At 71.9% G+C, this 55410-nt stretch carries 56 protein-coding genes and 1 pseudogene (2 of these 57 only partly in view); 29 read left to right on the plus strand and 28 right to left on the minus strand.

All coding sequences use genetic code 11. From position 1 onward, the window contains the following. Both H1W00_RS14340 and H1W00_RS14345 read left to right on the plus strand, forming a co-directional pair. Nucleotides 1-819, plus strand: the 3' portion of a protein-coding gene (locus tag H1W00_RS14340) for an AMP-binding protein (RefSeq protein WP_181756507.1). 783 nt of this gene lie to the left of the window's left edge; 819 of the gene's 1602 nt are visible here — the last part of the coding sequence; the start codon falls outside the window, past its left edge; its stop codon occupies nucleotides 817-819. A gap of 188 nt (nucleotides 820-1007) precedes the next feature. Next, entirely contained in the window at nucleotides 1008-1580 is a 573-nt protein-coding gene (locus H1W00_RS14345; protein WP_181756508.1) for a hypothetical protein, read from the plus strand. A gap of 67 nt (nucleotides 1581-1647) precedes the next feature. On the opposite strand, the gene H1W00_RS14350 is transcribed toward H1W00_RS14345, so the two are convergent. The 3 genes from H1W00_RS14350 to H1W00_RS14360 are packed head-to-tail and all read right to left on the minus strand — an operon-like array spanning nucleotide 1648 to nucleotide 3680. Beyond that, nucleotides 1648-2397, minus strand: coding sequence for an SCO1664 family protein (locus tag H1W00_RS14350; protein WP_181756841.1), 750 nt, complete (start codon nucleotides 2395-2397; stop codon nucleotides 1648-1650). Next, entirely contained in the window at nucleotides 2397-2954 is a 558-nt protein-coding gene (locus tag H1W00_RS14355; protein WP_181756509.1) for a DUF3090 domain-containing protein, read from the minus strand. The genes H1W00_RS14350 and H1W00_RS14355 overlap by 1 nt, the downstream gene beginning before the upstream one ends. Before the next feature lie 48 nt (nucleotides 2955-3002). Further along, complete coding sequence (locus H1W00_RS14360; protein WP_181756510.1) at nucleotides 3003-3680, minus strand: histidine phosphatase family protein; 678 nt, start codon at nucleotides 3678-3680, stop codon at nucleotides 3003-3005. Between the two features lie 119 nt (nucleotides 3681-3799). On the opposite strand from H1W00_RS14360, the gene H1W00_RS14365 reads away from it, so the two are divergent. From H1W00_RS14365 to H1W00_RS14375, 3 genes are all read left to right on the plus strand, one after another. After that, on the plus strand, nucleotides 3800-4957 hold the full coding sequence (locus tag H1W00_RS14365) for an exonuclease SbcCD subunit D C-terminal domain-containing protein (protein ID WP_181756511.1): 1158 nt from the start codon (nucleotides 3800-3802) through the stop codon (nucleotides 4955-4957). After that, nucleotides 4954-7842: an AAA family ATPase gene (locus H1W00_RS14370; RefSeq protein ID WP_181756512.1), complete on the plus strand. Its 2889-nt coding sequence runs from the start codon at nucleotides 4954-4956 to the stop codon at nucleotides 7840-7842. The genes H1W00_RS14365 and H1W00_RS14370 overlap by 4 nt, the downstream gene beginning before the upstream one ends. A gap of 91 nt (nucleotides 7843-7933) precedes the next feature. Further along, nucleotides 7934-8605 carry a TetR/AcrR family transcriptional regulator gene (locus tag H1W00_RS14375; RefSeq protein ID WP_181756513.1) on the plus strand — a complete coding sequence of 224 codons (672 nt, stop codon included), beginning with the start codon at nucleotides 7934-7936 and terminating at the stop codon, nucleotides 8603-8605. A 167-nt stretch (nucleotides 8606-8772) separates the two neighbouring features. Here the strand turns inward: H1W00_RS14375 and soxR are convergent, their stop codons facing one another. Continuing rightward, on the minus strand, nucleotides 8773-9210 hold the full coding sequence (soxR, locus tag H1W00_RS14380; RefSeq protein ID WP_276568838.1) for a redox-sensitive transcriptional activator SoxR: 438 nt from the start codon (nucleotides 9208-9210) through the stop codon (nucleotides 8773-8775). A 36-nt stretch (nucleotides 9211-9246) separates the two neighbouring features. On the opposite strand from soxR, the gene H1W00_RS14385 reads away from it, so the two are divergent. Next, nucleotides 9247-9387, plus strand: coding sequence for a hypothetical protein (locus H1W00_RS14385; RefSeq protein WP_181756515.1), 141 nt, complete (start codon nucleotides 9247-9249; stop codon nucleotides 9385-9387). Then, a complete protein-coding gene (locus H1W00_RS14390; RefSeq protein ID WP_181756516.1) occupies nucleotides 9384-10724 on the plus strand; it encodes an MFS transporter in 1341 nt (446 codons plus the stop codon). The genes H1W00_RS14385 and H1W00_RS14390 overlap by 4 nt, the downstream gene beginning before the upstream one ends. 10 nt (nucleotides 10725-10734) lie before the next feature. Here H1W00_RS14390 and H1W00_RS14395 read toward each other — a convergent pair whose 3' ends face one another. The 3 genes from H1W00_RS14395 to H1W00_RS14405 form a co-directional block, all read right to left on the minus strand. Next, nucleotides 10735-11712, minus strand: coding sequence for an SRPBCC family protein (locus H1W00_RS14395; protein ID WP_181756517.1), 978 nt, complete (start codon nucleotides 11710-11712; stop codon nucleotides 10735-10737). An 11-nt stretch (nucleotides 11713-11723) separates the two neighbouring features. After that, entirely contained in the window at nucleotides 11724-12077 is a 354-nt protein-coding gene (locus H1W00_RS14400) for an ArsR/SmtB family transcription factor (RefSeq protein WP_181756518.1), read from the minus strand. Between the two features lie 79 nt (nucleotides 12078-12156). Next, the gene (locus H1W00_RS14405) at nucleotides 12157-13200 is read right to left on the minus strand and encodes an ornithine cyclodeaminase (RefSeq protein ID WP_181756519.1); all 1044 of its coding nucleotides are present in this window, start codon (nucleotides 13198-13200) and stop codon (nucleotides 12157-12159) included. 191 nt (nucleotides 13201-13391) lie between these two features. On the opposite strand from H1W00_RS14405, the gene H1W00_RS14410 reads away from it, so the two are divergent. The 3 genes from H1W00_RS14410 to H1W00_RS14420 all read left to right on the plus strand — a co-directional run bounded on the left by H1W00_RS14410 (nucleotide 13392) and on the right by H1W00_RS14420 (nucleotide 17481). Beyond that, a complete protein-coding gene (locus H1W00_RS14410) occupies nucleotides 13392-14060 on the plus strand; it encodes a TetR family transcriptional regulator (protein WP_181756520.1) in 669 nt (222 codons plus the stop codon). Between the two features lie 293 nt (nucleotides 14061-14353). Continuing rightward, nucleotides 14354-15181 carry a formate dehydrogenase accessory sulfurtransferase FdhD gene (fdhD, locus tag H1W00_RS14415; RefSeq protein WP_181756521.1) on the plus strand — a complete coding sequence of 276 codons (828 nt, stop codon included), beginning with the start codon at nucleotides 14354-14356 and terminating at the stop codon, nucleotides 15179-15181. After that, a complete protein-coding gene (locus tag H1W00_RS14420) occupies nucleotides 15181-17481 on the plus strand; it encodes an FdhF/YdeP family oxidoreductase (RefSeq protein ID WP_181756522.1) in 2301 nt (766 codons plus the stop codon). The genes fdhD and H1W00_RS14420 overlap by 1 nt, the downstream gene beginning before the upstream one ends. A 323-nt stretch (nucleotides 17482-17804) precedes the next feature. Here H1W00_RS14420 and H1W00_RS14425 read toward each other — a convergent pair whose 3' ends face one another. After that, the gene (locus H1W00_RS14425) at nucleotides 17805-19022 is read right to left on the minus strand and encodes an MFS transporter (protein WP_181756523.1); all 1218 of its coding nucleotides are present in this window, start codon (nucleotides 19020-19022) and stop codon (nucleotides 17805-17807) included. Between the two features lie 42 nt (nucleotides 19023-19064). Here H1W00_RS14425 and H1W00_RS14430 point away from each other — a divergent pair, with 42 nt between their 5' ends. Further along, nucleotides 19065-19697, plus strand: coding sequence for a TRIC cation channel family protein (locus H1W00_RS14430; RefSeq protein WP_181756524.1), 633 nt, complete (start codon nucleotides 19065-19067; stop codon nucleotides 19695-19697). Further along, nucleotides 19690-21513 (plus strand): ABC transporter ATP-binding protein, encoded by a 1824-nt coding sequence (locus H1W00_RS14435; protein ID WP_206680089.1) that lies wholly within the window; start codon nucleotides 19690-19692, stop codon nucleotides 21511-21513. Before H1W00_RS14430 ends, H1W00_RS14435 begins: the two co-directional genes overlap by 8 nt. A gap of 9 nt (nucleotides 21514-21522) precedes the next feature. On the opposite strand, the gene H1W00_RS14440 is transcribed toward H1W00_RS14435, so the two are convergent. Together H1W00_RS14440 and H1W00_RS14445 are read right to left on the minus strand one after the other, a co-directional pair. Then, nucleotides 21523-23169 (minus strand): lipase family protein, encoded by a 1647-nt coding sequence (locus tag H1W00_RS14440; protein WP_181756525.1) that lies wholly within the window; start codon nucleotides 23167-23169, stop codon nucleotides 21523-21525. A 40-nt stretch (nucleotides 23170-23209) separates the two neighbouring features. Then, nucleotides 23210-24238 (minus strand): Gfo/Idh/MocA family protein, encoded by a 1029-nt coding sequence (locus H1W00_RS14445; protein WP_181756526.1) that lies wholly within the window; start codon nucleotides 24236-24238, stop codon nucleotides 23210-23212. Nucleotides 24239-24272: 34 nt separating this feature from the next. Between H1W00_RS14445 and H1W00_RS14450 the strand changes: the two genes are divergently transcribed. From H1W00_RS14450 to H1W00_RS14460, 3 genes are read left to right on the plus strand one after another with little or no spacing between them, the layout of a single operon-like run. Continuing rightward, complete coding sequence (locus H1W00_RS14450) at nucleotides 24273-25424, plus strand: acyl-CoA dehydrogenase family protein (protein WP_181756527.1); 1152 nt, start codon at nucleotides 24273-24275, stop codon at nucleotides 25422-25424. Next, a complete protein-coding gene (locus tag H1W00_RS14455; protein ID WP_181756528.1) occupies nucleotides 25421-25912 on the plus strand; it encodes a DUF456 family protein in 492 nt (163 codons plus the stop codon). The genes H1W00_RS14450 and H1W00_RS14455 overlap by 4 nt, the downstream gene beginning before the upstream one ends. A 17-nt stretch (nucleotides 25913-25929) precedes the next feature. Further along, entirely contained in the window at nucleotides 25930-26634 is a 705-nt protein-coding gene (locus H1W00_RS14460) for a VIT1/CCC1 transporter family protein (RefSeq protein ID WP_181756529.1), read from the plus strand. A gap of 4 nt (nucleotides 26635-26638) precedes the next feature. On the opposite strand, the gene H1W00_RS14465 is transcribed toward H1W00_RS14460, so the two are convergent. Further along, entirely contained in the window at nucleotides 26639-26839 is a 201-nt protein-coding gene (locus tag H1W00_RS14465; RefSeq protein ID WP_181756530.1) for a hypothetical protein, read from the minus strand. Nucleotides 26840-26940: 101 nt separating this feature from the next. On the opposite strand from H1W00_RS14465, the gene H1W00_RS14470 reads away from it, so the two are divergent. Together H1W00_RS14470 and H1W00_RS14475 are read left to right on the plus strand one after the other, a co-directional pair. After that, nucleotides 26941-27258 carry a hypothetical protein gene (locus H1W00_RS14470; RefSeq protein WP_181756531.1) on the plus strand — a complete coding sequence of 106 codons (318 nt, stop codon included), beginning with the start codon at nucleotides 26941-26943 and terminating at the stop codon, nucleotides 27256-27258. A 59-nt stretch (nucleotides 27259-27317) separates the two neighbouring features. Then, nucleotides 27318-27764, plus strand: a complete 447-nt coding sequence (locus H1W00_RS14475; RefSeq protein WP_181756532.1) for a CAP domain-containing protein — start codon at nucleotides 27318-27320, stop codon at nucleotides 27762-27764. Between the two features lie 4 nt (nucleotides 27765-27768). Here H1W00_RS14475 and cls read toward each other — a convergent pair whose 3' ends face one another. The 9 genes from cls to H1W00_RS14520 form a co-directional block, all read right to left on the minus strand. Further along, nucleotides 27769-29232: a cardiolipin synthase gene (cls, locus tag H1W00_RS14480; RefSeq protein ID WP_181756533.1), complete on the minus strand. Its 1464-nt coding sequence runs from the start codon at nucleotides 29230-29232 to the stop codon at nucleotides 27769-27771. Between the two features lie 49 nt (nucleotides 29233-29281). Further along, the gene (gene arfB, locus H1W00_RS14485; protein WP_078700480.1) at nucleotides 29282-29686 is read right to left on the minus strand and encodes an alternative ribosome rescue aminoacyl-tRNA hydrolase ArfB; all 405 of its coding nucleotides are present in this window, start codon (nucleotides 29684-29686) and stop codon (nucleotides 29282-29284) included. Continuing rightward, the gene (locus H1W00_RS14490; RefSeq protein WP_181756534.1) at nucleotides 29676-30269 is read right to left on the minus strand and encodes a PadR family transcriptional regulator; all 594 of its coding nucleotides are present in this window, start codon (nucleotides 30267-30269) and stop codon (nucleotides 29676-29678) included. Before H1W00_RS14490 ends, arfB begins: the two co-directional genes overlap by 11 nt. Nucleotides 30270-30393: 124 nt before the next feature. Continuing rightward, a complete protein-coding gene (locus tag H1W00_RS14495; protein WP_338072919.1) occupies nucleotides 30394-30780 on the minus strand; it encodes a CBS domain-containing protein in 387 nt (128 codons plus the stop codon). 112 nt (nucleotides 30781-30892) lie between these two features. Continuing rightward, a complete protein-coding gene (gene hisN / locus H1W00_RS14500) occupies nucleotides 30893-31789 on the minus strand; it encodes a histidinol-phosphatase (RefSeq protein WP_181756536.1) in 897 nt (298 codons plus the stop codon). A 34-nt stretch (nucleotides 31790-31823) separates the two neighbouring features. Further along, complete coding sequence (gene rsgA / locus H1W00_RS14505; protein WP_181756537.1) at nucleotides 31824-32801, minus strand: ribosome small subunit-dependent GTPase A; 978 nt, start codon at nucleotides 32799-32801, stop codon at nucleotides 31824-31826. Next, nucleotides 32798-34060: a 3-phosphoshikimate 1-carboxyvinyltransferase gene (gene aroA, locus H1W00_RS14510; protein ID WP_181756538.1), complete on the minus strand. Its 1263-nt coding sequence runs from the start codon at nucleotides 34058-34060 to the stop codon at nucleotides 32798-32800. The genes rsgA and aroA overlap by 4 nt, the downstream gene beginning before the upstream one ends. Beyond that, complete coding sequence (locus tag H1W00_RS14515; protein ID WP_181756539.1) at nucleotides 34057-34542, minus strand: DoxX family protein; 486 nt, start codon at nucleotides 34540-34542, stop codon at nucleotides 34057-34059. Before H1W00_RS14515 ends, aroA begins: the two co-directional genes overlap by 4 nt. A gap of 42 nt (nucleotides 34543-34584) precedes the next feature. Beyond that, nucleotides 34585-36660, minus strand: a complete 2076-nt coding sequence (locus H1W00_RS14520; protein WP_181756540.1) for a sigma-70 family RNA polymerase sigma factor — start codon at nucleotides 36658-36660, stop codon at nucleotides 34585-34587. Nucleotides 36661-36926: 266 nt separating this feature from the next. Between H1W00_RS14520 and H1W00_RS14525 the strand changes: the two genes are divergently transcribed. From H1W00_RS14525 to rsrA, 4 genes are all read left to right on the plus strand, one after another. After that, a complete protein-coding gene (locus tag H1W00_RS14525; RefSeq protein WP_181756541.1) occupies nucleotides 36927-37574 on the plus strand; it encodes a hypothetical protein in 648 nt (215 codons plus the stop codon). 82 nt (nucleotides 37575-37656) lie between these two features. Next, entirely contained in the window at nucleotides 37657-38364 is a 708-nt protein-coding gene (locus H1W00_RS14530; RefSeq protein ID WP_181756542.1) for an SOS response-associated peptidase, read from the plus strand. 85 nt (nucleotides 38365-38449) lie between these two features. Beyond that, a complete protein-coding gene (locus H1W00_RS14535; protein WP_181756543.1) occupies nucleotides 38450-39064 on the plus strand; it encodes a sigma-70 family RNA polymerase sigma factor in 615 nt (204 codons plus the stop codon). Then, complete coding sequence (gene rsrA / locus H1W00_RS14540; protein ID WP_181756544.1) at nucleotides 39061-39324, plus strand: mycothiol system anti-sigma-R factor; 264 nt, start codon at nucleotides 39061-39063, stop codon at nucleotides 39322-39324. The genes H1W00_RS14535 and rsrA overlap by 4 nt, the downstream gene beginning before the upstream one ends. A 58-nt stretch (nucleotides 39325-39382) precedes the next feature. Here the strand turns inward: rsrA and H1W00_RS17195 are convergent, their stop codons facing one another. The 3 genes from H1W00_RS17195 to H1W00_RS14550 are packed head-to-tail and all read right to left on the minus strand — an operon-like array spanning nucleotide 39383 to nucleotide 41568. Next, a complete protein-coding gene (locus tag H1W00_RS17195; protein WP_369797015.1) occupies nucleotides 39383-39457 on the minus strand; it encodes a 50S ribosomal protein bL37 in 75 nt (24 codons plus the stop codon). A 39-nt stretch (nucleotides 39458-39496) separates the two neighbouring features. Then, complete coding sequence (locus H1W00_RS14545; RefSeq protein ID WP_241733211.1) at nucleotides 39497-39883, minus strand: thioesterase family protein; 387 nt, start codon at nucleotides 39881-39883, stop codon at nucleotides 39497-39499. After that, nucleotides 39880-41568, minus strand: coding sequence for an acetolactate synthase (locus tag H1W00_RS14550; protein WP_181756545.1), 1689 nt, complete (start codon nucleotides 41566-41568; stop codon nucleotides 39880-39882). The genes H1W00_RS14545 and H1W00_RS14550 overlap by 4 nt, the downstream gene beginning before the upstream one ends. 51 nt (nucleotides 41569-41619) lie before the next feature. On the opposite strand from H1W00_RS14550, the gene H1W00_RS14555 reads away from it, so the two are divergent. Next, nucleotides 41620-43014: a histidine kinase N-terminal domain-containing protein gene (locus H1W00_RS14555; protein ID WP_181756546.1), complete on the plus strand. Its 1395-nt coding sequence runs from the start codon at nucleotides 41620-41622 to the stop codon at nucleotides 43012-43014. Between the two features lie 6 nt (nucleotides 43015-43020). Here the strand turns inward: H1W00_RS14555 and H1W00_RS14560 are convergent, their stop codons facing one another. After that, nucleotides 43021-43272 (minus strand): WhiB family transcriptional regulator, encoded by a 252-nt coding sequence (locus tag H1W00_RS14560; protein ID WP_078700492.1) that lies wholly within the window; start codon nucleotides 43270-43272, stop codon nucleotides 43021-43023. Between the two features lie 178 nt (nucleotides 43273-43450). Between H1W00_RS14560 and H1W00_RS14565 the strand changes: the two genes are divergently transcribed. The 3 genes and pseudogenes from H1W00_RS14565 to H1W00_RS14575 form a co-directional block, all read left to right on the plus strand. Beyond that, nucleotides 43451-43846, plus strand: a complete 396-nt coding sequence (locus tag H1W00_RS14565; RefSeq protein WP_181756547.1) for a hypothetical protein — start codon at nucleotides 43451-43453, stop codon at nucleotides 43844-43846. Nucleotides 43847-43962: 116 nt separating this feature from the next. Next, nucleotides 43963-45177, plus strand: a complete 1215-nt coding sequence (locus H1W00_RS14570) for an NAD(P)-dependent malic enzyme (protein WP_276568839.1) — start codon at nucleotides 43963-43965, stop codon at nucleotides 45175-45177. 81 nt (nucleotides 45178-45258) lie between these two features. Beyond that, nucleotides 45259-46221: pseudogene (locus H1W00_RS14575) on the plus strand (zinc-binding dehydrogenase); the annotation flags it as partial. 29 nt (nucleotides 46222-46250) lie between these two features. Here the strand turns inward: H1W00_RS14575 and H1W00_RS14580 are convergent. From H1W00_RS14580 to H1W00_RS14595, 4 genes are all read right to left on the minus strand, one after another. After that, nucleotides 46251-46964: an AAA family ATPase gene (locus tag H1W00_RS14580; protein ID WP_181756548.1), complete on the minus strand. Its 714-nt coding sequence runs from the start codon at nucleotides 46962-46964 to the stop codon at nucleotides 46251-46253. Between the two features lie 121 nt (nucleotides 46965-47085). Next, the gene (locus H1W00_RS14585) at nucleotides 47086-47262 is read right to left on the minus strand and encodes a DUF6104 family protein (RefSeq protein ID WP_181756549.1); all 177 of its coding nucleotides are present in this window, start codon (nucleotides 47260-47262) and stop codon (nucleotides 47086-47088) included. 7 nt (nucleotides 47263-47269) lie between these two features. Further along, nucleotides 47270-51061, minus strand: a complete 3792-nt coding sequence (locus tag H1W00_RS14590) for a multifunctional oxoglutarate decarboxylase/oxoglutarate dehydrogenase thiamine pyrophosphate-binding subunit/dihydrolipoyllysine-residue succinyltransferase subunit (RefSeq protein ID WP_181756550.1) — start codon at nucleotides 51059-51061, stop codon at nucleotides 47270-47272. 146 nt (nucleotides 51062-51207) lie between these two features. Then, nucleotides 51208-51654 carry an OsmC family peroxiredoxin gene (locus tag H1W00_RS14595; protein ID WP_181756551.1) on the minus strand — a complete coding sequence of 149 codons (447 nt, stop codon included), beginning with the start codon at nucleotides 51652-51654 and terminating at the stop codon, nucleotides 51208-51210. Between the two features lie 126 nt (nucleotides 51655-51780). Here H1W00_RS14595 and H1W00_RS14600 point away from each other — a divergent pair, with 126 nt between their 5' ends. The 4 genes from H1W00_RS14600 to H1W00_RS14615 form a co-directional block, all read left to right on the plus strand. Beyond that, nucleotides 51781-52512, plus strand: coding sequence for an MBL fold metallo-hydrolase (locus H1W00_RS14600; protein ID WP_181756552.1), 732 nt, complete (start codon nucleotides 51781-51783; stop codon nucleotides 52510-52512). Continuing rightward, nucleotides 52512-54626 (plus strand): thiamine pyrophosphate-dependent enzyme, encoded by a 2115-nt coding sequence (locus tag H1W00_RS14605; RefSeq protein ID WP_181756553.1) that lies wholly within the window; start codon nucleotides 52512-52514, stop codon nucleotides 54624-54626. Before H1W00_RS14600 ends, H1W00_RS14605 begins: the two co-directional genes overlap by 1 nt. A 95-nt stretch (nucleotides 54627-54721) precedes the next feature. After that, complete coding sequence (locus H1W00_RS14610; RefSeq protein WP_181756554.1) at nucleotides 54722-54931, plus strand: helix-turn-helix domain-containing protein; 210 nt, start codon at nucleotides 54722-54724, stop codon at nucleotides 54929-54931. Continuing rightward, nucleotides 54931-55410: the 5' portion of a Clp protease N-terminal domain-containing protein gene (locus tag H1W00_RS14615; protein WP_181756555.1), read on the plus strand. The gene runs 51 nt beyond the window's last position; only the first 480 of its 531 coding nucleotides appear in the window; it begins with the start codon at nucleotides 54931-54933; its stop codon lies off the right edge, out of view. The genes H1W00_RS14610 and H1W00_RS14615 overlap by 1 nt, the downstream gene beginning before the upstream one ends.

Consider the following 55410-nt stretch of genomic DNA (forward strand, 5'->3'; position numbering starts at 1 on the left):
CGCTTCGTGCCCGAGCAGGTCATCCGCGACATCGACACCCACCAGGCGCAGGTCCTGGTCGTGGTGCCGCTCATGATGCAGCGCCTCGTCGACGCCGATCCCGAGGTGATCAAGAGCAGCGACGTCTCCAGCCTGCAGATCACCGCCTCGAGCGGCTCGGCGCTGGCCGGCGAGCTCGCGACCCACTTCATGGACACGTTCACCGACTCGGTCTACAACTTCTACGGCGCCACCGAGACCGGCTGGGTCTCCATCGCCGACCCGAAGGACCTGCGCGCCGCGCCCGGCACCGCGGGCCGCGTGCCGTGGCACACCGTGGTCAAGGTGCTCGACGAGAACGGCCACGAGGTGCCCCAGGGCGAGACGGGCGTCATCTACGTCGGCAACTCGATGATGTTCGCCGGGTACACCGACGGCCGCACGAAGGACTTCCGCGACGGCCTCATGCACTCGGGCGACCTCGGCTACTTCGACGAGGCCGGCCGTCTGTTCGTCGCCGGCCGCGACGACGACATGGTGATCTCCGGCGGTGAGAACGTCTTCCCCCGCGAGCTGGAGGACGCGCTCATCGAGCACCCGAAGGTCCAGGACGTCGTCGTCACGGGCATCCCCGACCCGCAGTGGGGCCAGTGCCTCGCCGCGTACGTCGTGCCGCGCGAGGGCGAGACCCTCACGCAGGAGGAGGTCGTGGAGTACGCCAAGGAGCACGTCGCACGCTTCGCCGTGCCGCGTGCGGTGATGTTCCTCGACGAGCTGCCCCGCAACCCCACGGGCAAGGTCATGAAGCGCAACCTGCCGGAGTTCCAGACCCAGGCCTGACACCCGGCGCACGAGCGACGCCCGGTCCCTTCTCGGGGGCCGGGCGTCGTCGTGCCTGATCACTACCGACCCGGGACGAAGGTCCCGGACAGGTGGGTCCGTTCGCCTCATCCGCCCGGGTGCGGTGCTCCGTAGCGTCGGTGGTGACGCCGCAACGACGCGGAGTCACCGCACAGGAGGAACAGATCATGCGCCGCTCGGCATTCGACAAGCTCATCTCGTGGACCGGACTGGTCCTGGCAGCCCTGCTGGTGGTCGTGGGCGGACTGGCCTCCTGGGCCCACTTCTTCATCGAGGACCAGGTGCAGTCGCAGCTGGTGTCCCAGCGCATCACGATGCCCGAGGGCGAGGCGATCAAGAGCCTCTCCGACGCGGACCGCACGGCCCTCGAGCCCTACGCCGGCAGCGCACTGGACACCGGGGCCGAGGCACGCGCCTTCGCCGACCACTACATCCTCGCCCACATGAACGCCTCGAGCGGGAACCGCACGTACGAGGAGGTCAGCGGTGAGTTCATGCAGCTGACCGACCAGGAGAAGGCGTCCGAGGCCGGCCAGCAGGTCGCCGCGCTGCGCCAGTCGCTCTTCATGGGCAACACCCTGCGCGGGCTGCTCCTCAACGCCTACGCGTTCGGCACGATGGGCCTGATCGCCGGGCTCGCCGCCATCGCCTCCTTCGTGGGAGCCGCGCTGCTGGCCCTGCTCTCGGTGCTGGGCCTGCGTCACGCGAAGACCCGCGAGGCGGAGCTGGCCACCATCTGACCCGACTCGAGAGGAACGGCCGCCCGGTGTCACCGGGCGGCCGTCGCCGTGTGTCGTGGGGGAGCCCTCAGAACGGTGGCCAGGGCACGGCGGGCATGTCGCCCTCGGGGGAGGGGAAGACCCGGTCGGCCAGCAGCCGGTCGCAGCGGCGGGCCAGCGCCGCCAGCTCGGGCTCGCCGAGCCACTGCTGGAGCTCCTCGCCGAGGTCGGCGGCCAGGCCGTCGCGCACCCGGCTCACGCCGGCCAGCTCGTCGTCGGTCAGCGCCGCGCCGAGCCAGCCCCACAGGACCGTGCGCAGCTTGGGCTCCTCGTGGAACGTCAGGCCGTGGTCGACCCCGTACCGGTGACCGTCCGGCATCGCCAGCACGTGACCGCCCTTGCGGTCGGCGTTGTTGACCAGGACGTCGAAGACCGCCATCCGCCGCAGGCCGGGGGAGTCCTCGTGCACCAGCGAGACGGGGCGATCCTCGGCGTCCAGCCCGTCGAGGACGTGGCACCAGCCCCCGGGCCGGTCGTCGGCCGGCACCAGGGTGACGGCCTCGGACTCGGGGTCGGCGTCCTGCCAGAGCTGGAGCATGCCGGGCCCGTGCGGTCCGTCGGCCCACCACGTGGGGGGCACGATGTTCCACCCCGTCGCCTCCGAGACGACCCGCGAGGCGATCTCGCGGCCCGCCAGGACGGCGCCCGGGAAGTCCCACAACGGGCGCTCGCCGGCGACGGGCTTGTAGACCACGCGCACGCCGTCGATGCGGCCGACGAAGGTGGCGTTCGAGGCCGGGAGGACGCGGCCCTCCAGCTCGAGGTCTCCCTCGAGCATCACCAGGTGTCGTCGTCGGCCGGACGGCACACGTGGCCGTCGTCGTCGATCGGGGCCAGGCACAGCGGGCAGGTGGGCCGGCCCGCGCCGACCACCTCGCGGGTGCGCTTGCAGAACGAGCGTGCCGCGCCGACGGGGATCCGCACGTGCAGCACCTCGGAGGGGCCGTCCTCCTCGGGCTCGAGGAGCGACTCGGGGGAGTCCTCGACCAGCGGGAACGCCTCGATCACGACCTGGGCCGTGGTGGGGTCGAAGCCGAGGGAGAGGATGCCCACGCGGAACTGCTCCACCACGGGGGCGTCCAGCGGTGCGTGGTCGTCGAGTCCCTCGGGTGCGGCGGCCGGGACGCTGAACGGGTTGCCGTCCTGGGACATCAGCTCGTCGAGGACCTCGTCCAGCTTCTCGGCGAGGGTGGCCGACTGCTCCTTCTCCATCAGGGCGCTGACGACGTGCTCACCCGTCCGCGCCTGGAGGTAGAAGGACCGCTCTCCGGGACGGCCGACCGTGCCGATGACGAGACGATCGGGCCAGTCGAATTCGTGCACCCGTTGAGCCATGTCTCCATGCTAGGAGCCCGGTCGCGAGAGCGCTGGGCCGCGGGGGTCTCAGCGACCCGCGCCGCCACCGACCGCGGCGTCGTCGGCGGTGGCCGGCGCGCGCAGCCAGGACAGGTCGCCGGCCGACGTGTTGACGGCCACGACGTCGGGACGGCGGGCTCCGTAGCGCACGATCGACACCGAGGCCGGGTCGACGTGCAGCCGCTGGAACAGGTCGAGGTGCATGCCCAGGGCGTCCGCCAGGACGGCCTTGATCACGTCGCCGTGCGAGACCGCGACCCACACGGCGTGGGCGCCGTGCTCGGCCTCGATGCGCGCGTCGTGCCCGCGGATGGCCGCGACGCCGCGGGCCTGCATCGCGGCCAGCGACTCCCCGCCGGGGAAGGCGGCCGCGGCGGGATGGTGCTGGACGGTCTTCCACAGATCCTCGGCGGCGAGGTCCTTCAGCGCCCGGCCCTGCCAGTCGCCGTACCCGCACTCGGTGATCGACTCGTCGACCGTGGGCTCGATGCCGTGCCGGCCGGCGATCGCGGCGGCGGTCTCGCGGCAGCGCTCGAGAGGGCTCGTGACGACGTCGGCCAGGCTCAGGTCGGCCAGCCGCGCGCCGGTGGCCTCGACCTGGGTGAGGCCGAGCTCGTCGAGGTGGATGTCGGGGAGCCGGCCGGCCAGCGTGCCCGAGGTGTTCGCGGTGGACCGTCCGTGCCGGACGAGCAGGACGATCGCCATGCCCCCGACCCTAGCGGGGACCCGCTGTGGCGAACGCCGCACGCCGCCGGGCGATCCACGACGACCCGCCCGGCCCGGGGTCCGCGGAATTGTCGGAGCCGCTGGTTAGCGTCGAAGACGTGAAGATCCTCCACACGTCCGACTGGCACATCGGTCGGACGTTCCACCAGCACTCGACCGCAGAGGCCCTCGCCTCCGTGCTCGACGCGCTCGTGGAGGCCGTCCACGAGCACGCGGTCGACGTCGTGGTGGTGGCGGGCGACGTCTTCGACTCGTCCACCCCGTCGGCCGCCGCGGTGGAGGAGCTCGACCGCGTCCTGGTCGCCCTGCGCGACACCGGCGCCCGGGTGATCGTCACCAGCGGCAACCACGACTCGCCGGCGCGGCTGGGCGCGAAGGCGGCGTTCCTGCACGAGGCCGGCGTCCACATCGTCACGCGGCCGCAGGACCACGCCACGCCGATCACGGTCGAGGACCAGCACGGTCCGGTCCACTTCTACGGCATCGCCTACCTCGAGCCCGCGCTCATCCGGCACGTGTGGCCCGACCAGCGCCTGGCCCACCAGGCCGACGCGATCGGGTTCGCCCTCGACAACATCCGCGCCGACCTCGCCACGCGAGGCGGTCGCTCCGTCGTGCTCGCCCACACCTTCGTGTCGGGCGCCGAGGGCGAGTCGTGCGAGTCCGAGCGGGGCATCACCGCCGGTGGTCTCGACCGCGTGCCCGTGCCCGTGTTCGACGGCGTCACCTATGCCGCCCTCGGCCACATCCACGGCCGCAACACGCTCGCGCCCCACGTCCGCTACAGCGGGGCGCCGCTGCACCTGTCGTTCTCCGAGCAGGACAAGCCGCGCGGGGCGTGGCTCGTCACGCTCGACGCCGACGGGCTCGGCCCGGTCGAGTGGCTCGACCTCCCCGTGCCCCGGGCGCTGACCACCCTCACCGGCACGCTCGACGAGCTCCTGTCCGACCCCGGGCTCACCGATCGCGAGTCGCACTGGGTCCGCGCGATCCTCACCGACGTCGCGCGCCCCGACGACCCCATGCGCCGGCTCCAGGGCCGCTTCCCGCACTGCGCGCTGCTGGAGTTCCGGCCCAGCCACGTCGACGCGTCGGCGTCGCCCATCGACCCGCGGCGCCTGGCCACCCTCACCGACCAGCAGGTGATGGCCGAGTTCCTCGCGTTCGTGCGCGGCGGCGAGGGCCCCACCGAGGCCGAGGCGCAGATCCTCGACGACCTCGTCGGCCACGTCGCCGGGACGGAGGCGGCGCGATGAGGATCCACCAGGTGACGATGACGGGGTTCGGTCCGTTCCGCGACACCCAGACGGTCGACCTCGACGCGTTCGCCGACCACGGGATCTTCCTGATCACCGGCCGCACCGGCGCGGGCAAGTCCAGCATCCTCGACGCGATCGTCTACGCCCTCTACGACTCGGCTCCGCGCTACGCCGCCGCGGGCGGCAAGCAGGTGCGCAGCACGCACTGCGAGCCGAACGACCCCACCCGGGTGGAGCTGGTCTTCAGCGCGGCCGGCCGCACCTACCGTGTCGTGCGCACCCCCGAGTACCTGCGGCCCAAGGTGCGCGGCACCGGGATGACGCCCGAGAAGGCCACCGCCGAGCTGTCCGTGAGGCAGGGGGATGAGTGGGTCGGCCTCGCCGCCCAGCCCCGCACGGTCGGCGAGGAGCTGCACGAGATCCTGCCGCTGCGCTGCGACCAGTTCCTCCAGGTCGTCCTGCTCGCCCAGGGTCAGTTCCAGCGCTTCCTGGTGGCCTCCAGCGAGGAGCGCCAGCGGCTGCTGCGCACGCTCTTTCGCAGCGAGCGGTTCAGCGACTACGACACCGAGCTGCAGCGGCGCGCCGGCGAGCTGCGCCAGGAGCTGCGCGCGGCGGAGTCCGGCATCGCGTCCACGATCTCCACGCTCGCCCAGCACGCGGGGCAGGAGGCTCCCGCCGAGGCCGACGAGGCGTGGATCGCCCAGGTCCTCGTCGCCTTCGACGCCGACGTCGAGCTGGCGAAGGCCGACCTCGACCAGGCCACGAAGGAGGTCGAGGCGGCCGCCGAGCTGCTTCAGCAGGCCACCGAGCTGGCCGAGCGCCAGCGTCGCCTCGCCAGCGCCACCGAGGCGATGGCCCTCGTCGTCGAGCAGGCGCCCCGGATCGCGGCCGACCGCCTCCGGCGCGACCTCGCCGTGGCGGCGCAGTCGGTCGAGGTCGCCCATCGCGCCCGCGTCTCCGCAGCCGGTCGTGCCGAGCAGGCCACGGCCGGTCTGGTCGCCGCCGAGGCACGCTTCGCCGAGGCCGTCGACGGCCCGCCGCCGGCCGACCTCGCCGCCCACCGCGATGCCCTCACCGCCGACCTCGCCGTGCTCACGGCGCGGCTCGCGGACGAGCAGGAGCTGGAGCGGCTGCGCGCGCTCTCGGCCACCCTCACCGAGCAGCTCGACGACCTCGCGCTGCGCGCCGACGACCTCACGGTCCAGTGCCGCCACCACGACGCCGTCCTCGAGCGCGAGATCGACGTCACGCCCGAGCAGGCCGGCTCCGCCCTCGAGCGGCTGCGCGCCGAGCTCGACCTCGCTCGCAAGCGGGCCACCGCCGAGCGCCACCTCGCCGAGGCCCAGCTCGAGGAGCTGAAGTGCGGCAAGGCCCGCACGGCCGCGTCCACGGCCCTGGACTCGCTCAACGAGCGTCGCCTCGCCGAGTACGCCGGCACCCTGGCCCAGGAGCTCGTCGCCGGCGAGGCCTGTGCCGTCTGCGGCTCGGCCGAGCACCCCGTGCCCGCCGCCCTGGCCGACGACCACGTCACCGAGGACGCGCTCGACCGCGCCCGGGAGGCGTTCGACCGGGCCGACCACCTGGCCCGGCGGGCGGGCGAGCAGGCCGCGGCGCTGCGTGCCACCGTGCAGGGCTGGGCCGAGGTCCGCCCCCTCGACGAGCTCACCGCGGCGGTGACCGAGGCCGAGGCCGTGCTGACTCGCGCGGAGCAGGCCGAGCAGGAGCGCGTGAGCTCGCGGGCCGCCAAGGAGCGGATCGAGGCCGCGCTCGCCGACCTCAGCGTCCAGCGGGCCACGGTCGAGCAGCGCGCCGTCGCCACCGACCAGCAGGTCGCCGCGCTGGCCACCACCGTCGCGCGCGTCCGGGGCGCGTCCGGATCGGTCGTCGAGCGCATCGCGGTGGTCACCGGCCACGTCGAGGCCACGGCCCAGCTCATCGAGGCCCGGGCCACGGAGCGCACGGCGCGCGAGCGGCTCCGCGAGTGCGACGAGACGTTCGCCACCACGCTGGACCACCACGGCTTCGCCGACGAGGACGAGTTCCTCGAGACGCGCCTCGACGCCTCCGCGATCGCCGAGCTCACCCGCCGCATCGAGGGGCACGAGGCGCTGCGGGTCGCCAGCCAGACCGCCCTCGCCGCACCCGAGCTGCAGGACCTGCCCGCCGAGCCGGCCGACGTCGCACGCCCGCAGGAGGTCCACACGCAGGCGCGCGAGGTGTGCCGGGTCGCCACCGAACGCCACGGCGCGGCGAAGGAGAGCGCCGCCACCGCCAACCGCGTGGCTGCGGCGATCCGCCGTGAATGGGCCACCCATGCCGAGGCGCGCGCCTCGTACGAGGTGCTCGACCGGCTCGCGCGGTCGCTGCACGGCGAGTCGCCCAACACCCGACGCATGCGGGTCGAGAGCTACGTGCTCGCCGCCGAGCTCGAGCAGATCGTCGCCGCGGCGAACCTGCGCCTGCACGCGATGTCGAGCGGCCGCTACGCCCTCGAGCGCAGTGACGTCACCGCCACCCGCGGGTCCAACTCGGGGCTCGAGGTCCGAGTGCGCGACGACTACACGGGGGTCACACGCAGTCCCGAGTCGCTCTCCGGCGGTGAGAAGTTCCTCGCCTCACTCGCGCTGGCCCTCGGCCTGGCCGAGGTCGTCACCAACCGGGCCGGCGGCATCACCCTGGACACCCTGTTCATCGACGAGGGCTTCGGGTCGCTGGACGCCGAGACGCTCGAGGTGGCGATGCACACGCTCGACGCGCTGCGCCAGAACGGCCGCACGATCGGACTGATCAGCCACGTCGAGACGATGAAGGAGCGGATCCCCGCCCAGCTCGCCGTCGAGCGCACCGTCGACGGGTGGAGCCGCGTGCAGGCGCGGGCCTGACTCACATCACTGCCGAACACCAGTCACTACCGAACAGGGCGTCACTCCAGAACCACGGACACGGTGGCATCACGGCGATTATCCTGCGGAGGTGGAGGACGACGGACTGCTGAGCCTGCTGCCCGATCGCCTCGACCTGCCCCGGGGACGCTCGGCCCTGTCGAAGTCGGCGGTGGAGGCCTCCCGCCGTGGGCGGATCATGCAGGCCACGCTCGACGAGGTCGCCGAGTCGGGCTACCACGCGACCACCGTCGCCGCGATCACCAAGCGCGCCCACGTCTCGCGCACCTCGTTCTACGACGCGTTCACCGACAAGGAGGACGCCTTCGCCAGTGCCCACTGGAGCGCGAGCGACCTGGCCGTGGCGCGCGTGTGGGAGCCCACGCTCTCGCGCCCCGACCTGGACTTCGACGATCGCATCGCGAGCGTCCTCACGGCCTACGTCGAGGTCCTCGAGTCCGCTCGATCCTTCACGATCTGCTTCTTCGTCGAGATCCTTGCCGCGGGGGAGCGCCTGGCCTTGCAGCGTGAGCAGATGCTGGACCGCCACGTGGAGATCCTGCTCGAGCTCGCGAAGGCCTCCAGGGCCAGTGACCCCACGATCCGGCTGCACGACCCCGAGGTCGTGCGCGGGCTCATCGGAGCCTTCGACCAGCTCGCGGCGCGACGGGTGCGCTGCCGGCGCCATGGGGAGAGTCTGGACCTGCAGTCGGTGGTGGCGCCGGTCACCCAGATCGTCCGCGCCGTGATGCACGACACGTGAGAATCCGTCCGCGCGTCCTGCGCACCCAGATGTACTGAACGTGTACTTTTGCGTCTGACGGTGCGGCTCGTCTCCCCCCGACCGAGCCCCGTCGACAGGTCGGGGCCCCCGTTGACCCCCCGAACGCGGGGGCACCGGCCTGTCCTTCTCCGAGGTGCCGCGCGGCCTCAGCTCGGGTCGAGCAGGCGGGCGCCCGGTCCCTGCGCCCCGAGAGTGTCGTCGGGGTTCTGCAGGCGGCACCTTTTCAGGGAGAGGCACCCGCACCCGATGCAGCCGTCGAGGTCGTCGCGCAGCCGCTGCAGGCGGGCGATGCGCTCGTCGAGCGAGGTGCGCCAGCGGCGGGGGAGGCGCGGCCAGTCGGCCTTCGTCGGCGCCCGGTCCACCGGCAGCGTCGAGAGCGCCTCGCGGATCTCGGCGAGCGAGATGCCCACCCGCTGCGACGTGCGGATGAAGGCGATCCGGCGCAGGACGTCGCGGGTGTAGCGCCGCTGGTTGCCCGCGCTGCGCGTGGACGTGATGAGGCCCTCGCGCTCGTAGAAGTGCAGCGCCGAGACCGCGACGCCGGCACGTTCGGCGACCTGGGACGGAGTGAGCAGGACGGTCATTGACCTCAACCTTAGTTGAGGTTGTTCCATGAAGCCATGCTCCAGTCGAAGCCCTCCCGGCGCCGCCGGGTCCGCCCGTCCCTGTCCACCCGCGCCCGCCTCGTCGACGGCTGCATCCGGCTCGAGGAGAGGCACCGCTTCGTGGCCGCCGGCGTGATCAGTCTGCGACTGCGGTGAGCAGCGCACTGCGGACGGCGCCGGCCGGCTCGCCCTGGGCGGGCCCGCACCTGCGCACGACGGTGGGCGTGTTCTCGCTCGCCTTCCTGTTCGCGTTCGAGTCCCTGGCCGTCGCCACCGTGATGCCGGAGGTGGCTCGGGACCTCGACGGCCTCTCGCTCTACGCGCTGGCGTTCGCCGCGCCGATGGCCGCCTCGGTGGTGGCGCTGTCGGTGGCCGGCGAGTGGGTCGACCGGCACGGCACCGCCCGGGCGCTGGTCGTCGGCGTGCTGGTGTTCTGCGTCGGGGTCGTGGTCGCCGGACTGGCGCCGTCGATGGAGGGCTTCCTCGCAGGCCGGCTCGTCCACGGCCTGGGTGGCGGCGTGCTGGGCGTCGCGCTCTACGTGGTCGTCGCGGAGTCCTACCCGGCCGTCCTGCGGCCCCGGGTGTTCGCGGTGATGACCGCCGCGTGGGTCCTGCCCGCCCTCGTGGGGCCGCTGCTCGCGGGGGTCATCGCGGACCTCGTGGGATGGCGCTGGGTCTTCCTCGCGGTCCCCGCCGTGGCGCTCGGGTCGTGGTGGCTCGTGCGGTCGGCGGCCGGGGCGCCGGGGGCGTCCTCGGTCATGGTCGACCGACGGCGACTGGGATGGGCCGCACTCGCGGCGACCGGCGTCTCGGCGCTGGCCGTCGGCGGTCAGCGCCAGCTCGAGGGCTGGCCCGTCCTCGTGGTGGGCGGCACCGTGGCCGCCCTCGTCGCCGCGGGGCGCCTGCTGCCTCCCGGAACCTGGAGGGCCAGGCCGGGACTGCCGGCCGTGCTCGTCGCGCGAGGCCTGGTCGGGGCGTCGTTCGCCGGTGCCGCGGCCTACCTGCCGCTGCTGCTGACGACCGAGCGCGGGCTCTCGCTCTCGCAGGCCGGCCTGGTGCTGACCGCGGCCGCCGTGGCGTGGTGCCTCGGGGCCCAGGCCGCCGCACGGGTGCCGGCGCTGGCCGACGAGCTGCTCCGGGTGCGCCTCGGCACGACGCTGGTCGCGCTGGCCGTGGCGACCACGGCGACCGTGGGGCTCGGCGGCGTCCCGCTGGTGCTCCCCGTCGTGGCGTGGGCCGTCGCCGGGTTCGGCATCGGCATGGCGTTCTCGACGCTCGCGGTGCTCGCGCTCGCCACCGCCGACGACGGCGAGGCGGGACGGGTCTCCTCGTCCCTGCAGCTCAACGACGCGCTGGTCCAGGCCTTCGCGATGGCGGTCGGCGCGGTCGTCTTCGCCGCGTTCGTCGGATCGTCGCCGGTTGTCGGAGCGACCCTGCTCGTGCTCGCCTCGGGCGCCGTCGCAGCCGCAGCGGTGCCGCTGCGGCTGCGATGAGGAGCCTGTGTCAGACGGTGGCGAGCACCTCGCGCTCCAGGCGTGCGTAGCTGGTCTCCATGCCGTCCGTCATGCCGGTGGCCAGGATCTGGTCGCGCAGCTCGCGGCTCGGGTAGGTGATCACGACGGTCAGCAGGGTGCCGCCCTCGACGGGGGTGAGGGTCTGCTCGTTGAGCGTCCCCTCGCCCTCCATCCCGATCATCCGCTCGGTGGTGACGCTGCGGATGGGCGCGTGGACCTCGAGGAGCTCGCCGGTGAAGCCGAACCGGTTGCCGCCGCCCTCCTGCTCCCACTCGTAGCGGTAGGTGTCACCGACCTCGGTGGCCACCTCGCACACCGGCATCGTCCAGCCGTCGGGTCCGAGCAGCCAGCGCTTCATGAGATCGGGCTCGGTGTGGGCGCGCCACACCTGCTCGACGGTGCCGCGGATGACACGGGTGACGCGCACGTGCGTGTCGTCGAGCAGCTGGGTCTGCGTGCCCGACCCGGCGGCGAAGGAGGCGAGGTCGGCCAGGACCTCGTCCATCTGGCCCATCGCCGAGGTCATGCCCTCCTCCATGCCGCCCGCGATCAGCTGCTCGAGGTCCTGCAGCGAGGCGAACCACGTCGTGGTGGTGACCCGCGACCCCTCGCCGGTCTCCTCGAAGGCGAAGCTCATCCGCATGGATGGCATGTCGCGGTTCGGGACGCCGGGCTCGGAGGCGAAGCCGTCCTCGACCTCGAAGCCCTTGCCCTCGTCGACGGACAGGAACTTCCAGTACCCGGCGCTCGTCTCGCCCTCGGGGCCGGTCATCACGTAGTGCGACTCGCCGGCGGCGGTCATGTCGTGGCGGCTGAACGTGGCGGGCCACTCGACGGGTCCCCAGAAGCGCTCGAGCTGGCGGGGGTCGGCGTAGGCGTCCCACAGCCGGCGGACCGGCACGGGGAAGTCGGCGACCACGGTCATGGTCAGGTCGTCGGTGTCCTTGGACACGGAGGTGATGGGCATGGTGGTGCCTTTCAGGAGGGGTCGGGGTCTTCGGCCAGCAGGGCGTCGAGACGCTCGACGCGCGAGCGCCAGAGGAGCTCGAACTCGTCGAGCAGGTGCTGGGCCCGGGCGATCGTGTCGGGATTGCCACGGACCAGTCGCTCGCGGCCTTGTCGGTGCTTGGTCACCAGTCCGGCCCCTTCCAGGACGGCCACGTGCTTCTGCACCGCGGCGAACGACATGTCGTACGAGTCGGCCAGCCGGGACACGGACGCCTCGCCCACGAGGGTGCGTCGGACGATGTCGCGTCGGGTGGCGTCGGCGAGGGCGTGGAAGATGCGGTCGACCTCGGCGTCGGTCAGCTCGTTCTGAGTATGTACAACCATTTGGTTGCAGGTTAGACCCGGGCCCGGACGGACGTCAACCCCCTGCGCGGCGTCAGCCGTGCAGGGGGTCGAGAAGGCGTCAGGAGATGGCGACCAGGGTGTCTGCGCCGGCCACCAGGCCGAAGAGGTCCTTGGGATCGGCCGGGTCGGCGACGAGGTCGAGCCAGCCCACCAGGTCGGTGCCCGCCACGGACTCGTGCGCGTAGCGCAGCGCCGCGAAGTCCTCCACGGCGAAGCCGACCGAGTCGAAGACGGTCACGTCGGACGCGTCGCGACGGCCGGCGGCGGTCCCCGCGATGACCTGCCACAGCTCGGTGACGGGGTGGTCGGCCGCGACCGCTTGGATCTCGCCCTCGATGCGCGTCTGGGGCTCGAACTCCACGAAGATCGCGGCACGGTGCAGGATCGCCGGGTCGAGCTCGGTCTTGCCGGGGCAGTCGCCGCCGATCGCGTTCACGTGCACGCCGGGAGCCACCATGTCGTCGGTGAGGACGAGCGCGCGCTGCTTGTCGGCCGTGCACGTGGTGATCACGTCCGCGCCGAGCACCGCGTCCGCGGCGCTGCTCGCGACGTGCACCTCGAAGCCGAGGGGCTCGACGTTGCGCACGAACTTCGCCATCGCGCCCGGGTCGACGTCCCACACGCGCAGTGACCTGATGCCCAGTGCGGCGCGGAAGCCGAGCGCCTGGAACTCGGCCTGCGACCCGGTGCCGATCATCGCCATGACCTGCGCGTCCGGACGGGCCAGGTGGCGCGCCGCCATCGCCGAGGTGGCCGCCGTGCGCAGGGCCGTCAGCACCGTCATCTCGGCCACGAACGTGGGGTAGCCCGAGGCGACGTCGGCCAGGACGCCGAACGCGGTGACGGTCTGGAGGCCGCGCGCCGGGTTGGCGGGGTGGCCGTTCACGTACTTGAACCCGTAGGCCGCGCCGTCGCTCGTGGGCATCAGCTCGATGACGCCCTCGGGGGAGTGCGCGGCGACGCGCGCCGTCTTGTCGAAGGCGGTCCAGCGGCGGAAGTCGGCCTCGACGGCGTCGGTCATGCCGGCGATGACCGCCTCGGCGCCGCGGGTGCGGACCCAGCGGATGGTGTTCGCGACGTCGAGGAAGGGCACGGAGCTCATGAAGCCAACGCTACGCAGGCGTCGTGGTGCAAACAATCGCGTTTTCTTGCGATCTCGCGAGCGAAACGTTGCGTCTCGGCGGGGTCGGAGCAACGATTCCCCACCCGCGTGTCGGCGCCGGGCCGAGAGACCGGCGAAAAACCCCGTGAGGAACAGGAGACACCCGGGAATTGCAGGGCTAGCCTGACCCGGTGCCCGACGACGCCCTGAGCCTGCTGCCCGAGCGGCTGGAGCTGCCGCGCGGCCGGGCGGCGCTGCCCGAGCGCGAGGTCGAGGCGTCCCAGCGGGGCCGCATCCTGCAGGCCGTCTGCGACGAGGTCGCCGCCGCGGGGTACGCGCGAACGACCGTCACCGGCATCACCCGGCGCGCGCGGGTCTCGCGGACCACCTTCTACCAGTGCTTCTCCGACAAGGAGGAGGCCTTCGCGTCGGCGCACGAGACGATCAGCGAGCAGCTGGTCCAGTTCATCCGCGACCAGGCGATGCGGACGCCGGACTCGGCGTGGGAGGAGCGGATCGAACTCGGGGTGCAGGGCCTGATGACCTGCTTGGAGGCCCGGCCCACGTTCGCCCGCAGCTTCCTGGTGGAGGTCCACGTCGCGGGCGACCGCGTGCGACGCCAGCGCGACCTCGTCGTCGAGCGCCATGCCCGCAGCCTCGCGCGGGTCGCCACCCTGGCCGCGGCGACCGGGGCCCAGGTCCGCGTCCCCACCGACCTCGAGGTCATCGGGGCGATCGGGGCGACCGAGGAGCTGGTGTCGCGCCAGATCCGCGCCACGGATCCGCGACGGCGGCTCCGGCTCTCGAGCGTCGTGCCCCCGGTCGTCGCGATCCACTCGGCGCTGCTCCGCCCCGTCTGAAGCTGCCGCGATTCTGGCTGGAATCCCAGTCAGGACATTGGTTAGTAAGTATTTGTTCCATTTTCGGGCGGACTTGTGTACCGGTCCGGTACTTTTGGCGTGCGGCAGGCTTCGAGCCCACACCCTCGAGTCAGCCGGGAGGGAGTACCCGGTCCCCCAGCCGAGTCGTGTCTGTCTGTGAGTCGGTGCCTTCGCACAACCCCCCGATGGCGGGGGCACCGACTCCGGCCGAACCCCCGCCGCCGCCCCACGATCACCCGGCCCGCCGCCGCGTTCTGACATACCGTGGCTCCATGACCAAGCCAGCCGTCCGCCGCCGGGTCACCGTGGTGGAGCAGGGCCGCTACCGCGTCCGCGAGGACCGGCTGACCGGCGAGGAGCCCCTCGAGATCCGGCTGAACGGCCGCTCGCTCGCCGTCACGATGCGCACTCCGGGCCACGACGTCGAGCTCGCGCTGGGCTACCTCGTGTCCGAAGGCGTGATCACGCGGCGTGAGCAGGTGCGCTCGGCGCGCTACTGCGCCGGTGCCACCGAGGAGGGGCTCAACACCTACAACGTGCTCGACGTCCAGGTGGAGTCCGACGCCCACGTCGACCACCTCGCGCTCGAGCGTCACGGCTACACGTCGTCGTCGTGCGGCGTGTGCGGCAAGACCAGCATCGAGGCGGTCACCACGAAGTCGGCGTTCGACGTCTCCGGCGACGCCCTGCGCGTGCCCGCCGAGCTGCTGTCCGGACTGCCCGACCGCATGCGCGGCGTCCAGTCGGTGTTCGACCAGACGGGCGGTCTGCACGCGGCGGGTCTCTTCGACGGCCGCACCGGCGAGCCGCTGGTCGTGCGCGAGGACGTCGGCCGTCACAACGCCGTGGACAAGGTCGTCGGCTGGGCGCTCGAGCACGAGAAGCTGCCCGTCGCCGGTTGCGTGCTGCTGGTGTCCGGGCGGGCCGGCTTCGAGCTCGTGCAGAAGGCGTCCATGGCCGGCGTACCCGTGCTCGCGGCGATCTCGGCGCCCTCGTCCCTGGCCGTGGAGCTGGGCGAGGAGGCCGGCCTCACGGTGGTCGGCTTCCTGCGAGGGCCGTCGATGGTGGTCTACTCCCGACCCGATCGGGTGGTGGCGTGATGGTGCGCAAGCCTCCGGTCGACGACCCGAACGACGACGCCATCGAGGTCACCGGGCTGAAGAACTGGGCCGCCGGCCTTCCCGGCGTCCTGCACGCGATGCGGCCGGCGCTCAGTGCGATGGGCGTGGCGCGGACGGCGAAGCTGCTCACGTCGATCAACCAGAAGGACGGCTTCGACTGCATGAGCTGCGCGTGGCCCGACCCGGGCCGGCGCCACTCGGCCGAGTTCTGCGAGAACGGCGCCAAGGCGGTCACGTGGGAGGCGACCCCGATCACCGTCCCGCGCGAGTTCTGGGCCGAGCACACGGTGCACGACCTGGCGGAGAAGAGCGAGTACTGGCTCGGCCAGCAGGGCCGGCTCACCGAGCCCGTCTACAAGGCGCCGGGGGAGGACCACTACCGGCCGGTGTCGTGGGACGAGGCGTTCGCGCTCGCGGCACAGGCGCTCAACGGCCTCGACCACCCCGACCAGGCGGCGTTCTACACGTCGGGTCGTGCCTCCAACGAGGCCGCCTTCGTCTACCAGCTGTTCGTGCGCGCCTTCGGCACGAACAACCTGCCCGACTGCTCGAACATGTGCCACGAGTCCACCGGCACGGCGATGGTCGAGACGATCGGCGTCGGCAAGTCCACGATCACGTACGAGGACGTGCCGCAGGCCGACCTGATCATCATCATGGGTCAGAACCCGGGCACCAACCATCCGCGGATGCTGTCGGCGCTGGAGCGCGCCAAGCATGCCGGCGCGTCGATCATCGCGGTGAACCCGCTGCCCGAGGCCGGGCTCATCCGGTTCAAGAACCCGCAGAACGTGCGGGGCGTGATCGGCAAGGGCACCACGATGGCCGACCAGTTCTGCCAGATCCGTCTCGGCGGTGACGGGCCGCTGCTGCAGGCGGTGATCCAGCGCGTCCTGGCCGCCGAGGACGCGGCGCCCGGCACCGTGCTCGACCACGACTTCATCGAGCAGCACACGTCGGGGCTGGAGGAGCTGCGCGCGAGCGTGGCCGACCTCGACGACGCCGCGGTGCACGCGGCCACGGGGCTGACCACCGAGGAGATCGACGAGTTCGCCCGGCGCTACCTCGCCGCCGACCGGGTCATCGTCACGTGGGCGATGGGGCTGACCCAGCACACCCAGGCCGTCGCCACGATCAAGGAGATCATCAACTTGCTGCTGCTGCGGGGGCACATCGGCCGCCCGGGCGCCGGTGCCTCGCCGATCCGCGGGCACAGCAACGTGCAGGGCGACCGCACGATGGGCATCTGGGAGAAGATGCCCGAGAGCTTCATGGACGGGCTGGCCGCCGAGTTCGGGTTCGAGCCGCCGCGGAAGCACGGCTTCGACTCGGTCAACGCGGTGCGGGCGATGCAGCGCGGCGACGTGCGCTTCTGGATGTCGCTGGGCGGCAACTTCGTCTCGGCGATCTCGGACACCGGGGCGGCCGAGGCGGCGCTGCGAGGCACCGCGATGACCGTGCAGGTCTCCACGAAGCTCAACCGCTCGCACGGGGTCACCGGCGAGGCCGCGCTGATCCTGCCGACGATCGGCCGCACCGAGATCGACCGCCAGGCCTCGGGCGAGCAGTTCGTCACCGTCGAGGACACGGTGTGTGCCGTGCACGCCTCCCGCGGCCGGGTCGAGCCCGTCGCCGACACACTGCTGTCCGAGGTGGCGATCGTGAGCCGGCTCGCGCGGGCCACGCTGGGGGACCGGCAGCCGATCGACTGGGCGGCCTTCGAGGCGGACTACCGGACGATCCGGCACCACATCAGCCGCGTCGTCCCGGGCTGCGAGGACTACGAGCGCAAGGTCACCGACGCGGACGGGTTCGTCCTGCCGCACGGGGCCCGCGACTCACGCACCTTCGACACGGCCACGGGGCGCGCGATGTTCACCGCCAACCGGTTCGAGCCGATCACGCTGGCGCCCGGCCGCCTGCTGCTGCAGACGGTGCGCTCGCACGACCAGTTCAACACCACCATCTACAGCCGCAACGACCGCTACCGGGGCATCAAGTCGGGGCGCGACGTGGTGTTCGTCCATCCCGACGACCTGGCCGAGCGCGGCCTCGCCGACGGCGACCTCGTCGACGTGTCCAGCGAGTGGCCCGACCAGCCCGACCGGGTGCTGCGGGGGTTCCGCGCCGTGGCGTTCCCGACGGCCCGCGGCTGCGCCGCCGCCTACTTCCCCGAGGCCAACGTGCTCGTGCCGCTGGACTCCACCGCGCGCGACTCGAACACCCCCGTCTCGAAGGCGGTCGTCGTCCGCATCGAGCCCGCCGCGACCCTGCGCTGACGTGGTCTCGATACGCCGCTCGCTGCGCTCGCGAGCTACTCGACCACCGGGTCGGCAGCCGGTGGTTGAGTAGCGGGGCGAGGGACGACCTGCGCTGAGCTGGTCTCGATACGCCGCTCGCTGCGCTCGCGAGCTACTCGACCGCCGGGTCCGCGCTAGCGGGGCGAGGGATGACCTGCGCTGAGCTGGTCTCGATACGCCGCTCGCTGCGCTCGCGAGCTACTCGACCACCGGGTCCGCGGTCGGGCACTACTCGACCACCGGGTCGGCAGCCGGTGGTTGAGTAGCGGGGCGAGGAACGAGCCCGCGTATCGAAACCACGCTCACCGGGCGAGCGGGTCCGCCGTCTCGGTGTGGGAGCCCGCCGAGCGCGGGAGCAGCCAGGCCACCGCGAGTCCGGGCACGGCCCACAGGGCCATGACGAGCAAGGCCGTGGCCGGGTCGCCGATCGCCAGCTGGACGGTCAGCACCACGAGCACCGCGCCGAGGTTGCCCGCGAGGAGCAGCAGGCCCGTGACGGTGCCGGCGCGCGTGGGCCCGACGTGCACCTCCGACCAGTCGAGCACCACCGGCAGCGTGCCCATCAGCATGAAGCCGACGAGCGCCAGACCCACGTAGACCAGCCACACCGGCTGGGTCGCCGCGAGCGTCAGCATCACCACGGCCAGCGTGGCGGTCGCGCCGATGGCCACCGTCCGCCGGGCGTCGCGTGCCGCCGCGAGGCTCGGCAGCACTGCCGCGCCGGCGATGCCCGCGAGGGTCATCGTGGCGATGACGGGTCCGGCCAGTCCGGGATGCCCGAAGTCCACGAGGATCGAGTCGAGCCACGTCGCGATCCCGTTGTAGATCCCGAAGCCCAGGAACAGCAGTCCCGCCATCTTCCAGACCAGCCGGTCCGAGCGCAGTGCCCCGAGGCCCGCACGGCCGAGGGTGTCGACGGAGTGGGCGGGCAGCCGCAGGCTCGCCAGCACCGCGGCCGCGGCCGCGGTCGCGAGGACGGCGTGGGACACCAGCAGCAGGCGGAAGCCGCCCGCGTCCACCAGCAGGCTCGACGTCAGCACCGCGACGAGGATTCCGGCGTACTGCGCGCCGGCCGCCACCGAGATGGCGGTGGTCTGCTCGCGCGGGGGGAAGTGGCGCGCCGCCACCTTCGTCAGCGCGTTGAGCACGAGCGGCTGTCCGATCGACATGATCAGCTGGCCCGCCAGGATCGTGCCGTACGAGGAGGGGTCCAGCGCGCGCACGATCGCTCCGGCCGCGGTGAACAGCGCACCGGCCGCGAGGGCGCGCTCGTACGAGCGGTCCATCCAGCGCCCGGCCGGGATCGCCAGCAGCACGAAGGCCGCGGCGTTGACCACGGCGAGGTCGCCGACGGCCCCCTCCGAGACGCCCAGGTGGTCGGCCGTCTGGGGCGTGACGGCGGCGAAGGTGAGCCACAGGACCTGCGTGGTCGTGACGAGCAGCGCGAACGCGGCAAGGGCCAGCCAGCGGGTCGCGAGGACGCGAGCGGCGTGGTCGGTCGGCGGGGGAGTCCGGGCCATGCTGCGCACGCTACTGGCTGGAGCGCCCCCTACGGTGGATGCGTGAACGACGATCTCTTCGCGGCCGCCGAGGTCATCGGGATCGTCGCCTTCGCGGTGTCGGGCGGGTACGCGGCCGTCCGCGCCGGAATGGACTGGCTCGGCGTCGTCGTGCTGGCCGTCGTGGTGGCGGTCGGCGGCGGCACGCTGCGCGACCTGATGCTCGGGATCGAGCCGGTCTGGTGGGTCAGCGCGCCCGGGATGCTGATCGTCGCGGCGGTGACGTCACTCGTGGTGATCGCCGTGGCGGCCCGGCATCCGCAGTCGAAGGTCGACTCCTGGCGCATCGTCCTCTACGCCGACGCCGTGGGGCTCGCCGCGTTCACCGTCACCGGGGCGTCGATCGCCCTCGCGGAGGACGTCCGTCCCTGGGTGGCGATCGTCTTCGGCGTCATCACCGGCACCGGCGGCGGCGTGATCCGCGACGTGCTGGTGCGCCGCAAGCCGCAGGTCCTCGTGGGCGAGATCTACGCCCTGGCGTCCATCGCCGGGGCGGCGCTCTACGTGATCCTGCTCGAGACCACGGTGCCCAGCGGGGCCGCCGCGCTGTCCGCCGCGGCCCTCGTGCTGGTGGTCCGCGCCGGCGCCATGCGCTGGCACTGGCACCTGCCCCGATTCCCCGAGCCCCATGCCTGAGACCCGCCCGACCCACCGACCCACCGAGGAGCACCGGATGTCCGACCGCGCCGAACGCGCGCCCCTGGAGGAGCTGTGGCGACGGTACGACCGGTACCGCAAGCGGCTCGTCCTCGCCGTCGTGCTCTCCACGGTCAACAAGGTCGCCGACGTGGTGCCCGAGCTGCTGATCGGCGCCGCGGTCGACGTGGTGGTCCGCGGCGAGGGGTCCTTCGTGGCGGAGGTGCTCGGCGTCGAGTCGCGCTTCGCCCAGCTGGGCTGGCTGGCCGCGATCAACGCGCTGGTGTGGATCGTCGAGTCGGCGTCGCAGTACTTCGCCGCCGTCACGTGGCGCGGCCTCGCGCAGTCGGTGGAGCACGACCTGCGGGTCGAGGCGTACGACCACGCGCAGCGACTCGACGTGCACTGGCACGAGGGTCGCCCGCAGGGGTCGACGCTGGCCACCATCAACGACGACGTGAACCAGCTCGAGCGGTTCCTCGACATCGGTGCCCCCGCGCTGCTGCAGACCGCGCTCAACATCGTGCTGGTCGGCGCCGTCTTCGCGATCGCGTCGTGGGAGCTCCTGCTCCTGGCGTTCCTGCCGATCCCGCTCATCGTGTTCGGTTCGCTGTGGTTTCAGCGCCGGCTCGAGCCGCTCTACGCGCAAGTGCGCGAGCGGGTGGCCGACCTGTCGGGCCTCATCGCGGCCAACCTCGGCGGCATCACCACGATCAAGGCGTTCACGGCCGAGGATCGCGAGCGCGATCGCGTGGAGCAGGCCTCGGCCGGCTACCGCCAGGCGAACGTCGACGCGATCCGGTCGTCGGCGGCGTTCGTCCCGCTGGTGCGGATGGCGATCCTCGTCGGCTTCACGTGCACGCTGCTCTTCGGCGGCTGGGCCACGCTGAACGGCGAGCTGGAGGTGGGCCTCTACTCCGTCCTGGTGTTCATGACCCAGCGCCTGCTGTGGCCGCTGACCGAGATCGCCGAGATGCTCGACCTCTACCAGCGTGGCCGCGCGTCGACCGCACGCATCCTCGCGCTGATCGACGAGCCCATCGACGTGCCGGCGGGCACGGTCGCGCTGCCCTCGCCGGTGGCCGGGCGCCTCGAGCTCTCCGGGGTCCGCGCAGGGTACGCCGACGGACCCGACGTGCTGCACGGCATCGATCTCGTGGTCCCGGCCGGCGAGACGCACGCGATCGTCGGTCCCACCGGCGCGGGCAAGTCGTCGCTGCTGCGCCTCATGCTGCGCTTCGACGACCCACGCTCGGGTGAGGTCAGCCTCGACGGCCGCGACCTGCGCGAGCTCGAGTGGGAGTCGCTCCGCGGCTCGATCGGCTACGTCTCGCAGGACGTGTTCCTGTTCGCCGGGACGATCGCGGAGAACATCGCGTACGGGCGACCCGGGGCCGACCTTGAGGCCGTCGCCGAGGCGGCCCGCCAGGCGGCCGCCGACGGCTTCATCGAGGCCCTGCCGCTCGGCTACGACACGTGGGTGGGGGAGCGGGGCGTCACACTCTCGGGCGGCCAGCGCCAGCGGCTCGCCCTGGCCCGCGCGCTCCTGCGCGACCCCGCCGTGCTGATCCTCGACGAGGCCACGAGCGCGGTCGACAACGAGACGGAGGCCGCCATCCAGGTCTCGCTGCAGACCGCCACCCGCAACCGCACCGCGATCATGGTGGCCCACCGCCTCTCCACGGTGCGCCACGCCGACTGCATCTGGGTGCTGGACGCGGGCCGGATCATCGAGGCCGGGACTCACGACGAGCTCGTCGCCGCCCGCGGCGCCTACGCCGCCCTCTGGAGCGTGCAGACCGGCTCCGTCGCCTGAGGAGCGGTGTCAGCAGGTGGTCGTGGTGGGCTCGCCGGCGAAGCGGTCGGCGGTCCACGCGAGCAGCTCGCCGACGAACGGTGAGCCCTCGAGCAGCAGGTCGCCGTGGCCGCGGCCCGCGTAGGTGCGGTAGTCCAGCGACTGGCCGGCCGCGCAGCGCTCGCGCACGTAGGCGTCCTGCAGGCCGAGGGTGACGACCCGGTCGCTCTCACCCTGCGCGATCAGGACGGGCGCCTCCATCGTGCCGGTCGCGTCGTTCTCGCTGAGCCGCCGGCCCAGGCCCCCCTCGTACAGGGAGTTCGCCACGAATCGGTCCGCCATGATCCGCGCCTCGGTCACCGAGACCTTGGACGTGGGGGACCGCAGGCACCGGTCGGCGATCCGCTCCATCGGCAGTCGCGCGCTGGCCCGGACGTGGTCGCCGGGCTCCACGTCGGGGTACGTCCCCGCGTACGCGGCCAGGGCGTAGGCGACGAAGATCGTGCCGACGGGCCGGCGCTGGAGGTCGCGCAGGAACGTGGCCGGACTGCTGACCGGGGACATCGCGGCGACCCCGGCCAGCGGCACGTCGGGGGCGTAGCCGGGCTGCGTCATCGCGGTCCACAGGGCGGCATGGCCGCCCTGGGAGTGGCCCCACACGACGGTCTCGCTCGACAGCGACAGCTGCGGGATGCGGCGTGCGGCGCGGACGGCGTCGAGCACCGAGCGTGCCTCGCCCGAGCCGATGAGGTACGGCTGGACGCCCCGCGTGCCCAGGCCCGGGTAGTCGGGCGCGACGACCGCCCAGCCTTGGTCGAGGGCCGCGTGGACGGCCTCGATGCCGCCCGCGCCGATGGTGCGCGTGCGGCGCAGGCTCGGTGCGCACCGGCGGTCGAAGCCGGTGGTGCCGTGCGCCCACGCCACCACGGACGGCCGGGCGCGGAGCCGCTCCCGGGGGACCGCGACCAGCGCGCTGGCCACCGTGGACTCGTCGCCCGCCTGCGTGGTGCTGTAGAGGATGCGCCACGCCCGCGCGCCCTCGGGCACGTCGGTGGTGAAGGGCTCGGCCCGCAGCAGCAGGCCGGGGGACCGGGGCGCCTCGTCGGGCGCGGTGTAGAAGCTGTCGGGCTTCGGCGCGGCCACCGTGACGGCGACCGTGTAGCCCGCGAGAGCGACCGCTGACACGAGCACGAGGCTCGCGACGAGGGGCCGCGGGACGCGCGCACCCAGCCGCGGGAATCCGAACAGCACGAGCCGCAGTCCCAGGACGACGCCGATCACGAACACCGTGACGTCGGGCCAGGCCAGCGCGAGGACGCCGAGGATCGCGAGCCCGGCGCCGAGGGCCAGCTCGGACCGGAAGCGCCGGCGCCTCACCCGGGCGAGTCCCTCGCCGATCAGCACCGCGGCGAACACGGTGACGAGGACGCGCACGTTCCAGTGCGGTTGGAGCGCCAGGACGACCGACGCGACGAGCAGGACGCCGCCCACCACCCGGTCGCGCAGGCGGGATCCGGTCAGCGCCTCGTGCGCGCCGATCACCGCGAGCCCGGCGACCGAGACGACCAGCAGGACGTCCATGGCGCTCAGCGGCCGCGCGATCAGCACGACGCCGACGACGATCGCCACGGCGACGAGCGCGGGCGCGGCGCGGCGGCGGGATCGATCGGGACGCATGGGGCTCCACCGTAGACCGACGGCCCCGCGCGGCGAGGGACTACTCCCCGGGCAGCACCATGCCCAGCTGGGCCCGCACCTCGTCCATCAGGCCCATGACCCGCCGGGTCTCCGACCACGGCAGCAGCGGCGACTCCGGCTGGCCCTCGGCCACGCACCGGGCGAGCTCGGCCGCCTCGAACCGCAGGCCCAGGCGCGCGTCGGGCGAGGCGGGCTCCCACGTGTCCAGCACACGATCGGCGGGATCGACCAGACGGATCGCCGAGGGCTGGTAGAACGGCCCGTCGAGCTCGAGCCGGGCCTCGGTGCCGCTCACGCTCGCCAGCGTGGGCGAGGTCGCCGACATGGTGGCGCTGATGGCCGCGATCGCGCCCGACGCGTCGCGCAGACCGATGTTCTCCTGCTCGTCCACCCCCAGCGGCGTCAGGGTGCCCGTCGCACGGACCTCCACGATCTGCGGCATGAGCATCGCCGCGAGGTGCAGCGGGTACACGCCGAGGTCCAGCAGTGCGCCGCCGGCGAGCGAGGGCTCGGCCAACCGCGCAGGGCCGTCGGGGTAGAGCAGCTGCCCGTGGTCGGCCTGGACGAGGCGCACGTCGCCGATGAGGCCGTCCTCGACGGCCCGTCGCACGACGTCGAACCCGGGGAGGAAGCGCGACCACATCGCCTCGACGCACGTCACGCCCGCCTCCTCGGCGGCCTCCAGCACCGCGTCGGCCTCGGCGGCGTTGCGGGTGAACGCCTTCTCGACCAGCAGGTGCTTGCCCGCGCCGATCGCCAGCAGGGCGTGCTCGAGGTGGGCCGAGTGCGGTGTCGCGACGTAGACCGCGTCGACCTCGGGATCGCCGACGAGGTCCTCGTACGACCCGTGCGCCCGCGCGATGGCGAAGCGGTCGGCGAACGCGCGCGCCTTCGTGAGGTCACGGGAGCCGACGGCCACGACCTGCTGCGTGGTGCCCTCCTGCAGCGCGGCGGCCATCACCGCGGCGATGCCCCCGGCGCCGAGGATGCCCCACCGCAGCGGCGGTGCGTCGCGAGGATCGGACGTGCGGGGCGCGGGGAGCATCATGCTCTGCATCGTAGGTCGATGGCAGGATCAGGGCATGGATCTGAGCCTGAACGAGGACCAACGCAGCTTCCGTGCGCTCGCGCGCGACTTCCTGGACAAGGAGGTCGTGCCGTTCCGCGCCGAGTGGGACCGCGTGGAGTCCGTCGACACCGCGATCATCCCCAAGCTGGGCGACATCGGCTTCCTCGGCCTCACGATCCCCGAGGAGTACGGCGGCATCGGGGGCGACTACGTCACGTACGTCCTCGCGATGGAGGAGCTCGGCCGCGCCGACTCGGCCATCCGCGGCATCGTCTCCGTCTCGATGGGACTGTGCGGCAAGTCGGTGCTCCAGTTCGGTACCGAGGAGCAGAAGCAGCGGTGGCTGCCGGGCATCGCCTCGGGTCGCGAGCTGGGCTGCTTCGGCCTGACCGAGCCCGACCACGGCTCCGACGCCGGCAACCTGAAGACGCGCGCGGTGCGCGAGGGTGACGACTGGGTCATCAACGGCTCCAAGATCTTCATCACCAACGGCACGTGGGCCGACGTCGCGCTCGTCTTCGCCCGGACGGGTGGACCGGGCGCGAAGGGCGTCTCGGCGTTCCTCGTCCCCACCGACACCCCCGGCTTCGAGGCCACCGAGGTCAAGGGCAAGCTCGGCCTGCGCGGCCAGGCCACCGCGGCTCTGTCGTTCGACGACGTGCGCGTGCCGGCCGACGCGCTGCTGGGGGAGGAGGGCCAGGGCTTCCGCATCGCGATGACGGCACTCGACAAGGGCCGCGTGGGCATCGCCGCCAGCTGCGTCGGGATCGTCCAGGGCTGCCTGGAGGCCACGGTCGAGTACAGCACGGCGCGCGAGCAGTTCGGCAAGCCGATCGCGAGCTACCAGATGGTGCAGGACATGATCGCCGAGATGTCGGTGGACGCCGACGCCGCGCGGCTGCTCACGTGGCGCGCCGCCGACCTCATCGAGCGAGGCGAGCGCTTCAGCGTCGAGGCGTCGAAGGCCAAGCTGTTCGCCTCCGAGGCCGCCGTGAAGGCCGCCAACCTCGCCATCCAGGCCTTCGGCGGCTACGGCTACGTCGACGAGTACCCCGTGCAGAAGTACATGCGCGACGCGCGGGTGATGACGCTCTACGAAGGCACCAGCCAGATCCAGAAGCTCATCATCGGTCGCGCCGAGACCGGCATCAGCGCGTTCTCGTGAGCGGCACCGTGCTCGACCTCCTGGTCGCGCTGGCCATCCTCGTGGGGTTGGTCGGCGCCGTGGTGCAGGTCATCCCCGGCGGGCTCGTGGTGGGCACCTCCGTCTTCGTGTGGGGAGCGGTCACCGGCGGCACGCTCGGCTGGTCCGTGGCGGCGGTCGCGGTGGTCCTCACCGTGACGGCGCTCGTGCTCAAGTACCTGCTCGCCGGTCGCTACCTGAAGCGGCGCGGCGTGCCCAACCGGAGCCTGCTCGTCGGTGCCGTGCTCGGCATCATCGGCTTCTTCGTCATCCCGTTCGTCGGACTGTTCATCGGCTTCATCGGTGGCACCTACCTCGCGGAGCTGCAACGGCTGCGCGACCCACTCGCCGCGAGGCAGGCCACGGCGCACGCCATGCGGGCCACCGGGATCTCGATCCTCGTCGAGCTGGCGCTCGCGCTGGTGACCGCCATGGTGTGGCTGGGAGCGGTGCTGTCGGTGCGCCTGTGACGGGCTAGCCTGCGGTCATGTCCGTGGAGGAGCCGCACGCCGGGGTCACGTCGCAGAAGCTGAACTGGCTCCGGGCCGGCGTGCTGGGCGCCAACGACGGCATCGTGTCGGTGGCCTCGCTCGTGGTGGGCGTCGCCGGCGCCACGAACGACACGAGCGCGATCGCCACGGCGGGGACCGCAGCCCTCGTGGGCGGCGCGATCTCGATGGCGCTGGGCGAGTACGTCTCGGTCAGCAGCCAGCGCGACTCCGAGCGCAACCTCATCGCGATCGAGCGGCACGAGCTGCGCGACGACCCAGAGGGCGAGCTCGCCGAGCTCGCCGAGATGCTGCAGGACCGCGGCATCAGCGCCGCCACCGCACGCCAGGCCGCGCGTGAGATGACGGATCACGACGCACTCGCCGCCCACCTCGAGGTCGAACTCGGACTCGACGAGGACGACCTGGTGAGTCCGTGGCACGCGGCGTTCTCGTCGGCGGTCGCGTTCACGCTGGGCGGCCTGCTGCCACTGGCGGCGATGCTGCTCACCGGCCTCGAGTGGCGCGTGGGCGTCACGTTCGTGGCGGTCCTGGTGGCGCTGGCGCTCACCGGCTCGGTCGCGGCCCAGATCGGGGGCGGGCCGAAGGGTCGTGCGGCACTGCGCCTCGTGATCGGCGGCGCGCTCGCACTCGTGCTGACCTACGCCATCGGCCAGGCGCTGGACACCTCCGGGATGGTCTAGCCGGTCAGTCGTTCTCGTCCTCGTCCACCGGAACCGGGCGGTCGGGGTCGGGGACGAGCAGGTCGTCGTCGTTCTGCCAGGCATCGCGGCGCTGGTCGACGGCGTCCGCGGGGTCGGCCGCGGGCTCGAGGTCGGGATCGCCGTCCTCCAGGGGGCTGTCGGGCAGGGGGCTGTCGGGCAGCGGCTCGTCGGGGCTCGTGGTCATGGTGCCTCCTTCGGTCTTCTTCGATCCTGCCCCAGCGGCGGCCGGCGCGCAGCCCTGCGCAGCGGGTGCGGAGCGACCGCGTGGCGCAGTAGGTTCGAGGCATGGAGCAGTACTCGCCCACCGAGCGCCGGGGCTATCGGCGCTTCGCCGTCGCCGGCATCCTCTTCCTGCTCGCGCTCGGCCTGTTCCCGGCCACCGCAGCGGTGCTGGACGACACCGCCGAGAACCTGATCCTGCCGCTGTTCATCGCGGTGATGGTGGTGGCGGGCATGCTGATGTGGTCGCTCGTCCCCGGCGTGTCCAGCCGTCCCCACAGCCGGAGTCGCCTCGTGGGCATCGGTGCCCTCGTGGGACTGATCGCCGCGGGCATCGCGATCGGCGTGTTCTTCGCGCTGCTGAACGGGTACTCGGGCGCCTGATCCCTGCCATCCCAGGCGTAAAGTTGATCCTGACCCGCGCTTCTGGTCACACTGGACGCATGCGCCACATTCTTTCGGCATTCCTGGTAGCCCTCGCGCTCGTGGTCGTCCCGGCCGCCCCGCAGGCGTCGGCGATGTCCAACGCCACGTTCGGCAAGAAGCTGCACCAGCAGACGAACACGTCGCGCGCGTTCCGCGACATCAAGAAGCTGAAGTACCAGAAGTGCATCGACCGCTACGCGCAGCGCCAGGCCAACCGGATGGCCAAGAAGCGCAAGATCTACCACCAGGATCTCCCCCCGATCCTGCGTGCGTGCGACCTGAGCCGCGTCGGCGAGAACGTCGCCACGGGGTTCACCTCGCCGAAGGCCAACGTCAAGGCATGGCTCAAGTCGCCCGGCCACCGGCGCAACTTGCTGAACCGCAAGTACACGCGGCTGGGCATCGGCGTGGCCAAGGCCGGCGGCCGCACCTACACCGTGCAGGTCTTCGGCCGCCCCGCCTGATCCCTCACTGCAGGGTGGCGGTCAGCCGCATCGCGTTGTCGACGAAGCGCGTGCCGGCCGGCCGCTCCTCCCACTCGTCGAGCAGCAGCTCGCGCGAGAGGTCGCGGTAGGTGTCCTCGACCACGCGGATGCGCTCGACCACGCCACGGTCGGGCACCATCAGGCTCATCTCGTAGTTCAGTGCGAACGAGCGCATGTCCATGTTGCTGGTGCCGACCACGGCGATGTCCTCGTCGATGCTGAAGTGCTTCGCGTGCAGCACGAACGGCTTGGGGTACAGCCAGATGCGCACGCCCGCCTCCAGCAGCTCGCGGTAGTAGGACGCCTGCGCGTGCCCGACCATGAACTGGTCGGCCTGCTCGCTGACGAAGAGCTCCACGTCGACGCCGCGCTGGGCGGCCGTGGTGACCGCGTAGAGCAGCGTCTCGTCCGGCACGAAGTAGGGGCTCGTCAGGCTGATCCGGTGCCGCGCGCTGTAGATCAGCGACGTGAACAGGCGCAGGTTGTTCTCGGCCTCGAACCCCGGCCCGCTGGGCACCAGCTGGGCGTGGACGCCCACCACGTCGCGCGGGGAGTGCGGGGTCTGGTCGACCGCCTGCATCTCGACCTCGAGCACCTCGGAGGTCTCCAGCGCCCAGTCGGCCGCGAACAGCGCGTCGATCGTGGCGACGACCGGACCCTCGAGGCGCATCCACAGCTCCACCCAGGCCCGCCCCACGGCGAGGTTCTTGGGCTTGTTGTACGAGGGGTGCGTCAGGTTGAGCGATCCGGTGAAGCCGACCACGTCGTCCACCACGAGCAGCTTGCGGTGGTTGCGCAGGTCGGGCCGGCGGAAGCGCCGCTTCAGCGGCAGCAGCGGCATCATCAGGTGCCACTGGATGTCCGAGGCGGCGAGCCGCTTCTTGAGGTCCTTGTACCCCGGGATCCCGCGTGTGCCGAGGTGGCCGAACAGCAGCCGCACCGTGACGCCGCGCGCGGTGGCGCGGTCGAGGGCGTCGTAGAACGGGATCGTCATCTCGTCGAGCGCCATGATGTAGAACTCGACGTGCACGTGGCGCTCGGCGGTGTCGATCGCCGCGATCATCTCGTCGATCGACTCCTGGTAGTCCGGCAGCAGCGTGACGTGGTTCCCCGCCGCGAGCGGCATCGACGCGAGGCGCTGGTTGAGCCGGACGATGGGCGGCAGGTAGTCGGGCGCGTCGTCCGGCAGCTTGCTGGTCAGGGCCTCGGGCTGCCGCGCGGTGACGGCGTTGGCGGCGGGGAGCTGGCGGTGGCGCTGGTGGCCGATGCGGGCGCTGCCGAAGAACAGGAACGCCACCAGGCCCAGGAACGGCGCGAAGACGATGAGGATCAGCCACGCCATCGCGGTCTGCGGGCGGCGACCCTCCGGGATGATGCCGATCGCCGCGATGTTGATCGTGACGATGGCGACGACGGCGGCCAGCGAGATCAGCGTGCCCGGTTCCATGGAGCGCAGGCTATCGGTCAGCGGGCCCCCGAGGGGGATGCTGCGGGATTCACCAGTCGCGGCGGTCGCGCTTGACCTGGCTGCGCCGCTTCTTGGCGTCCAAGCGACGTTCGACCGAGCCGCGCGTCGGGCGGGTGGGCCGGCGGCGCTTGGCCGGGCGCAGGGCCTCGGTCACGAGCTGCTCGAGCCGCAGGACGGCGTCCTCACGGTTGCGCAGCTGCGAGCGGTGGGTGGACGACACGACCGAGACCTTGCCGTCGACGAGCCGGCCGCGCAGGCGCGCGGCGACACGATCCCGCTGGTCCGGGGTCAGCACGGTGCTGTCGGTGGGGGACCACAGGACCTCGACACGCGTCTCGGTGGTGTTGACGTGCTGGCCACCCGGGCCGGAGGAGCGGCTGAAGCGCCAGCTCAGCTCCGACTCGGGCAGCCGGATGCGACCGTCAGGCGTCATCGTCCGCGAGGAGGCCGTACAGCTGGCGCCGGGCCTCGTTGACGACGTCGACCGCCTTGGCCTGCTGGGCCGGCGTGCCGACCGTCATGACCTGGCGGGCGGCCGCCGAGAGCGTCCTGAGCGACGTGATCAGGGCAGTCGACTCGGCGTCGCCGCCGCGCCGGAGCTGCTCGGGGTTCCACGGCTCGCCGAGCGCCTCGCGGTGCTCCTCGACGTAGGACTTCCCCTCGTCGGTGAGGGTCGCGGTCTTGCGACCGTCGACCCGCTCGAACTCGACGAAGCCCTCGTCCTCGAGCTGCTGCAGGACCGGGTAGATCGAGCCGGGGCTCGGCGACCAGGCGCCTTCGCTCCGCGCGGCGATCTGCTGGATCAGGTGGTACCCGTGGGCGGGTGCCTCGTCCAGCAGCAGGAGAGCGGCGGCGCGGACGTCGCCACCCTTGCGGCCGCGGCGCGGACCACGAGGTCCGGGGCGGCCCGTCCGACCGGGACCGAGGTCCCAGTCGAAGTCACGGGGTCCGCCGGGGCGACGCCCGCGGCGGGGGTGCCGGTGCTGACCGGCGGGTTCGGGAGGAGTGCTGTGCATGCTCGTCCCCTTTCGGTGTTCCTCGACACCAGTGCGATGCCGATGCATTAACGATATATCGAATCTATATCGTCATGCAACGTGAGTGCGGGCACACGGGTGCTCCGGGGCAGCGTGAGGCGGGTCAGCCCTGGACGTAGTGGGTGAGCTGGTCGCGCTCGAACTCCAGCTGGTCCATCCGGAACTTCACGGCGTCGCCGATGCTCAGCACGCCGACGATCTCGTCGTCCTCCAGGACGGGGATGTGCCGGACGCGGTGCTCGGTCATCGAGCTCATGAGCGATCCGAACGAGTCCTCGGGCGTGCACACCTGCACGTCGGTGGTCATGATCTGCTGGACGGTCGCCTCCCGCGGATCGGGCAGCGCCCGCAGCTTGCGGACGATGTCGCGCTCGGACACGATGCCCGCCATCGACTTCCCGTCCGGGCTGACCACCAGGGCGCCGATGTTGTGCTCGGCGAGCAGGTCCAGCAGCTCGTCGACCGTGGCATCGGGCGAGATGGTGAACACCGCCGAACTGCCCTTGGCGCTGAGTACGTCACGAACACGCATATGGTGCCTCCTCGATGTGATCGGCAGTGTAGCCCGCATCACACCCGGGCGCAGGTGCCGATCTCGAGGGTCAGTCGTCGCGGGTGAAGCGCAGTCGCGTGACGTTGTCGGCGAGCTGCTCGCCGTCGCCCTCCTCGGGCTCGTCGGGCCACGAGGGCTCGTCGTCGGGGAAGTGGCCGAGGTAGGCCATCACCGTGTCGTGCAGGCGCCCGTTCGTGGCCACCGCGTTGGCGCCCCAGGGTCCGGGCTCACCGGCGAGGCTCGTGAACTGGCCGCCGGCCTCGCGCACGATGATGTCGAGCGCCGCCATGTCCCAGACGTTCAGCTCGGGCTCGGCCGCGATGTCGACCGCGCCCTCGGCGACCATCATGTACGACCAGAAGTCGCCGTAGGCGCGCGTGCGCCAGCACTGGCGCAGCAGCGCGTCGAACTCGCCCTGGCGTCCGATCTGGCTCCAGCTCGGGGCCGAGGAGTACGACAGCGACGCGGCGGTCAGCTCGCGGACCCCGGACACGTGGATGGGCCGCGTCTGGCGGAAGGACTTGCCGGTGTGGGCGCCGTCGCCCTTCATGGCCCACCAGCGGCGGCCGATGGCCGGCGCCGAGACGCAGCCGACGACGATCTCGCCGGCCTCCTCGAGGGCGATGAGCGTGGCCCACACCGGGACCCCGCGGACGAAGTTGGAGGTGCCGTCGATCGGGTCGATGATCCAGCGCCGGTCGGCGTTCTCGGCCGTGCCCTCGGTCTCGCCGGACTCCTCGCCCAGGACGATGTCGCGTCCGCGGGAGGTCTTGAGCGTGCGGCGGATCGCATCCTCGACCGCGCGGTCGGACTCCGTCACGTACGTCATGTCGGGCTTCGTGGAGACCTCGAGGTCGAGGGCGCCGAAGCGGTCCATGCTGAGGTTGTCGGCGGAGTCGGCCAGGACGTGGGCCAGGCGCAGGTCGTCCAGGTACGGGTTGGCCATGGGCCCACCCTACGGTCTGGCCTCCTCGCGCAGGTCAGTACTCGTCGGCGAGCGACCGGCTGGCCATGATGCGCCGGAACGACTGCAGTCGCGCCGGGTCGATCTCGCCGTTCGCGGCGGCCACGTCGAGGGCGCACTCGGGCTCCCCGGCCAGGTGCGTGCAGCCCCGGGGGCAGTCGCGGGCGGCGGTGTTCAGGTCGGCGAAGGCGCGCAGGATCCGCTCGATGTCCACGTGGGCCAGGCCGAACGAGCGGAAGCCGGGGGTGTCCACGATCCGCCCGCCGAAGGGCAGCGGGAGGATCATCGCCGAGGTCGACGTGTGGCGGCCGCGGCCCGTGACCTCGTTGACGTGGCTCGTGGTGCGGTGCGCCTCGGGCACGAGGGCGTTGACCAGGGTGGACTTGCCCACGCCGCTGTGGCCGATCAGCACGCTGGTGCGGTCGCGCAGCAGGTCGCGCAGTGGCTCCAGGTCGCCGTCCTGGCGGGTGGTCACGGTGCGCACGTCCAGCGGCTTCAGCTGGGCGACGATCTCGTCGGCCGGCGCGAGGTCGGCCTTCGTCAGGCACACGGCCGGGTCCATGCCGGCGTCGTAGGCCGCGACGAGGCAGCGGTCGATCAGGCCCGGCCGCGGCGGCGGGTCGGCCAGCGCGGTGACGATCACCAGCTGGTCGGCGTTGGCCACGACGACGCGCTCGATCGGGTCGTCGTCGTCGGCGCTGCGGCGCAGCACCGTGCGGCGGTCGCGGACCTCCACGATGCGGGCGAGGCTGCCGGGCTGGCCGGAGACGTCGCCCACCACGCGCACCTCGTCGCCCACCACGACGCCCTGGCGCCCGAGCGGTCGAGACTTCATGGCGGTGACGACGGTTCCGTCCTCGAACAGCAGCGTGTAGCGGCCCCGGTCGACCGTGGTGACGACGGCGACGACCGCGTCGGAGTAGTCGGGCCGGTCCTTCGTGCGTGGACGGGTGCGCCGGCGCGGGCGGTCGTACTGGGCGTCCTCGTCCCTCACGGCACCAACCGTCCCCAGTCGTCGGCGAACCCGGGATACGTCTTCGCGGTGGTGCCGATGTTCTCCACGACGACGCCGGGAACGCGCAGGCCGATCACGGCGGCGGCGTGGGCCATGCGGTGGTCGTCGTAGGTGGCGAAGCGGCCGCCGTGCAGGGGAGCTGGCGTGATGGTGAGGCCGTCGGGCTGCTCCTGCACGGAGCCGCCGAGGCGGTTGATCTCGGTGGCCAGCGCGGCGAGGCGATCGGTCTCGTGGCCGCGCAGGTGGCCGATCCCCGTGAGCCGGCTGGGGGCCTCGGCGAGAGCGGCCAGGGCAGCGACCACGGGGGTCAGCTCGCCCACGTCGTGGAGGTCGAGGTCGACGCCCGCGAGGCGCTCGGGACCGGTGACGACGAGGTCGCTGCCGTCGCGCTCGGCGCGACCGCCGAACGCCACGGCGAGCTCGCGCCAGGCGTCTCCGGCCTGGTCGGTGTGCTCGGGCCAGTTCCGCACGAGCACCCGGCCACCGGTGGCGAGCGCCGCCGCGACGAACGGGCCGGCGTTGGACAGGTCGGGCTCGATCGTGACGTCGAGCGCCTTCACCGGTCCGGGCCGGACGTGCCAGCGACCCGGTGCCTCGTCGACGACCACGCCACGGCGGCGCAGCTCGGTGACGGTCATCGCGACGTGGGGGAGCGAGGGGAGGGAGCCGCCCTCATGGCGCAGGTCGAGCCCCTCGGTGAAGCGCGGCGCGACGAGCAGGAGCGCCGACACGAACTGACTGGACGCGGAGGCGTCGACCGTGAGGTCACCGCCGCGGACCGCGGAGGCGCCGTGCACCGTGAACGGCAGGCTGCCCCGGCCGTCGTCCTCCACTCGCACGCCGAGGTCGCGCAGGCTCGAGATGGTGGTGGCCATCGGACGCTCACGGGCGCGGGGGTCGCCGTCGAACCGTGCCGGACCGGTGCCGAGGGCCGCGACGGGAGGCACGAAGCGCATCACGGTGCCCGCCAGGCCGCAGTCCACCTCGGCCGCCCCGACCGGCTCGATCGGGGTGACCGACCAGGACTCGGGCCCACGCTCGATGCGGGCTCCGAGCGACACGAGCGCGTCGGCCATCAGCTCGGTGTCCCGGGCGGCCAGGGGCAGGTGGACGGTGGAGGGTCCGTCGGCGAGGGCCGCCAGCACGAGGGCGCGGTTGGTCTGGGACTTCGAGCCCGGCAGCAGCACCTCGGAGTCGACGGCCGCCGAGGGATGGGGAGCGTTCCAGTCCATCCTCATCCCCGCAGGTCGTCGAGCTGGTCGACGATCGTGTCCTTGGCCGCGATGGCGGTGTTCCTCGCACGCCGGCCGAGCCACGGCTTGTGCGGATCCGGGTCGAGGGTCGACAGCAGCAGGCCGCCGGTGAGCGACACGTTCTTCATGAAGTGGGTGAACTGGTTCTTGCGGGCGACGGGATCGGTCTCGTTCCAGAACGGGTGCCCGGCCACCGTGGTGGCGGGCATCGTGGCGGCCAGCACGAGCGCGGAGGTGCGCGGGAGGTGGCCAGTGGCCAGCGTGGCGCCGGCGGCCACGTGCACCGCCGAGTTCAGCCGGATCAGATTCGTCGGCGAGAGGTTCGCCTGGGGCGCGACCTTGCGCAGCACGTCGGCCACGGGCTGGGCCTTGTGGGCGAGCGCGCCGGGCTTGCGCAGCGCCATCACCCCGCCGGTGATGAACATCGAGGCGAGCATCGGACGGGCCACCGCGCGCAGGAGAGTCATGGGTTCATCATGCCGCAGAGCGGCCCTGCTGCCGAGGTCCGCTCAGCCGAAGGTGCCCGAGAGCGACGTGCCGCCGCTGGTGACCGAGTAGTTGCCCTGGGGGAACCACAGCGTGTTGATCCGCAGCGCCGGGAGGGTGCGGTCCGCGGTGACCGGCTGCGCGCAGTTGAGCGTGGGGCTGATCTGGCTGGCCCGGGTGCACGTCCAGCCGGACCACCCCGTGATGAGCTCGACGCCCGGGAAGCCGCCGGTGAACGTGACGCGCATCTGCACCGTCTGACCGGGCCGGACGTCGGGGCCGACCGTGAACGCGAACGTCGCCGAGGTCCAGCTCGTGGTCGCCGTGGCGCGCACCGTGCTGTCAGTCGGCTGCGTGGTGGGTTCCGTGGTCGGTTCCGTGGTGGGCTCGGTGGTGGGTTCCGTGGTGGGCTCGGTGGTCGGCTCTGTGGTCGGTTCCGTCGTGGGCTCGGTGGTGGGTTCCGTGGTCGGCTCGGTCGTGGGTTCCGTGGTCGGCTCGGTCGTGGGTTCCGGCGTCGGGATGGTGGTCGGCTCCGGCGTGGGCTCCGTGGTCGGCTCGGTGGTCGGTTCCGTGGTCGGCTGCTCGCCCGTGGGCTCGGTGGTCGGCTCGCCCGTGGGTTCCGTGGTGGGCTCGGTGGTCGGCTCGGTGGTGGGTTCCGTGGTCGGCTCGGTGGTGGGTTCCGTGGTCGGCTCGGTGGTCGGTTCCGTGGTCGGCTCGGTCGTCGGCTCGGTGGTCGGTTCCGTGGTCGGCTCGGTGGTCGGTTCCGTGGTCGGTTCCGTGGTCGGTTCCGTCGTGGGCTCGGTCGTCGGTTCCGTGGTCGGTTCCGTCGTGGGCTCCGCGGTCGGCTCGGTGGTCGGCACGGGCGGCAGCGGCTGGGGCTCGTCGGGGAACGGCTCGTCGATCACCGGGTCGTCGGCCGGCGGCTCCTCGTCGCCGTCGGCGGGTGCCTCCTCCGGGGGGTCCTGCCACACCATCGGGTCGGGGAGGGCGCCCACGTCGGGCGCCGCTGCATCCGCGGCAGCACCGCCGGGCAGGGCCGCGGCACCGGGGGCAGCGGCGCGGGTGGTGTTCTCCACGGCCGGCGGACGATCCACGGTGATGAGCGCGGTCGCGCCCGCGATCACCACGACGCTGGCCGCGGCGCCGGCGGCGATTCCGGCCGGGCCGATCGTGCCCAGCACGCCCATGAAGCCCGACGTGGACCCTCCGACCGCACCCGCTCCGCCACCTGCTCCGGTACCGCCACCACCGCCGCCGCCGTTGCCGTTCCCGCCGGCACTGGCCGCGGCCAGGCCGCCGGCGGCACCGGTGCCCTGCAGGTATCCCGCGGCCGCGGTGCCGAGGATGGCCGGGGCCAGGATGCCGGCCAGGCCGTGGTTGAAGTCCTGGAGCTCGAGGTACAGACCCATGCACGCGCGGCACTCGTCGAGGTGACGCTGCACCTTGCCGGCGTCGCGCCGCGACAGCCCGCCACGCACGAAGGCGCCCAGGTTGCCGATCGCGAACTGGCACTCGGGCGTCGTCGTCGGGACGAGGTGCTTCTGGAGGTAGGCCTGGCGCAGGCCCTCACGCGCCCGGTACGCCAGGGCCGAGACGCTGTTCGCGCTCATCCCCAGCATCGGCGCGATCTCAGCGGGCTTCTGTCCCTCCACGTCGAGGTGCCACAGCACCATCTGCCAGCGCTCGGGCAGCGAGGCGAACGCCTCCGCGGTGGTGGTGCGCTCGAAGCCGAGCTCGGCGGTGTCGACGAAGTCCACCCGGCCGTCCAGCTCGAACTGGTCGTCGGTGGGGCGCTCGCGCGTGACGGCGCGGATGCGGTCGACGTGCAGCCGCCGGACCGCGGTGAGCAGGTAGGCGCGGAAGGACTCCTGCGGGCCGCCGCCCTTCTGGACCGTGACCAGCACCTTGGTGAAGGCCTCCGCGACGAGGTCGTCGGCGTCGGCACCACGCATCAGCTGGCGCGCCAGGCGCAGCGCCGCGGCCTGGTGCCGGGTGTAGAGGTCGCCGTACGCAGCCGAGTCGCCCTCGCGGACGGCGGTCAGCAGATCGGCGTCGCTTCGGTCGTGGCCCAGGGCAGAGGAGGAGGCGTCGATGGTCACTGCCTGCCCCTTTCCCGAGTGGTCGCGTGGGTGCCTACGCGTGACCACGACTGGCCACCTTGCTCAGTCTAGGTGCCGAGCGCGCTGCTGTCCGTGGTTCCGGTGGCCCTTTGTGACTAGTCACGGGCCCGTTTTTCGCGGCGGCGGCAGCGTGAACTCACCGTTACGCGCGATCGGTGCAGAAAGTCGCGTCATGGGGGCCGCGGTCAGCCGTCCCCTAGATGTCACACGGCGACCACGCCCGGCCCTTGCGAGAGGAGGCACGGATGAACCCCTTCGACGTCAGCTATGTCGACCTCGACTCGGCGGTCCGTGCCGGTCAGGTGGACGCAGTGGACGTTGCACACGAGGTGGGAGCGAGTGCAGCGTCTCTCGGAGTTCCACTCCACGAGGTCCTCGACCGCGTGGAGAGGGCCTTCGACGGCCTCGAACCGTCGTTCGCGATGGTCCGTGGGGTCGCCGTGGCGTGGGCCGAGACGTCCCGGGCGCTGCAGCTCGAGACGTCGTGCGAGGACCCGCTGACCCAGTTGTCGACCCTGGCGCACCTGCGGCACAGCCTGGACGGGCTGTACCGCGGGGCGGTCAGGGACGACTCCACGGTCACGGATCGTCACGGGCTCGTCGTGGTCGAGCTGCCTCGGCAGGCCGGCCAGGTGCTCGAGCAGGCGCTGCACGCGGTCGACGTGAGTGTCGCCCTGCGGACGGTGTTCCCGGGCGACGAGGTCATCGCACAGCTGAGCCCACGACGCTTCTGCGTCCTGGCCGAACGACGTCGGCTGGACCAGCCGCCGCTGAGCCTGGTCCCCGTCCTGCTGCGCCGGACGTTCGAGTCGCCCCCGCCTCGGGTGTGGCTCGAGCTGCTGCCGCCGGTCGCACAGGACGTGACCTGGGTGCTCGACGCACTCACCGGTTGACCGGCGGGGTCCGCCCCCATCTCGGGTGTGGCGGAACCCGCCGGGCGGCCGGAGCGTCGGTCGTCGCGCCTAGGCTGGTCGCATGTGCGGCCGTTACGCGACGTCCCGGACCCCGACCACCCTCGTCGACGACTTCGAGAGCGATCTCGGCGACCTGTTCGTCGACACCGGACCCGACTTCAACCTCGCGCCCACCAAGCTGGCGCCCCTCGTCGTCGCTCGCTCCGGTGACGCGGGCCCGCGCCGCGAGCTCGTCACCGCGAAGTGGGGCCTGGTTCCCTCGTGGGCCAAGGACCCCTCGATCGGCAACCGCCTCATCAACGCCCGCAGCGAGACCGTCGCCGAGAAGCCGTCATTCCGGTCGGCCTTCGCCAAGCGGCGCGCGATCGTCCCGGCCGACGGGTTCTACGAGTGGTACCAGCCCGAGGCGGAGCCCGGCGCGAAGCGACCGCCCAAGCAGCCCTTCTTCATGAGCGCCGAGGGCGGACTCGGCCTCGCGGGGCTCTACGAGTTCTGGAAGGACCCCGAGGGGGAGTGGCTGCTCACCTACACGATCCTCACCACGTCGGCCGAGGGCGAGGACGGGCGCATCCACGACCGCGCGCCGCTGATCGTCGGCGCCGAGGTCGCCGAGCACTGGCTGGCGGCCGAGCCGTGGCCCGAGGCGCTCGAGCACCTGGTGCCGGCCACGCCGGGCGTGCTGGACACGTGGCCGGTGTCCACCGAGGTCAACAACGTGCGCAACAACGGCCCCGAGCTGGTCGAGCCGCTTCCGCTCGAGGGGGAATAGCGGGGCGCCGCGAGCCGTTTGACCAAGCAGGAGGTTTTGAATGCTCGCATGCCCCGTACGTCCTGCCGCAGTAGGCTGGGCGACGATGACTGACGACACCGTCGTGGACCCGTCGACCGAGACCACGGAGGAGCGCCAGGCCCGATTCGAGGCCGACGCCCTTCCCTTCCTCGACCAGTTGTACTCGGCCGCTCTGCGCATGACCCGCAATCCCCAGGATGCCGAAGACCTGGTGCAGGAGACCTATGCCAAGGCGTTCAGCGCCTTCCACCAGTTCAAGCCCGGCACGAACCTGAAGGCCTGGCTGTACCGGATCCTCACCAACACGTACATCAACCACTACCGCAAGAAGCAGCGCCAGCCCCAGCAGGTGACCGACGAGGTCGAGGACTGGCAGATCGCGGCGGCGGCGGCCCACAGCTCCTCGGGGCTGAAGTCCGCCGAGATGGAGGCGCTCGAGCGCCTGCCCGACTCCGACGTGAAGGACGCCCTCCAGCAGCTGCCCGAGGACTTCCGCTACGCGGTGTACCTGGCCGACGTCGAGGGCTTCCCCTACAAGGAAATCGCGGAGATCATGGACACGCCCATCGGCACCGTGATGTCCAGGCTCCACCGCGGACGGCGTCAGCTGCGCGAGCTGCTCACCGACTACGCCCGCGAGCGCGGTATGAAGGTTCCTGCTGGAGGTGACGCGAAGTGAGCTGCGAAGGACCCGATTGCGAGAAGGCGCTGGAGAACCTCTACGTCTTCCTCGACCACGAGATCGACACCGCCAGCTGCGACGAGATCCAGTCCCACCTCGACGACTGCTCCGAGTGCCTGAACGAGTTCCACCTCGAGCAGATCGTGAAGGCCCTCGTCGGCCGGTCGTGCACCGAGGTGGCACCCACCCCGCTGCGCGAGAAGGTCATGTTCCAGATCCGCACGGTCCAGGTGGAGATCCGCACCGAGTCACCCTGACCTGGAGACGACGAAACCCCATCCGCTGGATGGGGTTTCGTGCGTTATCGGCGCGTTCTCACGCGTTGGGGCGCTTACCGTGGTTCGCGCCCTTCTTGCGACGCGCCCGGCGCTTGCGACCGGTCTTGCCCATGGTTCCTCCTCAAAACGCTGACCATCAAGTCTCGCACACTCAGTCGACCGGGGGCACACGGGACAGGAACCGCTCGCGCTCGACCACGATGCGGCGCACCTGGCCACTGGCCACGAGGACCTCGTTGCCGTCGCGTGCGGAGACCTCGAAGATCACCATCCGCCCGTCGCGCTGGGTGAGCGAGGCCGCGGCGGTGATCGTGGCGCCGACCCCGCTGGCGGCCAGGTGCTGGACCTCCACGCGGGTGCCCACGCTGGTCTGGCTGTCCTCCAGGTCGAGGGCGGCGCACGTGGCCTCCTCCAGCCAGGCCAGCAGGACCGGCGTCCCGAGCACCTCGAGGTCGCCGCTGCCCACCGCGCGGGCGGTGTGCTCGGGCCCGACGGTGTGGGTCACGGTGGCGTGACCCGCGTCGCCGGCCACGCTCACACGCCCATCGTATTGCGAGGGTAGAGCGCGTTGACGTCCGTGGCGACGTTCACCAGGTAGGGCACGCCTGAGGCGAACGCGCGGTCCAGGGCGGGGCCGATCTCGCGCGGGTCGGTGACGAACTCGCCACCGCCGCCGAGCGCCTCGACGACCTGGTCGTACCGGGTGTTGGGCGCCAGGTCGGCGGCCACGTCGTAGCCGTAGAGCATCTGCATCGGGGGCTTCTCCAGGCCCCACGCCGAGTTGTTGCCCACGACGATGACGACCGGGAGGTGGTGACGCACCAGCGTGTCGACGTCGATGAGGGACATGCCCGCGGCGCCGTCGCCCATCAGCAGCACGACCTGGCTGGACGGGCGGGCGATGCGGGCGGCCATCGCCGCGCCGAGGCCGGCACCGAGGCAGCCGTACGGTCCGGGGTCGAGCCAGCCGCCGGGTCGCTGGGGCTCGACGAACTTGCCGGCGAACGACACGAAGTCGCCACCGTCGCCGATCACGACCGCGTCGTCGGCCAGCCGCGGCAGCAGCTCACCGTAGATGCGGGCGGGGTGGATCGGATCCGCCTCGGCGGTGAGCAGGGCCGAGTCACGCTCCACGGCGGAGGCGACGACGTCCTGCAGCTCGCCGAGCCACGGCGCCCAGTCGGGACGCGACGTGCCCGACTGCAGTCCCTGGAGCAGGGCGTCGAAGACGAGGCTGAGGTCGCCGGCGACCGAGCCGCCGAGCGAGGCGTGCGTGGACACCTGGCCGGGGGAGTCGGCGACGTGCACCGTGACGGCGGGGTTGCCCCCCTCCTTGCCGCCGAAGCGGCCGAAGCCCAGCCGGAAGTCCAGCGGCGTGCCCACGACCACGACGAGATCGGCGGTGCCCAGGGCGCGCGAGCGAGCCTTCGTCACGAGGTTCGGGTGGCCGCCGGGGACGATGCCGCGGCCCATGCCGTTGGCGATCGCCGGGATGCCGGTCTCCTGCACGAAGCGCAGGGCGGCCTCCTCGGCGTGGTCGGACCACACGTCGCTGCCCAGGATCACGACCGGACGTCGCGCCTGCGCCAGCAGACGCACGATGGTGGCGACGGCGTCGGGATCGGGCTCGAGGCGGTACTTCGAGGGGCCGCTCGACACGTGCTCGACCGGACCGGAGTTGAAGAACTCGTCCATCGGGATGTCGACGAAGGTCGGGCCGCGGTGCGAGGAGCCGGCGAGGGTGAACGCCTCGTCGACGACGGGCGCGATGTCGGCCAGGCTGCGCGCCGTGGTGGCCGACTTCGTGATGGTCTCGAAGATCGGCGGGTGGTCCAGCTCCTGCAGGGTGCCGGTGCCCCACGTCGACGCGGCGGCGCGACCGCCGACGACGACCAGCGGCGAGCCCGAGAAGTACGCCTGCGCGACGGGGCTGACGCCGTTGGTGACGCCCGGGCCGGCGGTCAGGACGGCCAGGCCCGGCGTCCGCGTGAGCTTGCCGATGGCCTCGGCGGCGAAGACGGCCGACGGCTCGTGACGCACGTCGATGATCGGCATCGGCTGGTCGGACTTCACGGCCGCGTCGTACATCGGGAAGATGTGGGCGCCCGAGAGGGTGAACATCGCCTCGGCGCCGTGGGCGCGCGCGACGTCGAGTGCGTGGTGGCCGCCGTGCGGCCCGGTGGGCTCGGGGAACGTGGCGTCCTGCTGCTGGTCTTCGCTCATGTGACGCAGGTTACCCGCGAGTCGCTTCCGGCGGAGCCCTAGGCTCGGAACGTGCCCTCCTTCGAAGACATCGCCGACGCGCAGACGGCCCTGACCACCGCGCAGATCGACCGTCTGCAGCTGCTGGTGACCGACTGGCAGATCGTCGCCGACCTGTCCTTCAGCGACCTCGTGCTGTGGGTGGAGGACGCCGAGGAGAAGGGGATGTGGGCAGCCGCGCAGATCCGTCCGACCACCGGCCCCACCACGCTGCTGGAGGACGTGGTGGGCACCTTCGTCCCGCGCGACCTGTCCGACATCGACGACGAGGTCCTGGCCGACGGGGCGGTGGTGGTCCAGGCGCCCGTGCCGGTCATGTGGGCCGGGCGCAGGATCGCGCTCATCGTCACGCGCCGGCCCGCCACCGACCGCCGCGCCGCGGGTGCCCTCGAGTCGGCGTACCAGCGCACGAGCGAGGAGCTGTTCGAGATGATCCAGCGCGGCGAGTTCCCGCTGCCGGGCGTCCCGTCCGAGCTGGCCGACTCCCTGCGCGTGGGCGACGGCTTCGTGCGCACCGACGCCGACGGACTGGTCTCCTACGCGAGCCCCAACGCGCTCTCGGCCTACCGCCGCCTGGGCTACGCCGGCGACCTGCGCGGGGCCGACCTGATCGACGTGACGACCCGCCTCATCGGTGCCGATGCGGACCGGCCCTTCAGTGCGCTGTTCGGGGCCGGCGAGGCGGAGGCCGAGATCGAGAGCGGTGGCGCGTCGATGCTGCTGCGGATCATGCCGCTGCGCAGCGGGGGAGCGGCGACGGGCTCGCTCATCCTGCTGCGTGACGTCACCGAGCTGCGGCTGCGCGAGCGCGAGCTCGTCTCGAAGGACGCCACGATCCGCGAGATCCACCACCGGGTGAAGAACAACCTGCAGACCGTGGCGGCGCTGCTGCGGCTGCAGAGCCGCCGGATGGAGATCCCCGCCGCGCGCGAGGCCCTGCAGGAGGCCGAGCGGCGGGTGGGATCGATCGCGCTGGTCCACGAGACCCTGAGCCAGTCGTTCGACGAGTCGGTCGAGTTCGACGCGATCGCGGACACGCTGCTGCGCACCGTGCTGGACGTGGGCGGCGGCGTCGTGAAGGCGGAGCGGGTGGGCTCGTTCGGGCTCGTGCCCGCCGAGATCGCGACGCCGCTGGCGATGACGCTCACCGAGCTCGTGCAGAACGCGGCGGAGCACGCGTTCGGGCCGGAGGGAGGTCGGGTCATGCTCGCGGTGAACCGGATCCGCGGACGGATCCGGCTGCGCGTGAGTGACGACGGCCGAGGGCTGCCGGACGACTTCGATCCGACGCTCAGCCTGGGCCTGTCGATCGTGTCGACGCTGGTGCGGGGGGAGCTGAAGGGCGATCTGGACTACGAGTCGATGCCGTCGGGCGGCACGACCGTGACGATCGCGTTCGGGCTATAAGCCCGATCAGGCGGTGCGAATGCGGGCGCGGGCGTTGCGCCGCTTGAGCGCGCGGCGCTCGTCCTCGCTGAGGCCGCCCCACACGCCGTGGTCCTGGCCGGACTCGAGGGCCCACTGCAGGCACTGCTCGCGCACGTCGCACCGACGGCACACCAACTTGGCCTCTTCGACCTGGAGGATCGCCGGGCCGGTGTTGCCGATCGGGAAGAACAGTTCCGGATCTTCGTCCAGACAGGCCGAACGATGACGCCAATCCATACGGATGACTCCTTTGGCTGCTTACAGTGGGGGAAACCGTGCGCCGGGACGCACGCTCGTCCAGTTTCGCAAGGTTCTGCACACTCCACAACAGATGCGGACCGACCGATTCTGAGGGAAACGTCACATACTCGTAACATTGAAAAGGCTTGCGTTCACGCCGCGTTAGCCTGAGACCGTGCCTGTCTCCTCCCGCGCCCCGCTCCTGATCGCCGCCGTCGTGGTGGGTCTCCAAGGCCTGGTCTTCCTCGTCCTGGCAGTGCTCGACCTCAGCGGACTCGTCCCCGGGCGCATCGCCGTCGGGGTCGGGATCGGGATCCTGCTGCTGCTGGTCGGCGCCGGGCTGGTGGCGGCCGCGGTGGGTCTGGCCCGTGGTGCCCACGTCGCCCGGGGGCCGGCCGTGGTCGCCCAGCTCATCGGTCTCGGACTGGCCTGGTCGCTGCGCCATCCCGATCCCAACACGGGCGACAACCGTGCGGTCGCGCTGGCGATCGCCGTTTCGGCCCTGGTCGTCCTCGGATGCCTGGCCACGGGGCCGGCCCGCCGGGCGCTGGCCGACGACTACGAGGCGTGACCCGTGTGCGAGACTTGACGCTGGGGCACACCCCGTCCTCACCCGCGGAACGACACCGCAACCGGCAGCCGGATCGGCGCCGCCCGCACCTGTAGTCCCACGTTGCGCGAGGAACCATGTCCACCCAACTCGACCCCATCGATGCCGACCTGCTCATGACGCTCACCGAACACGATGATCCTGTCTTCTCGCTGCACCGCGGCGGAAAGATGGAGGTCGCCTCGACGGTACCCGTGGCCGACGCCGACGACCTGTCGCTGGCGTACACGCCGGGCGTCGCGAAGGTGTGCGAGGCCATCGCCGCCGATCCTGAGGTCGCGCACGAGTACACGTGGGTGGGCAACACCGTGGCCGTCGTCACCGACGGCACGGCCGTCCTGGGCCTGGGCGACATCGGTCCCGCCGCCGCGATGCCGGTGATGGAGGGCAAGGCGATCCTGTTCAAGCAGTTCGGTGGCGTCGACGCCATCCCGATCGCGCTGGACACCACCGACACCGACGAGATCGTCGAGACGATCGTGCGGCTCGCCCCCACGTTCGGCGGCATCAACCTGGAGGACATCTCCAGCCCCCGTTGCTTCGAGATCGAGCGCCGCCTCATCGAGCGCCTCGACATCCCGGTCTTCCACGACGACCAGCACGGCACCGCCGTGGTGGTGCTCGCCGGCCTCTACAACGCGCTGCGCCTGACCGACCGCGAGCCCGACGAAATCAAGGTGGTCATCTCCGGCGCCGGCGCCGCGGGCGTGGCCATCACGAAGATCCTCCGCTCGGCGGGGGTCCGCAAGATCAGCGTCGTCGACCGCACCGGCGTGATCACGCCCGCGCGCGACGACCTCAACGAGGTCAAGCGGTTCCTGGCCGAGGAGACCGCCGACTGGGCCCGTCCCGGATCGGTCGCGGACGCCCTCGACGGGGCCGACGTCTTCGTCGGCGTCTCGGGCGGCACCGTGCCCGAGGAGGCCGTCGCGAAGATGGCCCCCGACGCGATCATCTTCGCCCTGGCCAACCCGAACCCCGAGGTCCACCCCGACGTCGCGAACCGCCACGCGCGGATCGTGGCCACCGGACGCTCCGACTTCCCAAACCAGCTCAACAACGTGCTGGTGTTCCCGGGCATCTTCCGTGGCGCGCTCGACGTGCGCGCCACGACGATCTCCGAGTCGATGAAGCTGGCTGCGGCCCGCGCCATCGCCGACCTCGTGGACGACGACGAGCTGTCCGAGACCCACATCATCCCGTCGCCGTTCGACCCTCGGGTGTCGCAGGCGGTCGCCCGCGCGGTCACCGACACGGCCCGGCGCGACGGCCTGGCGCGTCGCCCCTACTGATCGGCCCACCCTCGCCGGCGGGCGGAGCGCGATCCGGTTAGGGTCGCTCCGTAGTTGTCGCCCGACCCCAGGAGATCGCTCGTGTTCGCCGTCTACGCCGCCTCGATGGACAAGAAGCACCCGCTGGACGGCCTGGTGGTGGGTGAGCGGCCCGATCCCGAGGTGCCGGCCGGCTGGACCACGGTGACCGTGAAGGCCGCCTCGATCAACCACCACGACGTGTGGAGCCTGCGCGGCGTCGGCCTGCGCGAGGAGGCGCTGCCGATGATCCTGGGCTGCGACGCCGCCGGCTACGACGAGGACGGCAACGAGGTCATCGTGCACGCGGTGATCAGCGACCCGGACTGGGTGGGCGACGAGACGCTCGACCCGCGGCGCTCGCTGCTCTCGGAGCGCCACCAGGGCACGTTCGCCGAGAAGGTCGCCGTGCCGCGCCGCAACGTGGTGCCCAAGCCCGCCGGGCTGTCCATGGCCGAGGCCGCGTGCCTGCCCACGGCATGGCTGACCGCCTACCGGATGCTGTTCACCCAGGCCGACCTGGGCCCCGGCGACGCCGTGCTGGTGCAGGGTGCCGGTGGAGGCGTCGCCACCGCCGCGATCACGCTGGCGCGCGCGGCCGGCTTCCGGGTCTACGCCACCAGCCGCGACGAGGACAAGCGCCGGCGCGCGCTCGAGATCGGCGCGCACGAGGTCTTCGAGTCCGGAGCCCGGCTGCCGGTCAAGATGGACGCCGTCATGGAGACCGTGGGAGCGGCCACGTGGTCGCACTCGGTCCGCTCGATGCGCCCAGGCGGCACGCTGGTGATCTCCGGTGCCACCTCGGGCGACGCCCCGTCGCACGCCGAGCTCACCCGGATCTTCTTCCAGCAGATGCGCGTCCACGGCTCCACGATGGGCACGCGGGAGGAGCTGCGCCGGCTGGCCGAGTTCATGGCCGTCACGGGCACGAAGCCCCTGATCGACGCCGAGATCCCCATGGAGGACGCCGCGCAGGGCCTCCAGCGCGTCATCGACGGCGACGTGTTCGGCAAGATCGTCCTCACTCGCTGCGCCGCGGCCGCTGCTCGGGGACATCAGTCGAGCAGGTGCCGCAGGTACCGGTCGGGCCGGTCGAGGAACGCGCGCCAGTGGTGCACGACCTCGAGATCCTCCCAGGCGGTCTCCCGCCAGCCCCACGCGCCGACCTCGAGGATGCGCGCCCCCGGCAGCGACGCCAGGACGGGGGAGTGGGTCGCGCACAGGACCTGGCCCCGGTCGCGGGTGATCCGGTCGAGCGTCGCCATGAGGGCGAGCGTGTTGGAGAACGACAGGGCGGCCTCCGGCTCGTCGAGGCAGTAGAAGCCGGCCCCGTCGAAGCGGTGCTCGAGCAACGCCACGAAGGACTCGCCGTGGCTCATCGCGTGGAAGTCGGGCTCGTGAGGATTGCCGCCCGGATGGTCCGCGAGGTAGGAGTACCAGCCGTGCATCGTCTCGGCGCGCAGGAAGAACCCCCATCTGCCGCTGCCCACCCCGCGCTGGATCGTGAGGCTCCTCCACAGCGACGACTCGGTCTCGCGCGTCTGGTGGTGGCCGAAGGCCGAGCCACCCTCGGGCGACAGTCCGTAGGCGACGGCGATCGCCTCGACCAGGGTGGACTTGCCGGAGCCGTTCTCCCCGACCAGGAACGTGACCCCCGGGCCCAGGTCGAGGCCGTCACGCGCCAGCTGGCGCACCGCGGGGATCGAGGCGGACCAGTCGTCCGGCTCCACGCCCGTGACGCGCACGACGGGCGGCTGATCGAAGTCCACGCCAGCACCGTAGTGGCCGCTACCGACACCGGGTGCGGCAGGACGGTCCGCGGGGTGAGCGCAGAAGTGCCCGCCACTCGGTGAGTGGCGGGCACTTCAGGGCCGGACGGCGTGCTCGGTGTCAGTCCTCGTCGTCGTCGAGGCGGGCCAGCCAGGTGGCGAGCCGCTCGACGGGCACCTCGAACTCGGGGTTGAGGTCGACGAAGATCGAGAACTGCTCGGCCAGCCACGCGAAGGAGACCTGCTCCTCCCCGCGGCGGGCCGTCAGCTCCTCGATGCCTCGATCGGTGAAGTACATCGTCGGATCAGGCGAAGGCCCGGTTCATCAGGTCCTTGAACTCGGTGACGTGCACCGAGTGCGAGCCCACGGACGGAGCCGAGGACTCCGGACGGGTGACCGGGTTCATCGGCAGGCCGAGCGCGTCGCGCAGGTACAGCGCGACGTGCGGCCACGGCCCCTGGTTCTCCGGCTCGTCCTGGACCCAGCGGATCTCGCGAGCGTTCGGGTACTTCGCGATCTCCTCCTTGAGCTCGGCCAGCGGACGCGGGTAGAGCTGCTCGAGACGCACGATCGCGGTGCGGGGGTTGTCGCCCTCGCGGCTCTTGCGATCGGTCATCAGGTCCCACGTGACCTTGCCCGAGCACAGGATGACCCGCTCGACGCGGCTGGGATCCACCGTGTCGTCACCGATGACCGGACGGAACGTGCCGGAGGTGAAGTCCTCCGGCTGGCTCGCGGCCAGCTTGTTGCGCAGCATCGACTTCGGCGTGAAGACGATGAGCGGACGGTGCTGCGACTGCAGGTTCTGCCGGCGCAGGAGGTGGAAGTACGACGCGGGCGTCGACGGCTGGGCGATCGTCATCTCGTCGTTGGCCGCGAGCGTCAGGAAGCGCTCGATGCGTCCTGAGGAGTGGTCGGGGCCTTGGCCCTCGTAGCCGTGCGGCAGCAGCAGCACGACGCCGGACTTCTGGCCCCACTTGGTCTCACCCGAGCTGATGTACTCGTCGATGACCGACTGGGCGCCGTTGACGAAGTCGCCGAACTGGGCCTCCCACATCGTCAGCGCCTCGGGACGCGCCACCGAGTAGCCGTACTCGAAGCCGAGCGCGGCGTACTCGCTCAGCAGCGAGTCGTAGATGTAGAAGGACGCCTGGTCCTCGCCCACGTGCTGCAGCGGGGTCCACTCGGCTCCGTCCTTGCGGTCGATGATCGTGGCGAAGCGCGTCGTGAACGTGCCACGGCGCGAGTCCTGGCCGACGAGGCGCACGGGACGCCCGTCGAGCAGCAGCGAGCCCATCGCGATGATCTCGCCGGTGCCCCAGTCGATCGGGCCGGCCGTGATCGAGGCCGCGCGGCGCTGCAGCTGGGGCAGCACCTTCGGGTGCACCGTGAAGCCCTCGGGCACGTTCGTGTAGGCGTCGGAGACGGCCTTGAGCGTGTCGGGGGTGATCGCGGTGACGAGCTCTTCGTCGTACGGCTTCTCGGGGTAGTCGGGCGTGCGCGAGTAGCCGGAGTCGTGCTGGGCCTGCTTGACCTTCGCCAGGTTCTGCTCGAGCAGCTTCTGGTAGCCCTTCAGCGCCTCCTCGGCCTCCTCGAGCGTGATGTCGCCACGGCCGACGAGAGCCTCGGTGTACAGCTTGCGCACCGACTTCTTCTTCTCGATCGTGTCGTACATCAGCGGCTGCGTGAAGCTCGGGTCGTCGCCCTCGTTGTGGCCGCGACGGCGGTAGCAGACCAGGTCGATGACGACGTCCTTGTGGAACGTGCGGCGGTACTCGTAGGCCAGCTGCGCGGCACGGATGCAGGCCTCCGGGTCGTCGCCGTTCACGTGGAAGATCGGCGCCTGGACCATCCGCGCGACATCGGTGCAGTAGGTCGAGGACCGCGACGCCGACGGGCTCGTGGTGAAGCCGACCTGGTTGTTCACGATCACGTGGACCGTGCCGCCGGTGCGGTAACCCCGCAGCTGCGACAGGTTCAGCGTCTCGGCGACGACGCCCTGGCCCGCGAACGCCGCGTCACCGTGGACGAGGACCGGCAGGACCGGGAACTCCTCGCCACGGTTCAGCACGTCCTGCTTGGCGCGGGCGATGCCCTCCAGGACCGGGTCGACGACCTCCAGGTGCGACGGGTTCGCCGCGACCGAGACCTTGATCGTGTCGCCACGGACCGAGGTGAACTCGCCGTCGACGCCCAGGTGGTACTTGACGTCGCCCGAGCCCTGGACGGTGCGCGGGTCGATGTTGCCCTCGAACTCGCGGAACACGTTGGCCGGGTCCTTGCCGGCGATGTTCACGAGCACGTTGAGGCGACCACGGTGCGCCATGCCGATGCAGACCTCCTCGAGGCCGTCGGCAGCAGCGCCCTCACAGATCTCGTCGAGCAGCGGGACCATCGTCTCGCCGCCCTCGAGGCTGAAGCGCTTCTGGCCGACGAACTTCGTCTGCAGGAAGGTCTCGAAGGCCTCGGCCTGGTTGAGCTTCTGCAGGATCCGCAGCTGCTCCTCGCGGGGCTCCTTGACGTGCGGGCGCTCCAGGCGCTCCTGGAACCAGGCGCGCTCCTCGGGCCCCTGGATGTGCATGTACTCCACGGCCATCGTGCGCACGTAGGAGTCGCGCAGGATGCCCAAGATCTCGCGCAGCTTCATGAAGCGCTTGCCCGAGGCCTTGCCGAACGAGCCGACGGGGAACTCGCGGTCGAGGTCCCACAGGGTGAGGCCGTGCGACGCGATGTCGAGGTCGGGGTGGGTGCGCTGGCGGTACTCCAGCGGGTTCGTGTCGGCCATCAGGTGGCCGCGAACGCGGAAGGAGTGGATGAGCTCCAGCACGCGGGCCTGGCGGTCGACGTCGTCGTCGTGGTTGACCGAGATGTCCTGGGCCCAGCGGATGGGCTCGTAGGGGATCCGCAGCGACGTGAAGATGTCGTCGTAGAAGCCCTCGGCGCCCAGCAGCAGCTGGTGCACGCGACGCAGGAACTCGCCCGACTGCGCGCCCTGGATGACGCGGTGGTCGTACGTCGACGTGAGGGTCATCATCTTCGACACGGCCATCTGTGACAGCGTGTCGGCCGAGGCGCCCTGGAACTCCGGCGGGTAGTCCATCGAGCCGACGCCCACGATGAGGCCCTGGCCGGCCATGAGGCGCGGCACCGAGTGGTTCGTGCCGATGCCACCGGGGTTCGTCAGGCTCAGGGTCGTGCCCTGGAAGTCGCTGACCTCGAGCTTGTTGTCGCGGGCCTTGCGCACGATGGTCTCGTAGCCGCGCCAGAACTGCGCGAAGTCCATCGTCTCGGCGGCCTTGATGTTCGGCACCATCAGCTGGCGCGAGCCGTCGGACTTCTGGACGTCGACCGCGAGCCCGAAGTTGATGTGCTCGGGGTTCAGCTGGACCGGCTTGCCCTTCTCGTTGTACTCGAAGCCGGTGTTCATCTCGGGCATCGACTTCACGGCCTGGACGACGGCGTAGCCGATCAGGTGCGTGAACGAGACCTTGCCGCCGCGAGCGCGGGCGAGGTGGTTGTTGATGACGACGCGCTGGTCGAACAGCAGCTTCACCGGCACGGAGCGCACGCTGGTGGCGGTGGGGACCGCGAGGCTGGCGTCCATGTTCGTGGCGGTGCGCGCGGCGGCGCCACGCAGGATGACCTTCTCGACCTCGCCGGGGCCGGCGGGCTGCTCGGCCGGCTTGTCCTTCGCAGGTGCCTTGGCCGCGGCGGGCTGCTTCTTCTCGGCCGGCTTCGGGGTGGGCGGCGCCTGGGCCGGAGCCGGCGGGTTCTTCTCCTCGGCCGCGCGGGCGGACGGTGTCTTCTCGGGCGTCGCCGGCTTCTCGGCCTGCTGCTTGGAGGGCTCGAGCGCCGGCTCGTCGGTCCGGGTCTCGGACGACTCGGACTTCGGCGGGGAGGCCTTGCTCTCGGTCACGCCGTTGGATCCGCCGTTGGAGCCGTACCCTCCCTTGCGGAAGAAGTCGGCCCATTCATCGCCGACCGAGGACGGATCGGCGGTGAATTGGTCGTACATCTCTTCGACCAGCCACTCGTTGCTGCCGAAGTCGGGATGGGGAGCGTCGGTCGCCGACGCGGTGGGGGAGGACTCGGCCACGGCCTGAATCGCCTCTTCCGGGGAAAATCGCTCGCGTGATCGCGCACGGATGGTGGACTCATCACAGGGTAACGCGCGCGCCTACGGCGACGCAGGCAGGTCGCGCAACCCGTCGATGAACGGACGCCATTCGACGTCCGGCGGACTCAGACGGTCTCGAGTGTGGCGTCGAGGGTGATGTCGTCGACGCCGTCGAGCGCCTTGCTGACGGGGCACGTCTCCTTGGCCTCGTCGGCCACCTGCTGGAACTCGGTGGCGTCGATCCCCTCCGCCTCGGCCCTGACGGTGAGGGTGATCTGGGTGATCCGGAAGCCGCCGTCGGGGTCCGGGCCGAGCGTCACGTCGGCCGAGGTCTCCACCGCGTTCACGGTGGCGCCGGCGCGTCCGAGCAGCGCCGTCAGCTGCATCGTGAAGCAGGCGCTGTGCGCTGCGGCGATGAGCTCCTCGGGGTTGGTGGCGCCGCCGCCGTCATCGGACGAGCGCTTCGGGAACGACATCTCGAACGTGCCCAGGCCCGAGGACGTGAGCTCGACCTGGCCGGATCCGTCCTCGAAGCCGCCGTCCCAGGCGGTGCGTGCAGTACGAGTGGGCATGAGGGGCCTCCTGTGGCTGGGGTGATGGTGCTCAGGTGGGTGTTCCTTCTCGACGCTAACCACGTTTGGACAGGTCTGCACGGCGCGTCCGTGGACAGCGCCCGGACGGGCTCCTAGGTTCGAGCCGTGGAGGTCACCGAGGTCGCGGACGGCATCTGGTTCGCGCACACCGAGTTCGTCAACTGGATCGTGCTGGTCGAGGACGGGCGCGCGGCGCTCGTGGACTGCGGCTACCCCGGGCAGGCCGCGCTGGTGGAGGAGTCCGTGCGCCGCGCCGGCGCCACGATGGACCAGGTCGAGGCCCTCGTCGTGACCCACAACCACGTCGACCACACCGGGTCGATGCCGGCGCTGGCCGCCCGCGGCGTGCGGGTGCTCGCGGGGGCTGAGGAGCTGCCGATGCTCCGGGGCGAGCGCGTCGAGAGCGCCACCACGGCCGACGTCCTCGTGCGCGCCTGGCGGCCCCGGGTGCTGCGCTGGGCCCTGGGCATCGCCCGCCTCGGCGCGTCGGGGCATCCGCGGGTCGACGACGCCGAGGCGGTGACGCCCGGGACGCCGCTCGACATCGCCCGCTCACCCGTTCCGCTGCACCTGCCGGGCCACACCTCGGGGCACCTGGCGCTGTACTTCCCCGAGCAGCGTGCCGTGGCCACGGGGGACGCGCTCGTGACCGGGCACTCGCTCAGCCCGGTCGAGGGCCCGCAGGCGATCGACGCGTTCTTCCACCACGACACGGCCCGGCTGCGCGCGACGCTGCCGGACCTCGCCCTGCTCGACGCCGACCTCGTGCTGCCGGGTCATGGGCCCGTCGCCCACGTGCCGATCGCCCGGGCCGTCGGTGAGGCGCTGAGTCACTGATGGAGACGATCGACGAGTACGTCGTCCGCGTGCTGCCGGAGCTGCGTGCGGATCCCGGCGGGGAGCGGGACGCGGACGTGGACGCCCTGCGTCGGCTGTTCGCCGCCCAGGTCCAGAGCCGGCACCTCGACTTCGCGGCGCGCTGGCTGCAGGCGCAGGGCCAGGGGCACTACACGATCGGCTCCGCCGGGCACGAGAGCAACGCCGCCCTCGGCCTGCTGTCGGAGGTCACCGACCCGGCGCTGCTGCACTACCGCTCGGGCGGACTGTACGCGGCGCGGTCGGCCAAGGCCGGACGCGACGACGGGGTGCGGGCGGTCCTGCAGAGCCTCACCAGCGCCCGCAGCGACCCGATGTCGGGCGGGCGGCACAAGGTCTTCGGCCATCCGGCGCTCAGCATCATCCCGCAGACCTCCACCATCAGCTCGCACCTGCCGCGCGCCGTCGGGCTGGGGCTGGGGCTCGGCTTCGCCCGGAGGCTGGGCCGACACACCGCGTGGCCCGAGGACGCCGTCGTGCTGTGCAGCTTCGGCGACGCCTCGGTCAACCACTCGACCGCCGTCGGTGCGCTCAACGCCGCGGCCTACCTCACGCACCGGGGGCTGGAGTGCCCCGTGCTGTTCGTGTGCGAGGACAACCGGATCGGCATCAGCACCGCGTCGCCCGTGGGCTGGCCGGGCGCCATGCTGGAGCGGCTCCCCGGGATCGGCTACCGGACCGCGGACGGGGACGACCCGGTCGGCCTGCTGGCGCAGACGCGGGACGCGCTCGACGAGGTGCGCTCCAGCCGTCGGCCCGGGGTGCTGCACCTGAGCACCGTCCGGTTCCTCGGTCACGCCGGCTCCGACACCGAGATCGCCTACCGCACACGGCGCCGGATCGAGGCCGACCACGTCCACGACCCGCTCGTCGCGACCGCCCGGGCGCTCGTCGACGCCGGCGCGATGACCGGGGCCGAGGCACTCGACGCCTACGAGGAGATGCGCCGGACCGTCATGGAGGGGGCCGAGGCGATCATCGGCGAGGCGCGCCTGGAGTCGCGTGCCGCCGTCACGGCGCCGCTCGCGCTGCCGTCGGTCGCTTCGGTGGCCGGGGAGCCGGCCGACGGACCGCGGCGCACCCTGGCGCAGGCGATCAACGCCACGCTCGTGGAGCTGCTGGAGGAGCACGGCGAGACCTTGGTCTTCGGTGAGGACGTGGCGGTCAAGGGCGGCGTCTACGGCGTGACCCGCGGCCTGCGCAAGCGCTTCGGCGGTCAGCGCGTCTTCGACACGCTGCTGGACGAGCAGACGATCCTCGGCACGGCCCTGGGCACGGCGTTGGCCGGGTTCGTGCCGATTCCCGAGATCCAGTACCTGGCGTACCTGCACAACGCGGAGGACCAGCTGCGTGGCGAGGCCGCCTCGCTCGCCTTCTTCTCCGCCGGCCAGTACCGCAACGGCATGGTGGTCCGCGTCGCCGGACTGGCCTACCAGCGAGGCTTCGGCGGCCACTTCCACAACGACAACTCGGTGGCCGTGCTGCGTGACATCCCCGGACTGGTGCTTGCGGTCCCGAGCCATCCCGCCAACGCTCCGGGACTGCTGCGGGCCTGCCACGAGCTCGCCCGGCAGGGACAGGTGTGCGTGTACCTCGAGCCGATCGCGCGCTACCACTCCCGCGACCTGCACGAGGAGGGCGACGGCCTGTGGACCGCGGCCGCCTCGGAGGGTGCGGTCATCGCCCCGGGGGAGCTCGGGGTGCACGGCGACGGCCGCGACGTCGTGCTCGTCACGTTCGGCAATGGCACGTTCATGAGCCTGCGGGCGGCGGAGGTCCTGCGGGCCCAGGGCATCGAGGCGACCGTCGTCGACCTGCGCTGGCTGGCGCCGCTGCCCGAGGAGCGGATCGTCGACGCGTGCCGCGACTTCGACGCGGTGCTCGTGGTCGACGAGACCCGTCGCTCCGGCGGCGTGGGGGAGGGAGTCGTGAGCGCCCTCGTCGCCGGACGACACCCGGGCCGCATCGCGCGCGTCGCCAGCGCCGACAGCTTCATCCCGCTGGGCCCGGCCTCCGACCAGGTGCTCCTGGGCGAGGACGAGATCGTCCGCGCCGCGCTCGCCCTGCTGGCCTGAGCCCGCGGCCCCACCTGCCGCGAGTGGCGCAGTGCCACCGCCGCTTGGTCAACACGGGTTGACGAATGAGTCGCCTGTCAACTAGGGTTGACCACATGACGCATTCCGCACTGGTGGACTCCGCAGCGGGCGATGACCCGGCTGTCGGGCTGCGGGCGGTGAGGTCGCTGCGCGAGCTCGCCGACCGGCTCGAGTCGCTCCAGGTCGCCCGGGCCCGACAGCTCGGCTGGTCCTGGCAGGAGGTCGCCGAGGCTCTCGGCGTCAGCAAGCAGGCGGTCCACAAGAAGCACGGCAGGAGCAAGTGATGTTCGAGAAGTTCTCCCACGAGGCCCGCACCGCCGTCGTCGCCGCACAGGAGGTCGCGCGGGAGTCGGCCACCCGCCGGATCGACACGCGCCACCTGCTCGTCGCCCTGACGCGAGCCCAGGGTCCGGCCCGCACGGCGCTCGAGGCGTCGGGGGTCGACGTCGCCGGGCTGTCTGCCCGGGCACTCGCCGATCTCCGGTCCGGCGGTCTCGATGCCGACGCGCTCGCGGGCATCGGCATCGACCTGGAGGCGGTGCGCCGTGAGGCGGAGCGGACCTTCGGGGCTGATGCGCTGGAGCGTGCGGGACGCGCTCGCGGCGGCCACATTCCGTTCGCGCCGGAGGCGAAGAAGGCGCTCGAGCTCGCTCTGCGCGAGGCCATCCGGCTGAAGCAGAAGCGGATCGACGGGGGACACCTGCTGCTCGGCATCCTGCGCGCGGACTGCGCCGGACGCGCCCTCCTCGTGGAAGCCGGCGTC

It is taken from the genome of Aeromicrobium phoceense, from assembly GCF_013868155.1.
Lineage (GTDB): Bacteria > Actinomycetota > Actinomycetes > Propionibacteriales > Nocardioidaceae > Aeromicrobium > Aeromicrobium phoceense.

Coding starts and splice junctions, on each gene's coding strand:
- H1W00_RS14345 (WP_181756508.1), top strand. CDS start 1,008: ATGCGCCGCTCGGCATTCGACAAGCTCATCTCGTGGACCGGACTGGTC.
- H1W00_RS14350 (WP_181756841.1), bottom strand. CDS start 2,397: ATGCTCGAGGGAGACCTCGAGCTGGAGGGCCGCGTCCTCCCGGCCTCG.
- H1W00_RS14355 (WP_181756509.1), bottom strand. CDS start 2,954: ATGGCTCAACGGGTGCACGAATTCGACTGGCCCGATCGTCTCGTCATC.
- H1W00_RS14360 (WP_181756510.1), bottom strand. CDS start 3,680: ATGGCGATCGTCCTGCTCGTCCGGCACGGACGGTCCACCGCGAACACC.
- H1W00_RS14370 (WP_181756512.1), top strand. CDS start 4,954: ATGAGGATCCACCAGGTGACGATGACGGGGTTCGGTCCGTTCCGCGAC.
- soxR (WP_276568838.1), bottom strand. CDS start 9,210: ATGACCGTCCTGCTCACTCCGTCCCAGGTCGCCGAACGTGCCGGCGTC.
- H1W00_RS14385 (WP_181756515.1), top strand. CDS start 9,247: ATGCTCCAGTCGAAGCCCTCCCGGCGCCGCCGGGTCCGCCCGTCCCTG.
- H1W00_RS14395 (WP_181756517.1), bottom strand. CDS start 11,712: ATGCCCATCACCTCCGTGTCCAAGGACACCGACGACCTGACCATGACC.
- H1W00_RS14400 (WP_181756518.1), bottom strand. CDS start 12,077: ATGGTTGTACATACTCAGAACGAGCTGACCGACGCCGAGGTCGACCGC.
- H1W00_RS14405 (WP_181756519.1), bottom strand. CDS start 13,200: ATGAGCTCCGTGCCCTTCCTCGACGTCGCGAACACCATCCGCTGGGTC.
- fdhD (WP_181756521.1), top strand. CDS start 14,354: ATGACCAAGCCAGCCGTCCGCCGCCGGGTCACCGTGGTGGAGCAGGGC.
- H1W00_RS14420 (WP_181756522.1), top strand. CDS start 15,181: ATGGTGCGCAAGCCTCCGGTCGACGACCCGAACGACGACGCCATCGAG.
- H1W00_RS14425 (WP_181756523.1), bottom strand. CDS start 19,022: ATGGCCCGGACTCCCCCGCCGACCGACCACGCCGCTCGCGTCCTCGCG.
- H1W00_RS14435 (WP_206680089.1), top strand. CDS start 19,690: ATGCCTGAGACCCGCCCGACCCACCGACCCACCGAGGAGCACCGGATG.
- H1W00_RS14440 (WP_181756525.1), bottom strand. CDS start 23,169: ATGCGTCCCGATCGATCCCGCCGCCGCGCCGCGCCCGCGCTCGTCGCC.
- H1W00_RS14445 (WP_181756526.1), bottom strand. CDS start 24,238: ATGATGCTCCCCGCGCCCCGCACGTCCGATCCTCGCGACGCACCGCCG.
- H1W00_RS14450 (WP_181756527.1), top strand. CDS start 24,273: ATGGATCTGAGCCTGAACGAGGACCAACGCAGCTTCCGTGCGCTCGCG.
- H1W00_RS14460 (WP_181756529.1), top strand. CDS start 25,930: ATGTCCGTGGAGGAGCCGCACGCCGGGGTCACGTCGCAGAAGCTGAAC.
- H1W00_RS14465 (WP_181756530.1), bottom strand. CDS start 26,839: ATGACCACGAGCCCCGACGAGCCGCTGCCCGACAGCCCCCTGCCCGAC.
- H1W00_RS14470 (WP_181756531.1), top strand. CDS start 26,941: ATGGAGCAGTACTCGCCCACCGAGCGCCGGGGCTATCGGCGCTTCGCC.
- H1W00_RS14475 (WP_181756532.1), top strand. CDS start 27,318: ATGCGCCACATTCTTTCGGCATTCCTGGTAGCCCTCGCGCTCGTGGTC.
- cls (WP_181756533.1), bottom strand. CDS start 29,232: ATGGAACCGGGCACGCTGATCTCGCTGGCCGCCGTCGTCGCCATCGTC.
- arfB (WP_078700480.1), bottom strand. CDS start 29,686: ATGACGCCTGACGGTCGCATCCGGCTGCCCGAGTCGGAGCTGAGCTGG.
- H1W00_RS14490 (WP_181756534.1), bottom strand. CDS start 30,269: ATGCACAGCACTCCTCCCGAACCCGCCGGTCAGCACCGGCACCCCCGC.
- hisN (WP_181756536.1), bottom strand. CDS start 31,789: ATGGCCAACCCGTACCTGGACGACCTGCGCCTGGCCCACGTCCTGGCC.
- aroA (WP_181756538.1), bottom strand. CDS start 34,060: ATGAGGATGGACTGGAACGCTCCCCATCCCTCGGCGGCCGTCGACTCC.
- H1W00_RS14515 (WP_181756539.1), bottom strand. CDS start 34,542: ATGACTCTCCTGCGCGCGGTGGCCCGTCCGATGCTCGCCTCGATGTTC.
- H1W00_RS14525 (WP_181756541.1), top strand. CDS start 36,927: ATGAACCCCTTCGACGTCAGCTATGTCGACCTCGACTCGGCGGTCCGT.
- H1W00_RS14530 (WP_181756542.1), top strand. CDS start 37,657: ATGTGCGGCCGTTACGCGACGTCCCGGACCCCGACCACCCTCGTCGAC.
- H1W00_RS14535 (WP_181756543.1), top strand. CDS start 38,450: ATGACTGACGACACCGTCGTGGACCCGTCGACCGAGACCACGGAGGAG.
- H1W00_RS14550 (WP_181756545.1), bottom strand. CDS start 41,568: ATGAGCGAAGACCAGCAGCAGGACGCCACGTTCCCCGAGCCCACCGGG.
- H1W00_RS14560 (WP_078700492.1), bottom strand. CDS start 43,272: ATGGATTGGCGTCATCGTTCGGCCTGTCTGGACGAAGATCCGGAACTG.
- H1W00_RS14570 (WP_276568839.1), top strand. CDS start 43,963: ATGTCCACCCAACTCGACCCCATCGATGCCGACCTGCTCATGACGCTC.
- H1W00_RS14585 (WP_181756549.1), bottom strand. CDS start 47,262: ATGTACTTCACCGATCGAGGCATCGAGGAGCTGACGGCCCGCCGCGGG.
- H1W00_RS14595 (WP_181756551.1), bottom strand. CDS start 51,654: ATGCCCACTCGTACTGCACGCACCGCCTGGGACGGCGGCTTCGAGGAC.
- H1W00_RS14605 (WP_181756553.1), top strand. CDS start 52,512: ATGGAGACGATCGACGAGTACGTCGTCCGCGTGCTGCCGGAGCTGCGT.
- H1W00_RS14610 (WP_181756554.1), top strand. CDS start 54,722: ATGACGCATTCCGCACTGGTGGACTCCGCAGCGGGCGATGACCCGGCT.